The sequence below is a fragment of the Fangia hongkongensis FSC776 = DSM 21703 genome (assembly GCF_000379445.1).
Classification (GTDB): domain Bacteria; phylum Pseudomonadota; class Gammaproteobacteria; order Francisellales; family Francisellaceae; genus Fangia; species Fangia hongkongensis.
In genome coordinates this window covers 57,672-115,342 of sequence record NZ_KB902251.1, presented here as the reverse complement: position 1 = coordinate 115,342, position 57,671 = coordinate 57,672, and the positions used below count along the sequence as shown (strand labels likewise).

The window sequence follows — 57,671 nt, the reverse complement described above, 5'->3', positions numbered from 1 at the left end:
ACTAAACCGTGCACCAACACTTCATAGACTTGGTATTCAAGCATTTGAGCCGACTTTGATTGAAGGTAAGGCAATTCAGCTACATCCACTTGTTTGTACAGCGTTTAACGCGGATTTCGATGGAGATCAGATGGCGGTGCATGTGCCATTAACGCTTGAAGCACAACTTGAAGCGCGTGCGCTGATGATGTCAACAAACAACATTCTTTCACCAGCGAGTGGTTCCCCTGTAATTGCACCAACACAAGATATTGTCCTTGGTCTTTATTACATCACACGTGAAGGTGTGAATATTAAAGGTGAAGGCAAACTATTTGCTGATTTATTGCATGTACAACGTGCCTATGAAGCAGGTGTTGTTGGAATTCATGCAAAAATTAAAGTGCGTTTGAACCATAAAGTCCTTTTAGAGTCTGGTGAGTATGAAGATGAAAAAGGGATTATTGAAACGACAGTGGGTCGAGCATTATTATCAAGCATCCTTCCAGAAGGCTTGCCTTTTTCTTTAATTAACCAGCCGTTAACGAAAAAAACAATTGGTAAGATTGTCGATCAGTGTTATCGCCGTTTAGGGACAAAAGAAACAGTGATCTTTGCCGACCAATTAATGTACGCCGGTTATAAGTACTCAACAAAATCAGGTATTTCTATCGGGATTAACGATATGATTATTCCAGATGCGAAAGCTGATGTGCTTGCTGAGGCAGAGTCACAAGTAAAAGAGATCTCTGATCAGTATGCTTCAGGTCTTGTAACAGCAGGTGAGCGTTATAACAAGGTAATTGATATTTGGTCACGCGCGAATGAGAAAGTCGCAAAATCAATGATGGATGTTATCTCAAAAGAGCACGTTACTGACAAAGAAGGCCAAGAAATTGAGCAAGAATCATTTAACTCTGTTTATATGATGGCAGATTCTGGGGCGCGTGGTAGTGCCGCTCAGATCAGACAGCTTGCCGGTATGCGTGGTTTGATGGCAAAACCAGATGGTTCCATTATCGAAACACCGATTACAGCAAACTTCCGTGAAGGTCTATCAGTACTTCAATACTTTACCTCCACGCATGGTGCGCGTAAAGGTTTGGCGGATACGGCATTAAAAACAGCGAACTCAGGTTACTTAACACGTCGTTTGGTTGATGTAGCGCAAGATTTGGTGATTATCGAAGATGACTGTGGTACAACACGCGGTTTAACAGTATCAGCATTGATTGAAGGCGGCGATGTTGTTGTGCCTTTGGGTGAGCGTATCTTAGGTCGTGTGACGGCTGAAGAAGTTTACAAACCGGGCACAGATGACATCTTAATTGAAGCGGGCACTTTAATTGACGAGAAACTTGTTGAGCTTGTTGAAGAAAATGGTGTTGATCAGTTTAAGATTCGCTCGTCTATTACTTGCCAAACACGTCGTGGGCTTTGTGCAAAATGTTATGGCCGTGATTTGGCGCGTGGACATTTGGTGAACTCTGGTGAATCTGTTGGTGTTGTTGCCGCTCAGTCTATTGGTGAGCCAGGTACACAGTTAACAATGCGTACCTTCCATATTGGGGGGGCAGCTTCTCAGGATACAGCAGATAACAACGTACAAATTAAAAACCACGGGCGTATTAAGTTTAATAACATTAAAACAGTTATTAACCGTGAAAATAACCATGTGGTTGTATCACGTTCAGGTGAGCTAAGTGTTATTGATAAATTTGGTCGTGAGCGTGAGAAATACAAAGTACCATACGGTGCGGTATTACCGGTTAATGATAATGCTGAAGTTGAAGCCGGTGCTGTTGTTGCAAACTGGGATCCGCATACACACCCTGTAATTGCTGAGGTATCAGGTAGCATTAATTTCGTTGACTTTATCGACGGTGTTACGATGAAGTACCAAGCAGATGAAATGACGGGTCTTTCAAGTATTGTTATTAGCTCTGATTCACAAAAAAGTGGTAACAGAGATGTCAAACCAGTGGTGCGTCTTGTTGATAAAACAGGTGAAGAGCTATGCTTCCCGAATACCAATATTCCAGCAAGCTACTTTATGCCAGTGGGCGCCATTTTGAACATTGAAAATGGCACGCAAATTGAAGTGGGAGATGTGATTGCACGGATCCCACAAGAAGGCTCTAAGAACAAGGATATTACAGGGGGTCTTCCTCGTGTTGCTGATTTGTTCGAAGCACGTCGTCCAAAAGATGCAGCTATTTTAGCAGAAACTTCAGGGGTTGTGAGCTTTGGTAAAGAGACAAAAGGCAAGCGCCGTTTGGTGATTTCACCAGAAGATAGCGATCCAGTTGAAATTATGATTCCAAAATGGCGCCACATTAACGTGTTTGAAGGTGAGCATGTTTCTAAAGGTGAGATCATTTCAGATGGTCCGATGGATCCACATGAAGTACTTCGCTTAAAAGGTGTGCATGCGCTGGCTGAATATATCATCAATGAGATTCAAGAAGTTTATCGCTTACAAGGTGTTGGCATTAACGATAAGCATATTGAAACGGTGGTTCGCCAAATGCTTCGTAAAGTTATTATTACTTCAGCGGGTGATAGTAAATTTGTTGATGGTGAGCAAGTTGAGCTTGTTCAGGTGCTTGAGGCGAATGATGAGCTAAGAGCAGCTGAAAAAATGGAAGCAAACTATGAGCCAATGCTTTTGGGTATTACCAAAGCATCGCTTTCAACTGAATCATTCTTGTCAGCAGCATCATTCCAAGAAACAACACGTGTGCTTACCGAGTCATCGGTTTCAGGTCAACAAGATCATTTGCGTGGCTTAAAAGAAAACGTATTGATTGGACGCTTGATTCCATCTGGAACGGGGCTTGCCTATCATCAAGAGCGTAAGCGTAAACATCTTCAAGAACAAGAAGAGTTGGATGCGGCGCCATCAATGGATGAGTTGGAAATGGCATTAAGTGCTGCGCTTAACGCAGATGATAGCAATGATGCGGTTGATCTTGATGATTTATTTATTGAAGATCAAGATGATGAAAATAACACTGATGCACAAAGCTAAGTGTATATTATGATCTAAGTTATAGTTTACTATAATCATCTTTTAAATGTTGACGCTATGCTAAAGCCACCTTCGGGTGGTTTTTTTGTTTTTACATAAAAGCAAATCTCCTTTAGACTAATTGTGATTTAGTTAAACTAAAAAGTGCGATGAAAAACATTCTTTTATGCGTCACAGGTAGCATTGCTTGTTATAAAGCCCTTGAGCTATTGCGATTACTACAAAAAGAGGGCTTTGATATCAAGGTTCTGATGACAGATTCGGCGAAGAAATTTGTAACAGCGCTTAGCTTTGAAGCGATCTCAAAGCACCCTGTGTATGATGATTTATTCGATTATGAAGAGAGCTCCATCGAGCATATTGATTTAGCCAAGTGGGCAGATTTGATTGTGATTGCGCCGGCAACAGCAAATACCATTGCCAAACTTGCAAATGGGATTGCAGATGATTTGTTAGGAAATGTTGTGCTGGCCACCCAAGCACCTCTTATGCTTGCGCCAGCAATGAATCAGCAGATGTATAAACATATTACTGTGGCTGAAAACTTACAAAAACTTCAAAATAGAGGCTACGACATTCTAGCAACAGAAGAGGGTGAGCAGGCCTGTGGTGATGTGGGGGAAGGGCGGCTTCTTGCCCCTGAGGTGATTACTTCAAAGGTGGTGGAGCTCTTTGCGGTTGAAAATAAAGATACGCCACATGTTGTTATTACTGCGGGACCTACGATTGAGCCAATTGATCCTGTGCGCTTTATTTCAAATCATAGCTCTGGGAAAATGGGTTATGCGCTGGCAAAAAGCTTCAAAGCGCTTGGTGCTAAAGTCACACTCATCTCTGGTCCCACGAATCTTGAAATCCCTTATGGGGTAAAAGGTGTGGATGTTAAAACAGCCAATCAAATGCATAAGGCGGTGCATGATACTATTAATCGGGCTGATATTTTTATTAGTGCCGCGGCAGTGGTTGATTTTAAAGCTGAACATTCAGCAAATCAGAAGATTAAAAAGCAAGACCAAGACCAAAGCAAAATGCATCTCTCTTTGATTGAGAATAAGGATATTTTAAAAAGTGTTTCACTCAAGGATTATGGCGAAGATAAGCGGCCATTTTGTGTGGGTTTTGCAGCAGAGACAGAGAATGCTGAGCAAAATGCATTAGCAAAAATTGAGCGCAAAAACCTTGATTTGTTGGTATTAAATCAAGTGAATACAAAAACAGGCTACCCGTTTTATCATTCAAATAATAGTGTATCTATCTATGATGGCACAAAAACTTTAGTGCAAATAATTGACGATGCGCCGAAAGAGGCTATCGCAAAAGAGCTTGCAGATCTAATCATGGTTAAATTCTCTTGTTATGCTCAAAAGTCTGCTAGAGATAAAGAAAAGGGGGCTAATTATGCGTGCAATTAAGCTCCTTCCTAGTGAGCTTGCTAATCAAATTGCTGCAGGGGAAGTGGTTGAAAGGCCCTCTTCGGTAGTTAAGGAGCTTGTCGAAAATGCCATTGATGCGGGCGCGGATGATATTATCATTGAGCTTGATCATGGTGGAAAAGAACGTATTTTAATTCGTGATAATGGTAGTGGTATTCAAAAAGAAGATTTAAAACTCGCACTATCAGCACATGCAACAAGTAAAATATACTCTTTAAGCGAGCTTGAGGCGATTAATAGCATGGGCTTTAGAGGCGAGGCACTTGCAAGCATCTCCTCTATCTCAAAGCTAAAAATTACTTCGAAGACAGACAGTGCTGAGCATGGCTGGTGCGTTGATAATAATGATTTAGATACATTAGTTCCAGCATCACACCCAACTGGGAGCACCATTGAAGTGAGCTCGCTATTTTATAACACCCCAGCAAGGCGCAAATTTCTAAAGGCTGAGCGCACGGAATATACGCATATCGATGAGTTATTAAAGAAGTTTTTGCTGTGTCATTTTCACATTAGCATGAAGCTCTTTCACAATGGCAAAGAGGTGAAAAGCTTTCCCAAAGCCTTAAGCCCAGAGCAAAAGCAAAAAAGAATTGAAAAATTGTGCTCACAGGCGTTTATTGAGCATGCCATTGTAATCAATGAGGAAATAGAAGGCCTTGCACTACAAGGCTGGGTGGCAAAGCCGCAGTTTTCAAAATCACGCGCGGATATGCAGTATTTTTATGTCAATGGGCGTGTGATTAAAGATAAGCTTGTGGCGCATGCAATTAAGCAAGCATTTCGTGATATCTTACACCATCAGCGCTATGCGGCATTTATTTTATATCTTAGTATCGATCCAGAAGCGGTGGATGTGAATGTGCATCCAACCAAGCATGAAGTCAGGTTTCGTGAATCAAGACGAGTACATGATTTTTTATTTAGTAAATTAAATCATGCCTTGTCTGAAACCAAACCGGATGCACCAGTGGCGTTGGAGAGTATAGAGAGTGATATTGATGGCTTGACATTCTCAGCGCAAAAAGAAAAATCGATGGCGGTTATGACGCCAAAGACAAATACCAAGACAGAGGATTATGTAGAAACCTTAAAGCTTTATAAAGAGGTAATTGGTAGCGGTGTCAGTGATCAAAAGGATGATTTTGATGAAGAAAGTCAAAATAAGCGCCATGCATGGAGTTACTCTGAAGGACTGAATATCGATCCGGTTGTTACAAAAGAAGCTTCTGTCGTTACAGATGAAAGTGTTATAAGTGAAGCATGCTACCGGCTTGGTTTTGCCATTGCCCAACTTCACGGTATCTATATTTTAGCGCAAAATGATAATGGATTAATCCTTGTTGATATGCATGCTGCGCATGAGCGGGTGTTATATGAAAAAATCAAAGAGAGTTGGTCAAAAGACAAAGCACTCTCCCAGCAGCTTCTTGTGCCATTAACTTTAGAGCTAACGCCTGTATTAATCGATGCGCTAATGACCCATGAGCATCAAATGATGAAACTTGGTTTTGAGCTGTCTGTGTTTGGTGAAAACTCAATTGTGATAAGGGCGATCCCAATTTATCTTAGAAATAAAGATATCGCAGGTCTTATTAATAAAATTGCATCAACGCTTCAGCATTTTGATGTCACACATGATTTAGAGGCGTATTTAAATCAAATATTAGCAACAATTGCTTGTCATCGTGCAGTGCGTGAAAATGATGTCTTATCCATCACTGAAATGAATCATTTATTGCGTGAAATGGAAAAGACAAAGCGCGCAGATCAGTGCAATCATGGCCGGCCTACTTGGGTTGAAATGAGCATTGCTGAGCTTGATAAATTGTTTATGAGAGGGCAATAGAATAAAAAAGTTGTGCGAACTTCTTTTGACTTTATACGCTTCATAGTAAACTGTCCTTCTGTAAAATAGATTTTTCTCCAAAGTTAAATATATAAAGAAACATAGCTATGCTAACAACAAACCAGATTAGACAGTCATTTATTGACTTTTTTAAACACAAAAACCATCGCCACGTTCCAAGCTCGTCCTTGGTGCCTGCTGGAGATGACACACTTTTATTTACCAATGCTGGGATGGTGCAATTCAAAGATGTATTTCTTGGTGTAGATAAACGTGATTATAATAAAGCAACCACTTCACAAAAGTGTGTCAGGGCAGGTGGAAAGCATAATGATTTGGAGAATGTTGGCTATACCGCAAGACATCATACTTTTTTTGAGATGCTTGGAAATTTTAGTTTTGGTGATTATTTTAAAGAAGAAGCGATTGCCTATGCTTGGGCGTATTTAACAGAAGTTTTAAAGCTCCCTGAAGAAAAGCTTTGGGTTACTGTCTATGAAGAAGATCGAGAAGCTGAAAAAATCTGGTTGGAGAGAATAGGCGTATCGCCGAGCCGTTTCTCTCGCATTGGCGCTAAAGATAACTTCTGGGCTATGGGCGATACAGGCCCTTGTGGTCCTTGTACTGAGATCTTCTATGATCATGGTGAAAGTGTTGAGGGTGGTCCGCCAGGCACGCCAGAGGAAGATGGTGATCGTTATATTGAAATATGGAATTTGGTTTTTATGCAATATAACCGTTTAGCTGATGGCACTTTAGAGCCTTTACCAAACCCCTCTGTTGATACAGGAATGGGGCTTGAGCGATTAGCTGCGGTATTACAAAATGTTCACAGTAATTATGAGATTGATTTGTTTCAAAATCTGATTAAACAAGTTGCTGATCTTCTTAAAGTTAATGACTTAACGCATCCATCGCTTAAGGTGATTGCAGATCATATCCGTGCTTGTAGCTTTCTGATTGCAGATGGTGTGATTCCATCGAATGAGGGGCGAGGATATGTGCTAAGGCGCATCATTCGCCGCGCTGTTCGCCATGGGCATAAACTGGGCGCAAAAGAGGTATTTTTCTATTTATTGGTCAGTGCACTTGTAACTGAAATGGGAGATGCCTACCCTGAGCTGAAAGAAAAACAGCACTTTATTGAGAATACATTAAAGCAAGAAGAAGAGCAGTTTCAAAAAACACTGACTCACGGGATGAAAATATTTGAAGAAGCCTTAGAGCAGCTTGAGGGTAAAGTTATCTCTGGTGCGCTTGCCTTTAAGCTCTATGACACCTATGGTTTTCCGCTTGATTTAACAGAGGATATTGCTAGAGAAAAGGACTTAAGTGTTGATACACAGGCGTTTCAATCTGCCATGGCCGAGCAAAAAGCACGTGCCAAAGAAGCAAGCAAATTTGCTGTAGATTATAATGATGCCATTAAAACAGAGAGTAAAAGTGAATTTTTAGGCTATTCGCTTGTCGTATCTGATGCAACCATTGATGGAATATACATTGATGGAAAGGCTGTTGATGTATTGAAAGCGGGAGAAAAAGCATCGATTATTTTAAATCAGACGCCTTTTTATGCCGAATCAGGTGGTCAGGTTGGAGATCATGGTGTTATTGAAGCACTTGGCAGTAAATTTATTGTCAAAGATACGCAAAAATCAGGTGCAGCGATTATTCATGTTGGTGAGATGCGTGAAGGTGAGTTAAAGCCTCAAGATGAAGTCACAGCTTATGTGGATAATCAAGATCGAATTGCAACGGCATTAAACCATAGTGCCACGCATCTACTTCATGCGGCTCTAAGAGAAGTTATCGGACAGCATGTTGAGCAAAAAGGCTCTTTAGTTGAGCCAACAAGACTTCGATTTGATTTTTCCAATCCCACTGCGGTTAGTACAGAGCAGCTTAAAGAAGTGGAAAGACGTGTCAATCATGTGATTCGCGAGAATTTGCCAGTAGAGACAGTAGAGACAACACCTGAGCATGCAACTGAAATGGGGGCAATGGCGCTTTTTGGAGAGAAGTATGGTCAGATTGTACGTGTATTAAAAATGGGCGATTTTTCTATTGAGCTTTGTGGTGGCACGCATGTCAGACAAACAGGTGATATTGGTCTATTGAAAATTGTCAGTGAGTCTGGGATTGCTTCAGGAGTGAGACGTATTGAAGCGGTGACTGGTGCTTTCGCTGAGGCGTTTATTGATGCGCAAGAAGAGACGCTTTTGACGATTGAGGAGTTATTAAAAGCCAATAGTGACAATGTGCTAGATAAGCTTCTTAAATTACAGCATCATGCAAAGACACAAGAAAAAGAGATAAAAAGCCTAAAAGCAAAGATAGCCTCTGGTGCAACAGCCGAAATTAATGAGGAAGCAATCTCGGGTGTGACGCTTGTATCAGCCTTGTTGCCAAATGTTGATATGGGTGTGTTAAGAGAAAAAATTGATCAATATAAATCACAAAAAGAAAACGTTGTGGTAGCATTAGCAACAGAAAATAAAGGTAAAGCACAAATCGCCGTTGGTGTGAGTCAGGCAATCACTTCCAAAGTGAAGGCAGGTGAGCTTGTCAATCATATTGCTGAGCAAGTCGGTGGTAAAGGTGGAGGACGTCCTGATATGGCGCAAGCTGGGGGCTCAAATCCAGAAAAATTACCTTTTGCTATGAGAACACTAAGCGATTGGCTTAAAGAACGGCTATAATGTTTGTTATACAAAAGTATGAGATTGCGAGATTTATAGCAGCGATCTTAGTAGAATGCAAAGCGAATAATCATGATTAGGAAAAGGTATGACCTTTAGTAAAAAAGCAATATTGACGTTTGTAACTTTTGCCATGGTTATCAGTGGTGCTGTCGCTGAAGGGGCAAACCAAGGGGTATCAGATCTCAATCGAATTTATAATGAGGCATTAAACAACTCGCCTCAATACAAAGCAAATTACTACACTATGCGCTCGACTCAGAGTAATCAAGATATTGCATTAGGCGCACTTTTGCCAAATTTGACCTTTAGTGCAGTGGCGCAGCAAACCTATGGTCAAAGTGGTAATACAAGTGGCACTTATCGTGTGTATAGTGCAGGCGCTGAGCTCAAACAGGTATTATTTGATTATAATTTATATCAAACCTATCAATCAACAAAACAAAGCTCGCTTCAAGCAGAAGAAACCTACGCGTCACAAAAGCAAACCTTTATATTGAACGTGGCCACAGCCTATTTCAATGTGCTAAATGCCAAAGATCAGCTGAGCTTTGCAAAAGCAAACTTAGATGCAGTGAAAAGCACGCTTGAGCAATCTGAAGTGAAAGCTAAAGTGGGGATGGCAACACAGGTTGATGTTAAGGTTGCCGAGGCAAACTACTATAGTGCTTTGGCGCAGCTAAAGGCAGATGAAAACTCGCTCCAGTCAGCCTACTATCAGTTGTATCAATATACAGGGGTTAAAACAGAGGCGTTAGCTGCTTTAAAAAATGGGCTGAATTTTACTAAGCCTTATCCTGATGATATTGATGCGTGGGTCGAAAAAGGAGAAATGAACAATACTTCTTTACGTGCTCAGATTTATGCTCAGGCAGCTGCGCAAAAAGCACTTTCTGCAACAACAGGGGCATTTTTGCCAACCGTATCTTTGGATGCCCAGTATAATGTAAATGATTTTAAAGGCGATAGTAGCGCAATGGCTACCAATGCTTTTGCAGGGGCTTTAAGTACCGCACCGGGCAATGTAAGAACTGGCTACATTGGACTGACCTTTACGTGGAATATATTAAATGGTGGCGCAGATTATGCCACAAGAAAGCAGGCGGCTTTTAGCTATCAGGCAGCTGAGTTTAGCACGTTAGATCAACAAAGAACAATCAAGCAGAGTATTCAGGCAGATTTTTATAATGTTGTCTCTGCCGTTAAGCAAATCCAAGCACTTCGCCAATCTGTGATTGCAGCTGAGTCATCTTATGAACAGTATCAAGCGCGTTATAAAGTGGGTACTGCGACGGTCAATGATGTATTAACACAGTTACAAACGCTTTATCAAAATAAGTCGCTTCTAGCAACGGCAACCTACAGTTACATCACAAGCGTGCTGCAATTGAAATTAGATGCAGGCACCTTATCAGAAAAAGATATTAATGCATTTAACTCTTGGTTAGAAATGTAGTTACGCTTCACAAGCTATTTATTTGCAAAAAATGCTTTAAAAATTTCCGCTCATTTTTCAGGTTTGCTATAATCTACCCATTTCAAAGATGCGGATTGAACGATTATGGCATTTTCATGTTTTTATAAGAGTAAAAAAAATACAGCAATTCAGTTAACGATTATCCCAGTAAAAAAATTCAAAACTTGGTTGGAGACAGCTAGCACTGAAATACAAAATAGGGTGCAAAGCGAGCTGTTTCATGCCGCTTCAGGGCAATTTTTAAAGCTAAGTGATAAAGAGGGGAATCTCTCTCAGGTGATATGGTGTGTTGAGGCCGATGATATGTGGGCGCTGGCAACACTTTGTGATCATTTGCCTGCACTTGAGTATAAAATAGAAGATCCTTTTGAATGTATTGACTCTGAGCTGTATTATCTTGGTTTTGGTTTAGGCGCATATCAATTTCATAGTTATAAGTCACAGAAGACTAAAAAGCACATGAAATTGTTTTTGCCTAGCGAGTATGCGCAGGTGGAAAAAACGCTAAGAGCAGTTTATCTAACGCGCGATATGATTAATACGCCTGCTGAAGATATGGGGCCTGCTGACATTGCGCATCAGGCACAAAAGCTTGCGCAAACTTTCTCTGCAAAATTTAGTGAAATTGTTGGTAAGGATTTAATAAAAGCAGGTTATCCGGGTATTTATACGGTCGGGCGAGCCAGTACGCGTGCGCCAAGACTTATTCAATTAAGCTGGGGGAAAGAAGAGCATCCACATGTTGTGCTGATTGGGAAAGGGGTTGCCTTTGATACCGGTGGGCTTGATATTAAAGCGGCAAGTGGTATGCGTTTAATGCATAAAGATATGGGCGGGGCTGCAAACACCCTTGGTCTTGCAAGATTGATTATGGATAAAGAGTTACCTATTCGATTAACAATGATGATTCCTGCTGTGGATAATGCAATCTCAGGTGATGCTTATAGACCAAGTGATATTATTACGATGGGAAATGGCACCACCGTTGAGGTGTCAAACACAGATGCTGAAGGCAGATTAATCCTTGCAGATGTTTTACATCATTCCTCTCACTTAAACCCAGATATGATGCTTGATTTTGCCACGTTGACAGGGGCGGCAAGAGTGGCTGTTGGCACAGAAATGGCAGCTTTTTTCTGTAATGATAAAAAGCTCACAAAGCACTTGAATGAAGCTGCGGATAAAACACAAGACCCTATCTGGCAAATGCCTTTATTCCCGCAATACAAAAAGCTATTAAATAGCCATGTTGCAGATCTTAAAAATGCAGCAACTGTGCCTTATGCTGGCAGTATCAGTGCGGCACTTTTTCTAGAGCATTTTGTTAAAAAGGGAACCAGTTGGGCGCATTTTGATTTAATGGGCTGGAATGTTAGTAACTTGCCTGGACGCGCAATAGGCGGTGAGGCAATGGGCATTAGAGCGGCCTATCAGATGCTTGAGGAAAAGTATAAACATTAGCGCATAACGGCATTAGGCACGATCTTTACTGCTGCCCCTTAGTGGTGGAGCGATATAAAATGTCACTAATTTTTAATTCAAGCGTGTATGATATCACTGATAATGGCACGCCAAATTGTAATAGTTCTTCTGCTTGCAATAACTTAGCATAATACTCACTATTGTGTGTTCTATTATTCATCTTATAAACCTTTCCATGTCTAATTGCTATTATATTGATGAGTTTAACAGATGAATATTACAGTTTTATTACAAGAAATACCCATTTGCTTGTTTGAATTGTATGTGAGATTGGCTTAAGATAGACTTTTGATATCAAGCGCGCAAATACAGCCTTTAGTCATATGAGTGTAAATCGTTATTTTATTGCCTTTTTTGTTAATTTCACCATTCCGCTTGGTGGAATGAGTACTGATATTTATCTTCCTTCTTTGCCGGCAATGGCGAAGTACTTTAATACATCAAGCACAGAAGTGCAGTTAACCGTGACGCTTTTTGCACTTGGTCTTGCAATTGGTCAGGTGCTAACAGGACCTATTTCAGATGCGCTTGGAAGAAAGAAAATATACCTTTTGGGGATTATTCTGCAATTGGCATCTGTACTTTATATTTTACTGTCAACAACCGTGCTCTCTTTAATCATTGTGCGCTTTATTCAAGGCTTTGGAGCAGCTTTGATGATGGTGCCTGCTCGCGCGATGTTAAATGATGTTTTTGAAGGGGCAGCATTAAAAAAACAATATACCTACATTACCGCGGCTTTCGCACTAGGTCCGATTATTGCGCCGTTTATTGGTGGGTATTTACAACATTACTTCAACTGGCATGCAAGCTTTATATTTGTACTGATTTACTTAGTGGTGTTATTTATAATTTGTTTGCTGTTCGTTCCAGAGACGATTAATAGCAAAAAGAATTTTTCTTTGTCACATTTAACACATAGCTACCACACGGTGCTGACAAATAAAAAGTTTGTAACCGGTGCACTTTTACTGAGCTTCTTCTTTGGCTATGTCGCAACTTTCAATGTAGCAGGTCCTTTTATTATACAAAATCTAATGGGCAAAAACGCCATTTTCTATGGCTATATTGCGCTATTAATGGGCGTGGCATGGTTTGCAGGCAACATGATAAGTCGTTTATTTTTTCGTTTTAAACTAAAACATAAAAGTTATGCGCTTTTAGGATTGATACTCCTTATGAGTGTGATCATGTTTGTCATTAACCTCTCAAGTTTAAGTGTGCCTCGTTTTATCACTCCTGTATTTATTATCACAATGTCAGCGGGCTTCTTATTTCCTATTTATGTTGGTGAATGCTTATCGCTTTTTCGCCAAGAGGCCGCTTCAGCAAATGGACTTTTATTTGCCATTATCTGGGTTTCATTTAGTCTTTTTTCATTTATCGCAGCAAATTTAAAAGTACATAGTCTCATGCCCCTTTTGAGCTGCTATGTGATTGTGAGCCTGATTCTTTTACTTGTATATATTATGATAGTTGCAAGGCATCATAGCTAATTCAAGCTTGGTATATTCTGTACGCTTAAACATAGATATTGAGGTAGGTTTATGGGTTACTCTAAAGGTTCTGAATAAATTGAATTTAACTTGATTATAGGGGTTAACCTATATAAAATATAGGCTATAATTTAAAGAAGGCAGTATTTATGTGGTCAGTTATAACAACTGATTTATTTGATGATTGGTATGACTCGCTAGATAATACCGACAGAAGCAACGTTTTAGCTTCTATGATCGTATTACAAGAAAGGGGACCTGCTCTTTCAAGGCCATATGCTGACACCATCAAAGGCTCAAACCACAAAAATATGAAAGAACTAAGAGTCCAAAGCAAAGGTAAGCCAATACGCATATTTTTTGCTTTTGACCCAAAACGAAATGCGATTTTATTATGTGCAGGAAATAAAACAGGTAAAGATAAAAGGTTTTACGAGGTTATGATACCCATTGCAGATAAAGAATTTATGCTTCATTTAAATAAAAACAAAACATAGGAGTAAGATATGGCCAGAACACTTAAACAGATACTTGCTCAAGAAAATGCAAAAGTTGTCACAAATGCCAAACAAAAGGCAGAGACTATTCTTTTGGATATACACTTATCTGAACTTAGAGAAAAAGTGAACAAAACACAAGTTGAATTAGCTAATACACTAGGTGTTAAGCAACCAACAGTTGCAGAGATGGAGAAACCAGGGCGAGATTTAAAGCTATCGTCATTAAAAAAATATATTGAAGCTACTGGTGGAAAATTAAGACTAGATATTGAACTTCCAGACGGAACACATTATGGCTTTTCTGTTTGAAAAATAATCGTTGAACTTGTAGAAAACATATCAGAATAACGCTGCTAGTTTTAATGAATACGATAGGGAGTTTATGCTTGACTATTGCCATTATATAGTTAAGCATTTCAATTTAGCACATAGGCATCACAAATATTAGCTGAGTTAGTATTTGTTCTTTGTAATCAAATACGTTATATTTCAAGCCAGTATAATTTTCTGTAAATATAAGAAGCTATGACGCCTGTAATTGCTATTGTTGGTCGCCCAAACGTCGGGAAATCAACACTTTTTAATGCGCTCACCAAAACAAGAGACGCACTTGTTTATGATATGCCGGGGGTGACACGTGACAGGCAGTATGCACAAGCAAGCTATGATGAGCATCATTATATCCTAATCGATACAGGTGGTATCTCAGATGGTGATGCTGGTGTCGATGGGTCAATGGCTGAGCAGTCGATTCTGGCAATTGAAGAGGCAGATTTAGTTTATTTTGTCGTTGATGCACAAGCAGGTAAAACCGTCGCAGATGATTATATTGCCTCACTACTACGCTCACGAGGCAAGCCGAGTGTGTTGGTTGTTAACAAGATTGATGGCCTTCAAGAAGATGGTGCAATGGCTGAGTTTTATGAATATGGCTTTGAGCATATTTACCCCATTGCTGCAAGTCATAGGCGTGGGATTAACTCACTGTTGGAAGAAACCTTATTGCCACTTTGTGAAAGTGAGGCAGATGATGAAAAAGATTCCAGTAATGCAACCAGTGAAGCCAACCAGCGTGGGATCAAATTTGCACTGATTGGACGACCAAATGTAGGCAAATCAACCCTGACAAATCGCATGTTGGGTGAGGATAGAGTCGTTGTTTATGATATGCCGGGGACAACGATTGATAGCGTGTATATTCCCTTTTCGCGTAATGATAAAGATTATACAATCATTGATACAGCGGGGATTCGAAAGCGCGGAAAAATCAAGGAAGTATTAGAGAAGTTCTCGATTGTTAAAACACTTCAGGCAATTAAAGATGCCAATGTTGTTATTGCTTTGATTGATGCCAAAGAAGGCCTGACTGATCAGGATTTGCATTTGATTGGCTTCGCATTAAGTGCCGGGAGATCTCTTGTTATTGCAGTGAATAAATGGGATGGCATGAGTCTTTCTGATAAGAATTATCTAAAAGATGAAATCAATCGAAGAATGGTGTTTTTAAAAGACTATGTCGATATTCATTTTATCTCAGCGCTATATGGAAGCAATGTTGGACATTTATTCAAATCAATCGAAGATGCTTTTAAAAGTGCCAATAAACGTATTTCAACACCTGATTTAACGCAAGTTTTAAAACTTGCTACAGAAGATCATCCACCGCCTGTGTCAGGCAAATCGAGAATAAAACCAAAATATGCGCATATGGGCGGGCACAATCCACCTGTAATTGTGATTCATGGAAATCAGGTCGATAAACTCTCTGGTTCATACAAGCGCTATTTAGAGAAGTTTTTTCGTGAAGCATTTGAATTTGTCGGCACACCGATTAAATTTGAATTCAAATCATCAATCAATCCTTATCAGCAGGATAAGAAGACTAATACAACACCATTAAAGCGCTATAAAGAAGAGAAAGGCTCTCGCACTAAGTCAGTGAGAAAGAATAACCAACAGCGCTCAAGACAGGCAAAACAAGTTAATAAAACAAATAAAACGAAGTGAATAGCACAATATGCAATTAAAGGTCAGCAAACGAAAGCACTTAGAGCCAGTTGAGATTTCTTTAACGGGTGCCAAAAATGCACTTCTACACTTGATGTTTGCAAGTTTGCTGCCCATAGGGACAACACGATTTTTAAATGTGCCCACTTCTCTTAGGGATTATCGTGGGATTTGTGATATATTGCGCTACCTTGGTACAGAGGTGAATGAGCTAGATGAAAAAACGGTTGAATTAACCTCACATATCCAAGCGCAAAGCATCGATTTATCAATAGATTATACTAAAAAAACACGCACGTCTTTAATGCTGTTAGGGGCGCTTAGTAAACAGGTGAAATCACTAAGAATTGGCTATCCTGGGGGCTGCTCTTTTGCTGAGGAGCGTCCTTTTGATATTCATGTTGATGGACTTCGGGCGCTCGGTGCTGCTGTGAAAGTGGATGAATATCATATTGAAGTGACTAAGACACAAGAGAAAAATGCTGAGTTTAGATTAAAGTATCCCTCAGTTGGCGCCAGCATTAACCTGATGCTATATGCCGCGCGTGGGAAATCGATTGTGAAGCTTCATAATATCGCACTTGAGCCTGAAGTGGTTGAGGTGGCAAGCTTTATCAATCAATGCGGTGGTAAGGTTCGTATTGATCATAAAAAAAGAGCAATGCAGATTAATGGCTCAAATATGCTGAAAGGGGTGAGTTTTGCAGTGATGTACGATCGCATTCAAACAATGAGCTATGCGGCACTTGCTTATTTGCACCATTTGGATGTTGTGGTGTTAGGGGTTAGCACCAAAGAGTATATTGATGCCCCGCTCAAAGTATTAACCAAAATTGGCGCAAGATGGCAGTTTAATGCCGCTAAGCAATCGATTCAATTTTTTGGTAGTAAGAGTAAGCTTGTTAAAACGAAAATCACAGCTGAGCCGTACCCAGCATTTCCAACGGATCTTCAGCCTATTTTTGCCGTTATGTTGTCAGCGGCAAATGGAGAGTCCTCTATTTTAGATACCGTCTATCCTGAGCGGGTGAAATATGTGGCAGAGCTACAAAAAATAGGGTTTCCTATCTTATTTGATGGTAAGCAAATTAAAATTACACCGCTTAATCAGTGCAAAAAACCACTGGCAAGTGCGACGATGAAAAGCTTTGATTTGCGTGCAGGCATGGCTGTGATTATGGCGGCCTCTCTTTGTGAAAAAGTGTGTTATATTACACATGCTGAACAGGTATTTCGCGGCTATGAAAGACTGCTTGAAAATATGACGCATTTTATGCATATTGCAGTGGCAACGGAGTACTATGAGAAATGATCAGCTTAAAAAAGTATAATACTTATGCGATCGATGCCAAAGCAGAGCATGTTTATTTCCCAAAGGGTATACAAGAGATTGTTGAGATTTATCAAAACCATCAAAAAGTCGTTGTGCTTGGAAATGGCAGTAACGTGATTTTGGCAAAAGCGCTTTATCATGATTGCGCATTTGTTATTTTTTCGGATAATTTTAATCAAATCACAAAGCAAGAGGATGGCATTTACGCTGAAGCAGGTGCGTTGCTAAGAGAACTTTCACTTTATGCTTATGAGCATAAGCTCTCAGGAATGGAGACTTTCTTTGATGTGCCGGCAAGTGTTGGTGGTGCGATGATCATGAATACAGGGGCATACGGCGATGAAATGTATGATCATTTGTGCTATGTTAATATTCTCAATTTAAAGACCAATAAATGCGAGCGCTTTGAGAAAAAAGACATTGATTATGGTTATCGCTACTCAATGTTTAAAACAATGCCTTGTTTGATTCTGGGTGCCTTTTTTCACTTTCAAGCGGCAAAACAAGACAAGATCAAAGAGAAGATGAACCATATTCTCGCGCAGAGAATGGCAAAACTGCCGAGAAATCCAAGTGCAGGCAGTGTTTTCAAGCGTCCAAAGTATCACATTACAGTGGGTGAAATGGTTGAAAAAATCGGCTTAAAAGGCCACCAAATTGGCGGTGCGCAAATTGCTAACAAACATGGTGGTGTGATTATCAATCTAGGTAATGCGACCGGCGAAGATGTGCTTAAATTAGTTTTATTTATCAAAGAGAAAATCTACCAACACTATCAAGTTGAGCTTGTGTTAGAGCAGATTGTGGTCGATTAATTCAGCTGTTCATTTGGACATTATAATAAGCGAATGGCAATTATTGCCACGAGCACTAAACTTATAGTAAGTGCGTCTCATGAGAGTGAAATATGCAAAGGCAATTGCGCTATTTTTTAATGGTTTTAGTATATGGTATTAGCTTTTTTTTGTGCTTGAATAATGCCTTTGCGATAAATGATAAGAATCTATGGACGCATCAAGGACATTTAACGAGTGATTTACTACAGATAAAGCAAAACTGTCCAAAGACATTACAAGCGCCAATTTATTGCCAAATTTTGTTTTTCCTATCACAAAATATGCTTGAGCAATATCAAAAGAGTGACTATCAGCTAGAGGTGGAGAAAAAAGGAGCAAATAAACTCACGCTGTTAATTTCACTAACCGAGAAAACTCAAAAAACGAGTATGACTTTATCGGTTGATATAATAAATGTTGATGCAGATAAAGTGCTTTCTTTTTTGCAGAGTGCGCCAAAGTTGGCTACATTTGTCTTTCACTCAGCGCTTTGGTTTGAGTCGGCTTATTTTAATAACTTTGAGATAAAGGGAAAGCTAATAATAAATCAAAACCTTATCAATCTTTTAACAAGCATGCTCTTCAGTGATAGTGCTAAAAAGCTTGTTAAGCTGTTTGATATTAATAGCCTGAGAGTTGAGATTGCCTCCAAGGATACTACGCATGAGACAAAGCGGATTTATATGAATGTGGAGGATAAGAGCAAAGCAAAGCTAACGACCACGGTAGATTTTTTTACACCATACCCTTTATATGTACTTCCAATGCTCTCAGCGTTAAACTTAGCCAAGCTTGAAGGGAGGGTGTTTGAAAATAGCCTAGATATGACCCGATTAGATATTATATTTAATAATAATGGGTTGTTAGATAGCGTGCTTGATAGCTACGCGCCACTCGATAAAAAAATGGCGAGACAACTAATCAGTAGCTATGTTGCTAATCGCGCGGCACTAACCTACCAAACGCATGCAAGAGATTTTTTATCCGCACTTGCCGTTTTCCTTAAAAATCCAGATCATTTTAATGTGCGTATTGCACCCAAGTATGCGTTTTATCATACCAATGATTATTGGTATTATCTTCTTAAGTATTTCAATGCATACTATCAGTTAAAGCTGGCTGAGAGTCACCCTCAAAGCGCTTTAGGGGGAGATAATGTCAAAGCGCTCTTAGTCGCAAAAAAGGAATTTGTAAAATATAAATTGAAACTAAAGCATTTGTATTTTACCAACCTTGAGGTTCAATACTATGTTAATGGCACATTAGTTGATTTTATATAGTATGGAAGTTTAATAAAATTTTTTGTGCACTTGAAGCATTTTTTGAAAATTTTTGATTAATTTATATTCTTTTAATGCAGGTTGTTTTTCAATTACCTTGTTTTATTGTGAAGAAAATAAAAGAAATATGGCGGAGAGAGCGTATGAAAAAGTTACTAGCAAGCATAGTAGTATTAATCGGCATTGGCCTTATTGCAGGCTGCGGTGGTGGCGGTAGCAGTGGCAGCAGTAGCAGTGCAACTGGTAGTTGCAGTGTAGGAAGTAACTGTACCCCTTCAAACTTAAGTGCCGTTCCGGCCTCGGAATAATTAACTTATAGGATGAGATAGCTATGAAAATTAAAACAATTGTTAAAACGGTGTTGTATATCAGTGCTGCTATTTCGCTTTCAGCCAATGCTGCGGTGCCAACTTCTGGTGCTTATACGACAGATACGGCAAGAACATTTACCAATAGTCCATTGCAAAAAGGTGTGCAGCAGGTGAATAGTATTATGTGTATGGTGAAGCAGACGGAGCCTGATGCAACAGAAAATGTCGGTCAAGGGGCTTATTTGGCCAATGTTGATATGAATGCCTGTGGTATGGGTGAGGGTGCAGAGTCAACTGGGTCACAAATGATTGCAGTTTTTGTGAATTCCTCTATTTCAAGTGGGATTATGACGGCAGATTTATGGTTTGATGGCGTTACCGTGGGTCCAGATGGTGGAGGCGCTCAGCAGATTATTCAGGGTAAAGGAACCATTACCACACCACCAAGTAGTAGTGTTCCTTATGGTGTGTTTTCAATGGATTATGCCTCTAGGAATGTCACCGCTGATCAGACAGTTTCAAGCACCATCAATATGCAAGGCCATGTGGGGGCAACCAATACCTCTGGTGTCAATGAAATGGTTTATGTCGAAGATCAAGAAGGTGATGGCACAGAAGATATTCAGATGAGAATTAGTAAGGATGCTGATGGTGTTGGGTCTGGTCGAATTACCTTCCCAGCAGGTCACCCAGGAGAGGAGCAGCAAGAAAGCATCTCTTTATTTGCCGCATTTAATACAAATTTCTTGTATGTGAAAGGCGACAACAGAGAGCTTTGCTTTGACAGAACCAGTGTAACAGATATCGTTTACGGTTATGGGCTATATAATGCTGATGGGACACGTGTGTCAGTCAATACAGGATTCCCAATTCGTTATACCAATGATAATAATGAAGTGGTTGATGGTTGGATTGGCTATTATGGTATTTGGCTACCGGGTGTGAGTGTAACAAGTGCTTTAGATGGGGCTACTGTTACTAAAATTAATATGTCAGATGGTACAACAGAAGAAGGTACCCTAAGATACTACGATGGACGTTTAGAGAAAAATACAGTGGATTCAAAAACACTGAGTGAGCTTGAAGGTGTTGATATGATCCTATCGCTTCAAGGTGGCTTTGGTAATAGCCCTGTGCTTCAATGGAATAACGATGATGGTCACTTTGAAAAAGTAGGGGTGCAAAGCTGTAATCAAGGAAGTGGATGTACCATTGATAGAGATGCAAATGCGACTGAGTATGATGTTGAAACCAATGTGTTTAATAATTCTGAGATGCCAAGTGACTTTATGCCGCTTGATATTCCAGGCGTTGGTTTTACTGGATTGAACCTGCGTGATTATGAGGCGCAGTCTAGAACGTTTAATGCGCCAACTAGTAGTAGCGGTATTCGTATCTTTACGAACGAAATTCAAAGTCCATCTTCTAGTGGCTCGACCTTGACGCTATACTGTTTTGATAACTGCCCAGTTCAAGTGGATGGTACAATCAGTAATTATAACACTAATGAAACAGTGAATAGTGTTAAATACACGATTGAGCTTGGTACAAGTGGTACAGATGTTTATATTTTAAAAGGGCCAACCGGTACGGTGGATGGAAATAATAACCTAGCATCAGTTGCTTCAACACCGACTGTTTCAATGACAGCCTCTGGAGACAGTACCATTGATATCTATGAGTTATTTGCAACTTCAGATAGAGAAGGTCGTTTTGATGAAACAGTATTCTATTCATGGAGATCAAGCTCAAATGAGTGGAATAAATTTATTACCTATCAAGATAGCAGTGGAGTCTTATCTAGCTTTGATGCGCCAATTAAACTGGTCTATACTAATCCGGCTGGAGAGAAGAAATTCTTGCAATTTGAAGGCTTTGGTCGATTTAGTGGTATTCCTGAGGTTTGTGTGGATATTGGGACAGGAAATGAAGTAGATTGTTATGCTTCAAATGATGGTGTTCATTCAGAGAACATTATATTCAAACCATTGTATAATGTTGTAAATACAAATGATGTGGATGTGACCTTAACCTCAGTTGATGAGCAGACAAATTACTATTCACGTCAGCTTGTTATTGCGCAAGAGCTTGGAGTTGCCACTGATACGACAAACTGTACAACAGGACTTGCCAGTGAAATGACAACGGCTGAAGGGTTGACTTTGCCAACAATTGCAGCTAATTGGACTGACCCTGCTCTTGGTGCTAAGCCTACTACCTATAGCTCAACAGATGCAGATAATAAAATTATCTCAAGCTAGTTGATTGCCTTTTTAACATATAGACCACCTTCGGGTGGTTTTTTTATTTTCATAAAATTTAGCATAACTTCAATGTAAATTTGATAGTCCCTTGTCTATAGTTAATTTTGTATTTCATAAATAACTGAAGAGAGAATAGTTATGAATTACATTTGTATACAACACTGGAGAAGGGAAATGTTGAAAAAAATGCTTGTATTGGGCTTGTTGGCAGCGCCGGTTATTGTCAGTGCAAAGGCAGGGATGAATATCTATGTGGAGAACCATTGTGCTTACCCTGTTAAATTCACCCAGACAAAGGATCACTATAGTGATCCCACACAAAATGTTGAACTGGCAGCTTATCAAAGTGCATTATTTAACTATATTTCAACAGGCTATCTGACTGATACGCATATTGTTCGTGGAATGGTTGCAACTGCTGATGGCCAGGAACTTGGAAAGCTCTTATTTAGTCTTGATAATGGCTGGACAAGTAATGACTATAAATTAGAAAGTAAAATGGGCAATATTGCCGTTGATAATCTATCAAAGTCTTGGCATAACTGGTATGGAACGCCTAATATTACTGTCAGTACCTGTCAAGATGTATTAGACATTCAAAATGCAAGCTTGTTTGATGATGTTACACGTGTATTAGTGTTTGGTGATAGTCTTTCTGATAAAGGAACCTTATTTGAATACACACAAGGTGTGGTGCCTGATGATAAACATTATTATAACGGCATGTTCAGTAACGGTAATGTTTGGACGTGGCATTTAAAAAATGCACTTCGTTCGTATGGTATTTCATTAAGTAACTATGCTGTAGGGGGCGCAACGGCAGTGCTTAACCCTGATCTTGAACATTTGCCTTACAGCTTAAGCTCAGAGGTCAGCACGTTTAATACCAATGCAGCGCTTAAAAATTGGCAGGATTATAACCATTTTCTGGCATTTATCTGGATTGGCGCTAATGATTATCTGACAGAACCACAATTGATGAATGAGCAAAGCATGATTGATTTGACCAATAAGGTCAAAGCCTCAATTAAGGAGAACATTACTAAATTAATCAAAAAAGGCATTAATAAATTTGTCATTATGAATTTGCCGGATTTATCCAAAACGCCAGAGAGTCAGTATGATAATCAAAATACGGCAACAACCGCAAGGTTAACAGAGCTTCATAACCAAAAACTCAAAGCACTTGTTGATGAGCTACGAGGTGACTATCCAGATAAACGCTTTGAGTTTGTTGATATAGAGAACCTTTTTAATGATTTATTAAGCAATCCACAAAAATACAATGATGAATATCATCTTAATTTGAGTATATTGGACAACTCTTGTTGGCATGGAAGTTATTTTGCAGCAGAGGCGAATATGAGTACCAATCAGTTACTCAATAGCACTTTGCCAAGAACAGGTGATTTGCAAGCTGTATTGAAAGTAAGAAGTGGCGGTCAGATGTGTACTGATTCAGAGCGCTATATTTTCTGGGATCGTGTGCACCCAACCAAACAAATTCATGCTGTGTTGTATGAATATCTTCTTAAAGAATTGGGTGCGAGTTTTATCAGTCAGTAAGACTTTAGAAGCTGCATCACTATTAAGCTATCCAAAAACTAAATTCTGCTTTGATAGAGTAGGGTAATATCAGGTATGATAACCATTAAGTTTACCTCAATTGATATTATCAGATGCAAGTGCACTTTTACATTCTATCTTCCAACTCAAAAGAGACCTTTTGTGAGTTTATAGTCAATCTAACACAAAAAATATGCACAAAATCTCATCGTGTTTTAATCTATGCAAGCGCTGATCTTTTAGATCATTTAGATCAAGCGCTCTGGCAGGATGGCGTTTTTGATTTTTTAGCGCATGCATATATAGAAAAAGCGGAAGAGGGTGAGAGGCTCCCTGTTGTACTGTCTGACAAAAGGGAGGTATTAGTACAGTGGGAGGATGTTGTTATTTATCTCGGTGAGAGCGTTTTGTCTACAGCGCTTAAGTGTCAAAGGTTAATTGAAGTTGGCGATCAGGAGCCTCTCGCGTTAGAGCGTTTACGTGCGCATTATAAAGCATTTCAGCAGCAGGGCTTTCTTGTGAAAACACATAAGTTAGCCTAGTTTATCACTGGCAACATGATAATCTGGATCTTCCATCACATTCACTTCAACTAAATTGCCAGCTTTACCCAAAAGCTCTTTACACTCTTTGGACAGGTGCTTTAAATGCAGATTTTTCCCAAGTTTGTTATACCCCTCAGCGATATATCGAATCGCATCGATTGCAGAGTGATCGCATACACGTGAATACTTAAAGTCGATAATCACTTCTTTGGGATCACTTGCAGGATTAAAAAGGGACTTAAAACGTGTGCTGGAGCTAAAGAATAACGGTCCATGAAGTACATATTCCTTTGAACCATCTGAATTTGTTTTTTGCTCGGTATAGATGTTTTTAGCAGTTTGCCATGCAAAGACAAGTGAAGCCAAAATAATGCCAATAATCACTGCGATCGCTAAATCAGCTAATACGGTTACTACGGTGACAACAATGATAATAAAAGCATCATGAAGTGGTATTTTGCGAATAAATTTAAAGCTCGCCCATTCAAAGGTTTCGATAACGACCATAAACATAACACCGACAAGGGCTGCAAGTGGTATAAGTTTGATAAGTGGCATGGCAATAACGATGAAAAGCAAAAGAAAGATTGCCGCCGTAATACCAGAGAGTCTACCACGTCCGCCAGAGGTGATGTTAATCATACTTTGGCCAATCATGGCGCATCCGCCCATGCTTTTAAAGAAGCCGCAAATAATGTTGCCGGCACCTTGTGCAATACATTCTTTGTTGCCACGCCCACGCGTTTTTGTGCGCTCATCAATAAGCGATAAGGTCATTAATGACTCTGAAAGACCAATAATAGCCAGAATAAAAGCATAAGGCACAATAATGCTAAGAGAGTGTAAGCTAAGCGGAATATGTGGAATGCTAAAGCTATGCTCAATAACCTCTTTGCCACTGCCAATCATATCACCCACATTAAGAATATGCTTTGTGGGTAAAGGGGCAAATAAAACAATTAAGGTGACAACAATAATTGCCGTTAAAGCAGAAGGAATAGCTTTGGTGAATTTAGGTAAGTAATGGGTAATGGCCATCGCGAGAATGACAAGTGCAATCATGACATATAAATCAGTACCTTGTAGCCAGATTTTATGATCAAAGCCTTGAGGGGTGTATTTAAACTGTTGTAATTGCGCAATAAAGATCACAATGGCAAGGCCGTTAACAAACCCAACCATCACTGATTTTGGCATCATGCGAATAAACTTTCCAAGACCAAGTACCCCAACGATAATTTGGATAATTCCTGTCAGAATAATCGTGGCAAATAAATAGCTCATGCCAGTGATTGGATCGTTTGGAAATAACAGCATAATAGAGACAAGGACAACGGCCATTGAGCCTGTCGCCCCTGATATCATACCGGGGCGACCACCAAATACAGCAGTGATAAAACACATAATAAAAGCAGCATAAAGCCCAACTGTTGGATTAACCCCTGCGACAAGCGCAAAGGCAACTGCCTCTGGAATAAGTGCAAGTGCAACCGTTAAACCAGAGAGAAAGTCCGTTAAATATTTGCCATCTTTATTTGGCATTAAAAAACGTTGAATAAGAAGTAATAGCATTAATCAATATACAAATTAGATGAATAGGGCGACAGTGTACTACTTTTTAAGATTTTTGTCAGGCAGAAAAAAGATTGCTATTTACTTCGCTTCGTTTAGATTAAAGTTTCTTGTTAACTAAAAATGCAATAATGGATGTAAAAATGGAAAAAGAAATTGTGACAACAAATGCTGCACCTGCAGCGATAGGTCCTTATGTTCAAGCAGTGAAATTTAATAACCTCTTATATACTTCTGGACAGATATCATTGACACCTGAAGGGGAGCTTATTAGTGGCTCAATTGAAGAGCAAACACACAGGGTTATGCAAAATTTAAAAGCACTTTTACATGACTCAAACAGCTCACTTTCACAAGTGCTTAAAACCACGTGTTTTCTAGCAAACATGGATGATTTTGCGCGCTTTAACAGTGTGTATGAAAGCTACTTTGAAGGGGTGTTTCCTGCGCGTTCTTGTGTTGAGGTATCCCGCTTGCCAAAGGATGTTTTGATTGAAGTCGAAGCTGTAGCTTTTTTCCAAAATTAGTGCGCAAAGTGCGCTTTTCGACATAAATTTTAAACTATGGCATATTTCCTATTGATTTTCTTTTACAAATTTTACTTGAATAATTTCTTTCGTTGGATATAATGAAAATCAGCAAAGGATTGTAGCTTTAATGGATATAAAAGCTAGTAATGGATGATGCCCCCACATGGATGAATATTTTGAGGATAAGGATATCCTGATTAAAGAGAGGTTTGTTCATTTATTGCCCATTTGATATGCTCGCAGACGATAGGATCATCGATGGTAGTGAGTTTATTGTGTAGTTTTTTAACAATTTCAGGATTTTTGGGTGCATTGCCAAGTGCAATAGCAAGGTTACGGAGCCAGCTTAAATAGCCGATTCTGCGAATGGCTGAGCCTTCTGTATTTTTAAGGAATGTTTGCTCATCCCACAAAAAAAGCTCAATGAGGGATTGGTTATCAAGCGCAGCTCTTGCTAAGAAGTCATTTTCAGTTGTCAAAGGCGCTTTGAGATTAACAGGGCAAATCAATTGACAGTCATCACAGCCATAGATTCGATTTCCTATTTGTTTTCGAAATTGAAGGGGAATTTCGCCTTTATTTTCAATGGTTAAATAAGAGATGCAGCGCCTTGCATCAATGATTTTATTGGCAATAATGGCATTGGTTGGGCATATTTTAATGCATGCTTGGCAAGATTTGCACCCATCATTTACTTTGCTTTGACGATATTGGGAAAAATCAATATTGGAATAAATCGTGCCAAGAAAGAAAAAGGAGCCTTCTTTATCAGAGAGTAAGTTACTGTTTTTGCCAATCCAGCCAAGCCCTGCCTTCTCTGCTAGTGGTTTTTCCAACACCGGAGCACTGTCAGTAAAAATGCGTCCATAGTGCTCTGGAAATAAAGTGCTGATAAAGTTATTGAGTCTTTTGAGTTTTTGTTTAATGACTTTATGATAATCTCGTCCAAGCGCATAGTAAGAGATAGCAGCTTGATCATCATCTGACTGTAGCTTATTTTTAAGCTGTTTATATGAATAGCGCTTTGGTAAATAATTCAGCCTCAACACAATCACACTTTGAGTGCCTGCAATAAGCTCAGAGGGAATATAGCGCTTCACACCGTGCTTTTCCATGTATTCAAGATCGCCATGATAGCCATTTTTAAGCCATTTTTGATAATGAGGAATATAGTGGCTTAAATCACAGTCAGTGGCGCTGATCTCAGAGAATGCTAAAGTATCAAGCGCAAAAGAGCGAATTTGTTGCCATTGTGTATGCGTTGGAGTTGTTAGCATGGAAGAGAAAATATAAAATTATTTTTGTGTGTGATTGTGTGAGTCTGCACTGTCATTATTAGCAGGATGGTTCGGGTCATCGCTGATTTCTAAATAGCGATCATCTTCAATCTTTTTATCAACATATAGTGTAAATCGATAGCCAACATACATCGAGACAGCAAGCATCAGGCAAATGGCAATATACCACATTGATTTATTCTCCTTAGTAGAACGTATGTTTGTTTTCATCTAAATCTTGTTTACCAATTGCGCTTTTTCCGCGCCACGCTGCATTAAACGCCCAGAATTTATAAGCGATAATGATGATAAACATAACGATAGTAATATAAAACATGCCCATTAAACTATAAGGTGCAGAAGAGGCATTCCAGATGGTTAAGCTTTGTGTCCCAATGCCGCCGGCAATATGTAAAGATGATGGCACAATAAAAGGGAAAAGTGCAAAGGCGCCAGAGCATAAAAGTGCGCTGATACTAATGGCGCTGCACCAGTAAGCAAATGTGCCTGAAACACGTTGAAAAAGCATCGCAAGGACAATGCCTGCATAGGTTAAAACAGGGGCAATCCACATCCAAGGGTGAAGAGTGTAGTTCTGCATCCAGCCACCCATTTGTATCACCACATCAGTGTGATAGGATAGGGTTTTGGGTGTCGCGCTGATATTCATGCCCGGCAGCCAATAGATAAGTGCAACTAAACCAATTGTGATAAGAATAAGCGCTAAAACTGAGAAGAGATAAGCAAGTTTTGAAAAGCGTCTTTTTAGCTCGCCAGTCAGTCGTCGGTTAAGATGGAAAGAGCCATGCATCAAAGACATAATAATGACAAGAACTGCAACCAAAATACTAAAAGGTGAAATAACACTTAAAAAGGCGCTTTGTTGATATTCAGAGCGCATCATAAAATCATCATGGTAAAAAGGAAGTCCTATAAATAAAGAGCCAAGGACAAGTCCAAAGACAAGCATTGGAAAGAAGCTACTAATAAAAAGTCCCCAATCCCAAAACTTACGCCATTTATCACTGTCTATTTTGCTTCTGTAGTCAAAACCAGGGGGACGTAAAAATAAGGTGAAAAGAACAAGTAACAGTGCAGGATAAAGCCCTGAGAATATCGTGCCATAAACCGCAGGCCAAATGCCAAAAAGTGCACCACCAGCAATAACAAGCCATGTCTGGTTTCCATCCCAAGTAGGTGCAATTGTATTTAATGCAAGGCGTCTTTCATCATCATTTTCATTAAAGTTTTTATGCTTAGATAAAAACGGCATCATAATGGTGACCCCTGAGTCACAGCCTGATGTGGTGGCATATAAGACTAAAACAGCAATAATCAAGACCCACCAGATAACTTGAAGTGTTGTATAATCAAACAGCATTAGTGTTTCTCCTCTAAGTCGTACCTTCCTGTTCCTAGAGAGCCTGGACCTTTTCGTGCAATTTTCACCATGATAATCAATTCAACCACAAAAAGTGCGACATATAGCAAGGCAAAGAAAAATAGACTAATAACAATATTCCAAGACTCCAATGATGACACACCGAGGGAGGTTGGTAATATGCCATGGACAACCCAAGGTTGCCGGCCCATCTCTGCAATAACCCAGCCAGCTTCAGCTGCGATATAAGGCAAAGGAATAGCAAACAGTGCAGCCCACATAAACCACCTGTGTTTTAACAGTGTTCTATGAAGGAGAAATACAGAGCCTAATACCATAATCAAGAAAGTGATAAACCAGCAGAAAATCATGACTCTAAAGCCAAAAAAGGCAGGCCACATTTCAGGAATCGAGTCCTTAGCAGCTGCTTGAACTTCTTTCTCTGTTGGGTTGAAAGGGTCTTTTGCATGTTCCTGTAGAATAAAGCCATAGCCAATATTATCACGGTATTTTTTAGTTGCCTGATTAGTGGGATCGAAAATAGCATAATCTGCCTTGGTTCCATTCCCGCTTCGAATATGGCTTAATGCCTTAAGTGCGATAGCGCCATCACGTATTCTGGTTTCATTCTCTTTCATAATAGGCTTTAAGCCTTCTACAGTTGCACTTAGATTATGCCCTGCAATGAGACTTAACGCCCAAGGAATATTGATTTCTAAATAGTTTTTCTCTTTTTCTTGAGATGGGATGGCGACAACTGTCCAAGCAGCTGGTGGTTTTTGTGTTTCCCATTGCCCTTCAATGGCGGCCATTTTAGCAGGTTGGTATTTATCAACTGCAAGTCCATTCGCATCACCTAAAAAGAAGATGAAAATTGCGCTTGAGACGCCAAAACCAAGGCCAACGGCAAGCGAGCGGATCGCAAAGCCTGTGTTACGTTTGCGAAGAAGATACCATGAGCTAATGCCGACAACAAACATAGCAGAGATAACATAACCGCCAAAGGCAACATGTCCAATTCGAATTTGAGCAAGTTCTTGAAGGTAGATATCAACAAAGCTTGTCAGTTGCATTTGCATCGTATCAGGGTTTAAGAACGAAGCAACTGGGTGTTGCATCCAGCTATTGGCAACAAGGATATTAACAATAGATAAATTGGTTCCAAGTGCAAGGAAAAATGTAATTAAAAGGTGTGTTTTTTTGCTGACTTTATTCCAAGTAAAAAAGAATAAACCAAAGAGTGTTGCCTCCGTCATAAAGGCAGTGAGTCCTTCAATCGCTAGAATCGTGCCGAAACTCTCGCCAATAAAGCGTGAAAAATAGGCCCAATTCAGCCCAAACTCAAATTCCATGGTAATTCCGGTGACCACGCCCATCGCAAAATTGATGGCAAAAAGCTTACCCCAAAACTTGACCATATCTCGATAAACAACCTTGCCTGTTTTGATGTAGGCTGCTTCCATAATAAATAAAATCCATGAAAGCCCAAGGGTTAAGGGGACAAAGATAAAGTGAAAAAGTGCGGTAAAGGCAAACTGTGATCGTGACAAATCGACAAGAAGCTGCGACATATCCATCCAATACTCTCCAAAAACTTATCATTTTGGTGCTGTAAAATTGCTGACAGAGTCTACGCCATTCAAGCTGAATTGAAAACCATATCAAGCAATTTAATTAATTATCCTTCATGTTGTGTCAATCATAGACGGTTTTTAGTAGATTGCCAGCGTATGATCACGTATTTTGCAAGACTATTTATAGAGACAAAAAATCTTTTACAATTGAGTTGGTTTGCTACAATATTGACATACTCTTTGATCTGGATAAGTTTTTATATGAATGTAATGCCCACTGATATTTTTCTTTCAAGTGCGTATATTCCCATTGTTCTTATGGCCGTGTTGCTTATTGGTTTTATTTGTCAGTGGCTTGCTTGGCGGCTAAAACTTCCTGCTATTTTGTTTTTACTGATTGCAGGTGTGTTATTAGGCCCTATATCCTCCATTGTATTTGGCAAAGAATATGCATTTTTAAACCCTTCTGGGCTGTTTCAAGATGCACTATATCCCATTGTTTCCATTTGTGTTTCAATCATTCTTTTTGAAGGCTGTCTTGGGCTTAAGTTCAGAGAGATAAGAGGTCTTGGGAAAACGGTTCGCAATATTGTTTCTATTGGGCTTTTAATTACCGCAGTGCTAACGACCATTGCTGTACATTATATCTTTGGGCTGGCATGGGAAATTGCAGCTTTAATTGGTGCTATATCCTCTGTGAGTGGTCCAACCGTTGTGGTGCCAATTTTAAGAAGTGTGCGCCCAACCACTAAACTTGCCAACATTATTCGCTGGGAGGGGATGCTGGTTGATCCGATAGGTGCAATTTTGGCTGTGATTGTCTATACCGCGATTACCGCGTCACAATATGTCGCCCTATGGAGCATCGTTATTCATGTGTTTTTGGTCGTTATTGTTGGCGGTGGCGGTGGTGTCCTTATGGGATTTTTGCTTGGCTACATTTTAAAAAAGCAGTGGGTGCCAAGTTATCTTAATAACATGTTTGTACTGTCTTTTGTCATTACATCATTTGTGATTGCTGAGCATATCGTTGAAGGCGGTGGGCTATTAATTGTCACAATTATGGGTATTATAGTTGGCAATATGCCTAATGCGCATATTGAGGAAATTCTTGATTTTAAAGAGTCATTGAGTTTGATTTTGATTTCAAGTTTGTTTATTTTGCTCGGTGCGAATGTTAGTTTTGCCTATCTATCAGAAGTATGGTGGAAGGGGATTGTTTTAGTGCTAATTTTGCAATGTATCGTCAGGCCCATTGCAGCGGGTATTTCAACTATTGGTAGTGAGCTTAATTGGCGAGAGCGGATGCTCTTTTGTTGGATTTCACCACGAGGAATTGTTGCCGCTGCCGTTGCTGCGCTTTTCTCTATCAAAGTGATTGAAACGATGGGACTGCCAAGAGAGGGTGAGCTTTTGGTGTTATTGGTCTTTATTATTATTTTAGGGACAGTGATTATCCAAAGTTTAACCGCGCCTTTCTTGGCAAAAGTACTACATGCTTCAGCGCCTGAGCCCAGAGGATTTTTAATTATAGGTGGCAACACTTTGGCACGCAGCATTGCACTAATATTACAAAAAAATGGCTTTAATGTTGTTTTGACGGATACCAGTTGGAGAAGCGTGCAGGCTTGTCGCCTTCAGGGACTGACTTGTTATTATGGCAGCTCAGTTTCAGAGCATGCTGATTGGCATTTAAATTTGGTTGGAATAGGTCGTATGTTAGGGTGCTCTAGTAGTGAGCAAATGAATGTGCTCTCTGCGGTTAAATATTACCGTGAATTTGATGGACGCTCTTCAGTATTTACACTGCCAACCTCACAAAATCGAGCAAACTCTAAGTTGACCTATCTTACTAAAAAATATGCAAAACGTCTTTTCAGTCGAGATTTGTCCTACCATATGCTTCGATCCGCAGTCAAACAAGGTGGTGAAATTAAAAGCACCACATTAACAGATGAATATAGCTGGGAGAAATTTCAATCTTTGAATGAATCGGCAATTGAGCTTTTCTTTATTACCCCTAAAGAACAAATTCACGTTGTTTCACCAGATAGTGATTTTAATCCACAAAGTGGCTGGAAAGTTATCTTTCTTCTTCCCCCGCATGATTGGGTAGCTGAGCGAGATGAGGAATAAGCGGGTAGTATAAAAAAAGTTTGATGCTCTTTTTAGCGATGCGCTGTTTGGCTGCAAGTAGGTATTGATACTCACGTAGCTGACCCTGATAAAGCATATTATGCTCAGCAATAAATTGATCTAATGACTCATCTTTTAAAGGAGTAGAGAATTTATAATCGATAATGCTATATTCACCATCCTTTTCAATGATGCGATCAGCTGTTTTTTTATTGACCTTGCCAAAGCGTTTTTGATACATATTCTGCTCGGCTTTGCCTTTGGCGGTGAAAATCCATGGAAACTCTTTGATGGTATTTGTAATCGCTTGATGGCAAAGTGAGTGTGCTTTATCGTAAAGCACTCTTGGCAGGTGAAATTGATAACACATTTTATTCAAAAAGGTGTTAAGTGCATGCTGGTCATATTTGTTATAGCAGAGATACTCAAAACAAGCATGTAAGATAGAGCCAATCTGCTTGTCAGTATTAAGTAAAACATCATCTGGGTTGGGTTGATTAAGCGGGTTTTCTTTATCTATTTGCGCATCTTCTTCTGGTTCATTTATAGCAAATGGTGAAAGGGAGAATGTTTGCACTTGATCGACAGTTGGCATGATGCAATCAGTTGCTGCTTCCGATGTGTGTTTACATTGATCTTTTTGTTCGTCGTTTATTTTTTCCCAATCTACTGTAGCAGGCTCTAAAAGTGCGTAGAAGCTGCCAGATTTTGCTTTAAGTGTTTTGCCATCTTCTTTGTGATTAAATGTTAGAAAAAGCTTTGATTTTGCTCGCGTTGCGCCCACATACAAAAGCCGCTGAGATTCATAAAGAGCACGTTTTTTTTGTAGTGATTGAATGACTTTATATAAAGAGGAAACCTCGCTTTCTAAAGCATGTCGGATGGGACTGACAAGAAGGTGGTTTTCAGTGGGTGAGAGATGATAGTTGTCATATAAAAACACCTCAGGATCATCGCTACGACTGGCTTTATTTAAATCAGGCATAATAACAAAATCGAACTCTAGCCCTTTGGATTTATGAATGGTCATTACTTTGATGGGGGTCTCTTTGTCAGTAGAGTAAAAGCTTGACTCTAGTGCGCTTAGAAAAAGTGTATGATCCAGAATATCTGTTCGGTCTTGATTTAAATGCTGATCCAATATATCAATGAAGTTGTGATAAGCTTCTTTTTCTGGATGGATTGAACAGCCATCAAGCTTTTGCCAAAAAAATGACAGTTTTTTATCTATGGCGGTACGCTTTGGATGATAAAGAGCGTTATTTAGGTAGTCCAAAAAGTACCTCAGCTTGATTTGATGTGCTTGCGGCTCAATAAGCGAGTCAAGGTAGTCATGAGCTCTTTCAAGAAAAAAATCGCCCGATTGTGTTTGTATGTTATCTATTTCTTCCAGTGTGAAACCAAAGAGCTTTGATTGCAAAAGGCTGAGCCAATGAAAAATATCCTCATAGTTAATAAGAATAAAACTCAAAGCAATCAAATCTTGTATTTGCTCTTGATAATATAATGGTTCAATCTCACTTTCCGTGAGCTCAATCTTCTGTGATTTTAAAATCGGGATCAGTGTTTTAAGGTGTGAGCGAGAGCGAACCAAAATGGCAATACTGCCAGCTGGGTTTGTTTGTTGGAAGTCTTTGATAGCCTTTGCAATGCCATAGGCTTCCGCTTCAGCAGAGTCAAAATAAGCAAGGGAGATACTGTTTTTTTCATGTGCGGAACTCAATGTGTCTGAGGTACTATAGGCAATAGCGCCATATGTTTTAATGTCTTTTGCGGGCAATATCACAGAAAACGTACGGTTAAACCACTCGACCATAATTTGGCTGGAGCGAAAGTTACAACTAAGTGAGATGAAGGTCGGTTTAATCAATCCAATGCCATATTCTTTGACATCTAAAAATAAATTCACTTCTGCTTGTCGGAAACGGTAAATGGATTGCATTGGATCGCCGACAATAAAAAGCGTTTTCCCATCATTTCTCTGCCATTGACAGGTAAGTAGCTCTAATAGTTTAAACTGGATAATGGAGGTGTCTTGAAACTCATCGATAAGAAGATGCTGAATTTGATGATCAAGATATAATGCCAAATCTGTTGGGGATTCACTTTGTCCAAGTGCAGAGAGTGCTTGAAGTGAAACTTCATTAAAATCAATCGTGCTTTTCTCTTTAAAACAAAGTCGCAAAAATTGTGCCAGATATAAAGCAACTTCAGAGATTGCCTGTAGTACCTCCCATTGGTTTTCTGTGAAACTATGGCATTTAAAATTAGAGATTTCTTTTATATATTCCTCAATATACGCTTTTTCTGAATCACTAAAGTTTTTTGTGAAATTTTTCAACCATGTGGCATAGCTTTTTGCCTGTGGATCTGTAGCAGGTAAACCGATTGATTTATTAAATACACTTCTAAATTGTCCTTTGTCGGTAAATAACAGTTTAATCAGCGCCTGCCAACTATCTAAAGTGTCATAATGGCTTGAGAGTTGAAAGGTGGCTTTAGGGTGGCAATAGCGCAAAATTTCACAAAGTATGTGTTCATTCATTTCAACAAGCACAGGATAAAGTGAGGATAGTAGTGAGTTAATAATCGACTGAAAGCCTGCTTCTAGTTTTTCTTTGGCATGCTTGGAGTGTGGTTTTTGTGTTAAATCGAGCTCAAAGAGAATGCCAAGCCATTGCTCACGCTTAGCAAGCATGCTACTAAATAGCGCTTTAAAGCGCTCTAAATTGTTATCAAGGTGCAGTAGAACTGTTTCAAGTGATGCCTTCCATGGGCTTGTGGAATATGTTGAGCTGATAAACTTATCAATAGTATCTTGATATAAACGCTCTGGTTTATCAGTTACCTCAGCATTTAAAGCATCTTCCGCTTCATAGATAAGTCTGTTAGATAAAAGCTGACAAAAAGCATCAATTGTCATAATGCGAAGTCGCCTTGGGTTTTTTAACAAGTTCCAATGATGCTTATCACTATTTTTGAGTGCTTTTTTTGCAAGGGTATAGGTTTTCTGCTTATGTGCTTCTCCTGGTGGCGGATTTGCTACGGATAAAAGTGCCGAGTAAATACGATGGTGCATTTCATTGGCAGCTTTATTGGTAAATGTCAGTGCAATAATTGACTCAGGTGCAGTTGTGCTATGTGATAATAGATTAAGATACCTTTGTGTCAGAATTTCTGTTTTTCCAGATCCAGCAGGTGCTTGGACGATAAATGATTGGCGAATATCAAGCGCCTGTTCACGTTCAGTATAATCATTAGGTAGTACTATATCCATTTTAAACGATCAAAGAATCTGAAGAGTAATGTAAAAGTAAATCAATCGTAAAGTATTTTAGGGCGCTACACAATAACAGAAGGTCAGTTGAGGTATTGATACAATAGGGGGTATTTGTGTAAATTCTATGCGCTTTTGGGCTTGTAATTTAATTTCCTAATGATTATGATGTTGAGCGATCTGTTGCTATACAACTTCCACAAAATGACAACAGGTGTGAAATCGTGGATTTAAATAGGAGTGTAAATTAGATGAGTCTATATGCAGGTATTGAAGCTGGCGGCACAAAGTTTATCTGTGGAGTTGGTGACAGTGAGGGAAACATTATTGATCAAATACAGTTTCCAACGACAACGCCAGATGAGACGATGCCTCAAGTGATTCAATTCTTGCAGCAACACCCTGATATTGTTGCCATTGGTTTTGGCTCGTTTGGTCCAATCTGTCTAGATAAATCAGCTAAAGACTATGGCAAAATAATGAAAACGCCTAAACTTGCATGGCAATATTTTGATGTTGTTCACTATTTACAGCAGTATTTTCCAGATTTACCTGTTGGATTTGATACAGATGTTAATGCTGCCGCGCTTGGTGAGAAAACATGGGGCGCTGCCAAAGGTTTAAGTGATGTTGTCTATATTACAGTTGGCACGGGGATTGGAACAGGTATCATTAGTAATAATAAAATGGTGCATGGCTTAACCCACCCTGAGGCAGGACATATTCGTGTGATGAGAAGTGAGCATGAAATTGACGGATTTACAGGGATTTGTCCATCACATAAAAATTGTTTAGAGGGAATGGCCTCTGGTCCTGCACTTAATTCACGTTGGCAGGTTCCAAGCTGTAGCAGCTTTCCTGAGAATCATATTGCTTGGGAGATTGAGGCAGACTATCTTGCACAGGCTCTGGTAAATTATATTTTAATTGTATCACCACAAAAGATTATTTTTGGTGGTGGCGTGATGAAGCAGTCACAATTATTTCCTAAAATCCACAAACGTGTGCAAGCGCTTTTAAATGGCTATATTTCGCATCCGTTAATTGAAGAGAATATCAATCAGTATATTGTGCCAGCAGCGCTTGGTGGGAATGCTGGGCTTAAAGGCTCAATAGCACTTGCTCTTCACCAAAAAGTACAGGCATGTGTCTAGGTGCTACAATCCGCTTTAAGTGTATAGTTAATAAATGTAATTTGAATAATTAATCAACAGATCTGTATTGAAAAGCGATGCCATGCTCTTGTGTGATTAAATTTTATACATGGAGAATGTATGCGTAATTTTTCTAACATTCTCTGAATAAATTTCCGCTTTTATCCTTATGTATTTCCCTGTGGGCAGACTAGTCTTACAATGACAACAATAAATAGGGGAGTCTAGCCATGACCTATATTAAAGATTTCATTTATCACTCCATGGAATGGCATTATCAAGAACTCAAGTCAAAAAAAATCAAGCCTGAATTTATGCATGATTTTATCAGTGAAGAGGTGGAAAAAGGCTTGATATGTGCGACTTTAGAGTTCACAGGCTTTCATTTGAAAAATACAGCAGAAGTGCTGGGGATGAGTCCTTCAACGTTAAATAAAAAGATTAAAAAATACGATATTTTTATTTTAAATTTCTCGCAGCCAAAATAAAACGATGTGTTTGTAATTCGCTTCATGCTATACTTTTTCTGTTTAAGAGCATAAGGGTTGTCCATGAAGTATATTGGCTACATATTACTTTTGATTATCTTCATTTTAGTATGTATATTGGCGGTGTTGAACACAACACTGATACCGTTTAATTACATCTTTGGCATTGTCACGCTTCCCATTATCGTGTTGGCACTTTTATGCTTTATTATCGGTTTAATTATTGGTGCACTGCTAATGCTTTTTTCGCGTAAAAAGCGCAAAAAGATCAAGGCGCATCAATAAGATTTATAGCATATAGAAACACAGTAAAGTAAAAAATAATATGATTGTCCTTGGTATTGAGACATCCTGTGATGAGACAGGTATTGCCATTTATGATGGCCACAATAATAAACTTTTAGCAAATGCGTTATATAGTCAAATAGCACTGCACGCTGAATATGGCGGAGTAGTGCCGGAGCTTGCCTCAAGAGATCATGTGGCAAAGTTAATTCCGCTTGTCAAAGAGGCGCTTTTTGAGGCAAATCTTTCATTATCAGATATAGAAGCAGTTGCCTATACTGCGATGCCGGGGCTTGTTGGCGCTTTAATGGTGGGCGCGGCTTTTGCTAAGTCTTTAGCATTTATGTTGGAGATTCCAGCGGTGGCAATTCACCATCTTGAGGGACATTTATTGGCGCCACTACTTAGTAATGATAATGCTCCTGAATATCCATATATTGCACTTTTGGTCTCTGGTGGACATACTCAGTTAATTCAAGTGGATGCTTTTGCTGAGTATACCCTTTTGGGTGAATCGATTGATGATGCAGCAGGTGAGGCATTTGATAAAACCGCGAAGATGTTAGGCTTACCCTATCCAGGTGGACCGCATTTGGCAAAATTAGCTGAAACTGGTCGAAAGGGAGTGTTTCACTTTCCAAGACCCATGTGTGATCGACCGGGACTTGATTTTAGCTTTAGCGGTTTAAAGACGGCGGTTTTGAATGCTTGGGAGGATCAACAAGAGAAGAGCTTAGCGGTTAAGGCTGATGTTGCTTTTGCATTTCAAGAAGCTGTGATTGATACGATTGTGATTAAATGCAAACGCGCGTTAAAAGAGACAAATATAAAGCGCCTTGTTGTAGCCGGAGGGGTGAGTGCAAACAAGCATTTAAGGGAAAGTCTTGAAGCTCTAGCACAAAAAAACGGATTTGAAGTCTTTTACCCACCACTTGAATATTGCACAGATAATGGTGCGATGATTGCGATTGCTGGTGCGTATCGTTTGGCTCATGGTGAGCGTGATAAGGGCAATGAAATTCATGTCAAACCAAGAGCACCGTTGTCGCAATCTTGATAAACTGCTTGTTGTAAAATTCACCGCGATTTTTTAAAAGCATATTTAACAGTGATTTGTAACAATTATGTAACATATCTCTTGTAAGATGAGTTTTGTGGTTTTGACTAGATAACAATTACAAGGGGAATGTAATGATCACAAAATACAAGAAAGTTTTACTTGGGTGCATGGCTTTAGGCGCATGTATGCAGATTGCTCAGGCGGAGGTCAAAGCACCGGTGCATGTGGATGCGCTAAAACTCTATACAGAAGTGACCTCGCTTACCATGGCATTTAATGAAAAATATGGTAAAAAGTTTGCAATGCCTGTTAATGCCAAAGATGCTGTTGGTGTGATTCTCAAAAATTCAGATACCAAAGCATATATGGGCACAGAAAGTTATAATGATTATAAAAAAGACTCACAGTTTGCCAAAGATGCCCATGCAATGATGAGTGCCTTGGAAGTGCTATTATCGAAGTTCAAAGAGATTGGCTTTATTCAAGCAATTAAGGCTGAGGGCAAAACCCCCGCTATTATGTTTGACATTGATAATACTATTCAGCTCACCTCATTTGATGATGATTACTGGACAAAGTCCAAATTAAGTGACCCTGCTACTTCTGAGTTTATTAAGGAAGTATGCTTTAAAGATGGTGTCGAATGCTATTTCATTACAGCTAGAAGTTGTAATCACAATGAAGCTGTTGCAACTAAAAGCTGGCTACAAAAACACCTTGGGTTATCTAAAAGTCAAATTCAAAATTATGTATTTCTATCAGGATCTATTCCCGATAATGCTTGCAGTACAAAAGCAAATGAAAAAGTGGCGTATAAGGATGTACTAAGAGAAGCTTTAAGTGAAAAAAGGCAGGTGTATTGGTTGATGTCTATTGGGGATCAGATGACAGATTGGTTTGGCCCGCACTCTGGATTGAAAGTTTGGTATCCAAATCAAATGTTTGATAGCGCAATTGTTGGCAATAACCATAATGATCCGACAAAAATAACGCCACTTCAAAGTGTTGTTGCCCCTTCGAAAGCTTGTTATGCAAAGCTTCAAAATCATGTGCTTCAGGAAAGTACAATCCAATACTGTCAGGCATTTCCTGAGAATAAATATATCTCAATTCAGGCGTATTTTGACAATTGAATTATAATGGTTTGGTAAGATTGAATATTATGAAATCAAATACGAAGTTGTATATACCCGTATAGAGCATAAAAAAAGACAGAAACCCGATATCAAGCATAAGAGCTTGAAGAAAATTGATGTGAAGGAAGGCAGCAATGGTGGGAATGATAATGGTTGCAAGCGTTCCTTGAAATAATACTGTATGGACAGAGCGGCATAATAAAGTACGTTTTCTTCTATCTTTGTGCAGCTGTCTTTCCACATAATCAAATAAATAGTTATAGATAAAATTCCATAATGCGGCAAGTAATGAGGCTGTAACTGTCATAGATAACATATGTTCAAGAGATTCATTGAGGAGAGAGGAAATAAGGGGTGTTAAAATAAATAATGCTATGCTCTCATAGAAAAAGATATGTAAAAATCGCTGTTTTATAGACAATTTAACGTGGGGGTGGGTCATTTTGTGCATCCTTCAGATAGTGGTGTGTTTCATCCGTTTTATTGTAAAGAAAAGCAAAATGGAGTATATATAAAAAAGTGCAAAGTGATTTACAATAATGTAAATCAAGTGTGAAAAAAGGAGTAACATAATTAGATGAATAATGGTATATCCTTAGATGATTTAGGGCTTTTTTTCCTAGTAGCTGAGAAAGGCTCGTTTCTGCGCGCGTCTGCATATTCACAAGTTAGTCATGTAACGCTACAAAGACGAATTAGTGCGCTAGAGAGACAATTTGGGAAGAAGCTGTTTATTCGTACGACAACAGGTGTGATAAAGACAGAGTTTGCCTTGCAGTTGATGCTTGATGTGAGAAACCAATATAGCGCTATTAAAAAATCGTTAACACACGTTAATGTTAATTCAAAAGAAGAAGGGCTAGGTGGTAGTGTAATAAAAATATTAGCCTCGGCTGGAATGTCCTATTTTTTTCTTGAGCAACTCTATCCAAAAATACAAAAAAAGAATGAGGTGCAAATTTCGATTACCACGTATACAGCAAAACTGCTCGAGCTGAATGCCGATAGAATGAAAAGCTTTATTGATGAGTATGATTGCATTTTTATTGAGGGAGATTGTCAACATATCATATCGCAGTCGCATTGGAGTATTCTCAGTGCGAGATCGGGGGCTTTCCAGTTCTATGCGACAGAAGAATATTTAAAAAAACATGGTCAAGTTGATGTTCCTGAGGACTTAGAGCGGCATAATTGTCTCATACTAAATTCAGATAGCTCTGCATATATAGAGGTCTTTGAGGAGATGAAAAATAAAGGAGAACAAGAAAAGCACTTGGTTCATCTCAAGGGAAGTGTGACATCTGATGTTATTGAGCATTTGATGCTATTAACTTGTCATGGGATGGGGGTTGGGTTATTGCCAGATTTTTATGTTAACTCTAGCCTTAATACGCCACTGATAAGAGTGTTACCAAATTTTCATGCTCAACAATATCAGGTTTACTGTTTAAGAAATACATCTTCTAACTGTGCTAGTATGAATGTATTTGCACAGCAATTTCGGGAAATTTTAAAAGAAATCACATACTAAGGTCAGCTGGATTCTCGTTTAAATGTTGTAAAGTATTTATGATTGATAGCCCATGAGCGATAAAGCACATTGTAAGTGTTAACTGTTACGGCAGATAAACTTGACTGATAAAGGGTTTCATATGCTTTGGCTGAGTTAATTTCAGTGGGCCCAAGAAGCTCAACATTATATTTTCTGCACCATTTTCTAACGGTGGTGCTTTTAAAACCAAATTTGCTGGCAACATCTTCATAACTCAGCCCTTCGTCACAATACATTTGTAGGACCTCGTGTGTCGGTTTGCCATATTTTCGCTGCAAGATTATTTCAAAACTTTGTGAATACTGATTAGCCATAGTGATACCCCCCTTGCCAATGTCGTGATTCATGTTGTAAATTTTAAACACATAAGATCATTAATAGCGCACTTTGTAACTTGGTGCAAGTGTTGGGGGTGTTTTTACAATCTTTTACATTTCATACACTTCTGCTATGAGCACTTATTTAAAAGTGAAGCGACGCCGAGTATCCCGGCATGATTTTGGCAGCATGCTGGTAAAATGGGTGTGTGTTCATAGCCGCTTAAAACCCTTTGTGCAAAGTTTGTTTGAATTTGTGGGAAGAGCATTTTCTCTTCTGAAATGGCGCCGCCAAGAATGATCGCATCTGGTGCGAATATATGGGCTAAAGAGACAAGACCGGCGCCAAGTTCATGGATATATTGATTTAATATTTTGACTGCTGGGGTGTGATTATTTTTGATGCAGTGCAATAAGTCGATATGATTGAGTGTAGTATCATTCATTGCAGATTGATAATTTCGTATGAGTGCTGAGCTTGAGGCAAACCCCTCCCATGCCCCTGGAATAAGCGGGTTTGTAGTATCTTGGCTTTGTGTGATCATATAACCAATCTCACCGGCGCGATTATTTCTCCCTCGATAGAGTGAGCCATTAATAATAATTGCCCCACCAATGCTTGTGCCAAGGGTTAAAAAAACAATGTTTTGGTGGTTTTTCCCCTCGCCTTGCCATAGCTCGCCTAAGGCGGCAGCATTAACATCATTTTCAAGGATGACAGGTAGTTTTGTATCACAGGAAAGCTTTTCAGCTAAAGGGTAGTCGATTAGAGCCTTAACATAATTTGAACCAGAGGAGATGAGTTGTCTTTCAAGATCAACAACACCGTGACTCGAAATGCCAATGCCTCTAATTTCATGTGTTATCGATAGCTCGTTATATAGTGCAAGAAATCGCTGATAGATTAAATCACCATCTGTTATTTTACCTGTTGGCATCTTGTTGGAAAGTTTAATATCGCCATGGCTTGTTACAATGCCATATTTTATATTGGTGCCGCCAAGATCAAAACATAAATAGTCTTTCAATGTGAAGTGCAAATAGCTTATTGTGGTTAAAGCTTAGTATCTGGCGTTTTGCTGTAAAGCTCAATTGTGATATGCGAAATTGTATAAAACAGAAACAATCGCATTGAAATTATGGGCTAAATCGGGTAGAATAGCGCCACCTTTTAGGACGGTATTTGAGATATGTGCTTGCAACTAGCGAGTCTACCAGTGAATATCTTAAACCGATGTATAACCAAACACTGGGTGAAAAAGAATTGGAAACAATACAAATGACAGAAAATTTTAAGGAACTATTTGAAGCCTCGTTAAAGCAAACTGAAATGCGTGTGGGCAAAATCATTAAAGCAAATGTTGTTGCGATTGATCGTGAGTTTGCTTGGATTGATGCTGGGCTTAAATCTGAGTCTATCGTCCCGCTTGATCAGTTTAGAGATGACAGTGGCCAAGTTGCCGTTGCTGTTGGAGATGAGGTGGATGTAGTCCTTGATGCTTTAGATAATAGCTTCGGGGAAACACGCTTATCACGTGAGAAGGCAAAACGTATAGAAGTTTGGAATGCCTTGGAAAGTGCATGTGATAATCAAGATACAGTATTAGGACGCATCACAAATCACGTTCGTGGTGGTTACACAGTTGAAGTTAAAGGCTTGCGTGCATTCTTACCAGGTTCTTTGGTAGATGTTCGTCCACTTCGCGATGTGTCTCACTTAGAAGATAAAGATATTGAGCTTAAGATTGTTAAATTAGACACTAAGCGCAACAATATCGTTGTATCACGTCGTGCTGTTATTGAAGCTGAAACACAAGAAGATCGTGAAGCATTATTTGAGAAGTTGAGTGAAGGTGCAGTGGTTAAAGGTATTGTTAAAAATATCACAGACTTCGGTGCGTTTATTGACCTTGGTGGTGTTGATGGTCTATTACACATTACTGATATGTCTTGGAGCCGCATTAAGCATCCAAGTGATATGCTTGCATTAGGTGATGAGATTGATGTGAAAGTTATCAAATTTGATAATGAAAAAGGTCGTATCTCTCTTGGTATTAAGCAGTTGGGTGAAGATCCATGGTCAAATGTTGCTGAAGAACTTGCTATCGGCACAAAGCTTATGGGTAAAATCACGAATATTACTGATTATGGTTGCTTTGTTAAGCTTAAAGAAGGTATTGAAGGTTTGGTTCACACTTCTGAAATGGATTGGACAAACAAAAATGCCAACCCACATAAGTTGGTGACTTTAGGTCAAGAAGTTGAAGTGATGGTTCTAGAAGTAGATGCTTCTCGTCACCGTATTTCTCTTGGTATGAAGCAATGTAAAGTAAACCCTTGGCAAGCATTTGCTGATGCGCATAAACCTGGTGATAAGGTTCAAGGTAAAATCCGTTCAATCACAGACTTTGGTATCTTTATTGGATTGGAAGGTAACATCGATGGTCTAGTGCATATTTCTGATGCTGCTTGGAGCAAACCTGAAGATGTTGTTAAGCAGTTCAAGAAAGGTGAAGATGTTGAAGCAGTTATGCTTTCTGTCGATATTGAGCGTGAGCGTATCGCACTTGGTATCAAACAGCTTTCTGAAGACCCATTCACACAATTTACTGCTGCCAATGAGAAAGGCGCTAAAGTAAAAGGTGTTGTAACTTCGGTACAACAAAATGGTGCTACTGTTGAGTTGGCACCTGAAGTTGAAGCCTTTATTCGTGTGGCAGATATTTCTCGTGAACACGTTGAAGATGCACGCCATGAGCTTAAAGTAGGTCAGGAGCTTGAGGCGCGTGTTAGCAACATTGATACAAAACGTCGTAGCATCAATCTTTCTATTAAAGCACTTGATGAAGATGTTGAAAAATCAGCGAAGTCTAACTATAAGGCAGAGCAAATGGCACCAACAACAATTGGTGATCTTATTAAAGAGAAACTAAACAAGTAAATTGAGTTTACTTATTTAACTATCTTTATAATATAAAACAAAAACTGAAGCGGCGTTTATGTCGCTTTTTTTTGCCTTCAATTTATGGGGTTGGACTTTTTATTTAGTCAGAAATAAGAAAGTTTACAAATCATAAACAGTGGTTTTTATTTTACCTCTCATTTTCCCATTAAAAATGTGATTAAATAGTGATCGTCAATAACAACCTGTATCATGTCAATTATGTAACAATACAGCTTGATTTCAATATATTGCTATATATTAAAACTTGGGGAAATTCGATATAGCATATTTGCATGATTGAACTAAAATCATGCCGAAAAAGTTGTTATTTAATCACATCAATAAAAGTAGAATGGGGATTCTTATAGATGTCTTATACTGATAACGCTAATGATGTTATTAATATTTCTGAGGTGCTTGGGGTTCTGTGGAAATATAAGGTATTGATTATTATATCAATGCTTGTCTTTGGTGCGACATTTGTATTTTATGCAAAGTTTGTTCGTACCAGTGCGGTTACAGCAAAAATGACCTTGGCGGTAAAAACAGATAATCAAAGTGAAATTGATGCTATTACGAATAGTCTTAAAAACAATAGTGTAGCGGTTAATACAATGGATAAGTCAGTTGCGAATCAAATTCAGGTGCTAAAATCCAATACCGTGCTTGGAGAGGTTGTGAAAAAATTGCAATTAGACAATGTTGTCAGTGCTCATTATTTCCCTGTTATAGGGCGTCATATTGCCAATAGTTATCAAGCAGGAAATTATCAAGATATCCCTAATAGTGCACCTTTAGGCTTGGATCATTATAACTGGGGTGGAGCAAAAGTTAATATTATACAGTTTGAAGTAGGGCCTGCATGGGTTGGCAAACGCTTTGAGCTTGAATATCTTGGCAATGATCGCTATATGATTCAAGATAATGGAAGAACAGTGTTAACGGCGAAGCTCGGCGAGAATGCAGGCTTTTTTAAAGATAAGTATCAATATTTACACCTTAATATTAAGTCAATCAATGCCAATGCTGGTGCTATGTTTAACTTGCAAAAGGCATCATTAAACGAGGCAATTAATCAGCTGCAAGGTGGACTTTCAGTATCCAGTGTAGATAAAAATAGCGATTTTCTGTCTTTAAGCTATCGTGCAGCAACAGCAAAAGAGGCGTTAATCATACTGCAAAACATTGCGCAAAGCGCCATTCATTTTAGCCTTGTAGAGCAGCAAAAGCAGGCATCAAAGATTTTAACGTTTTTACTTGGGCAATTACCCATTACAAAAAGAGCGCTAGAAACAGCGCAAAAAAAATATAATGCATATCAAAAAGAAAGTGGGAATATCTCTTTTTCAGATAGCAGCAAGCTCTTGTTGCAGCGCTTAAATCAAACAGATATTAACATTGCTAATATGCAATTAAAGATTGAGCAATTAGAGCAGGTGTTTACTAAAACAAACCCTGAGCTATTACAGCTTCAATCAACGCTTAAAGAGATGAAATCACTCAGAAATCATCTGCAAACGGAGGTGAAAAACCTGCCAGATACGCAAAAAAATGCGATTCAATTGCAGCGTGATGTTGATGTGCAAACCAAAATTTATCAAAACATTCAGGAGTTGATTCAAAATTATACGGTACTTAAAGCTGGGGCGCTGCCAAAACTACAGATCATCGATGTCCCTTTTATTGTGCAGTCACACAAAAAACCAACGACTCTTTTTTTGGCGCTGGGTTTGTTTTTAGGTGCATTTTTAGCCTCTGGGATATTGTTTGTTTGGCGTTTTATTTTCCATGGAATAAACACATTTGAAGAAGTAGAGCAGCTATTGGGGCTGAAAAATCTAGCAGTTTTACCTCTGGCAAAACCAATAAAAAGGAAGTATTGGAAACTCCCTTCATTGAAATTTGGCTATGGCAAAAATTTAAAGGCGATAGCCGTTAAGAACATGAAAAAAGAGAGCTTCAAGGCTTTGGCCTTACAGATAGTCCATCAGTTAAAAGCGCAAAAAAATAAAGTCATTACAATCTCTGGTCCTACTTCAGGTGTTGGGAAATCATTTATTGCTGCAAATGTTGCCAAAGCATTATCACAAAAAGAAATGAAGGTTTTGCTGATTGATGGCGATAGTAAAACAGGCGGTATTGCAAATTACTTTGAAAAAAATAATTTAAAGAAAAGTTGTGATAATGCTAGCAAAATTGATGTTTATCAGACAAACTATAAGTGCTTAGATTATATTCCTTCAGAGGTGATTGCTGAAAGTGAATATCTACTCAAAGAAGGACTCTTTGAGAAATGGATGGAAGAGCTTTCTTTGTTATATGATGTGATTATAATCGATACACCAGCCATTCTTGCAGTGAATGATGCAATAGAAATAATGCAATCTGCTGTGATGAATATGCTTGTGTTGGCAGAAGGTAAACATAGTCCTAAACAGGTGCAATATACTATGGCAAAGCTTTCACTAGTGGGAGTGAAAGTAGAGGGGTTTATTTTTAATATGGCAACAAATGTCCGTAGTTATTTTGATAAGGGGTATAAATATGTTTAGTGTGAAATCATATATTCTTTTGAAAGGTTGTGATAAAGTCAATGAAGTGGCGGATGTTAGGGTGTGTGTATTCCGTCGCGTGGTAGTATAGAAAAAGATCGTTATAGTTCCCCCCCAGTGTATTGGGCAGCACTTCGATCAATGCTCCTTGATCAAGCTCTTTCTTAACCTCAAAGAGAGATGTCATGACAACCCCCATGTGGCATTTTGCTAGCTCAATACACGCCAAAGCGCTGTTCGATTCAATATGTGCTTTGAGTTTTATTTCCTCTGAATTTGTAATGATATGCTGTTCCTTGTTTGCATCAAGTAATGCGCTTTGTGCAATAAAATGATGATTGTGAAGATCCTCCAATTTTCGTGGAATGGGATGTGTTTGAAAGTAACTGACTGAACCACAAAAAATCATTGGTGATTGTGTCAGGCGTTTTCGTTTCCAATTTTCAGGTGCGTTGATGTGTCCGGCAAGTGCAAAGACAATATCATTAGCTTCTAGTGCTTTTGGTGCATTGCTGTCAATAAAAGTAAAGTTTAAGTTTATATTAGGATAAATCTGTGAAAACTTTTCAAGATGAGGGAAAAGGTACTCTGTTGCAGCCTTATAATGACTGATGATATTAAGGATTCCTTGAGGGGAGTGCCTTAGGCTTTTTGCAAATGAGCTGATGAGATTCTTTTGCTCAAGTAATTTAAGTGTATGTTTGAGTATATATTCAGCTTCATAAGTGAGCATCAGCTTGTTTTTATGGCGCTTAAATAGCGTTAGGTTGAGCTCCTGTTCAAGAAACTTAACTTGTTGGCTAACATGGCCTTTTGATACTTTCAGCACTTGTGCTGTTTCAGTAATGCTTTGGTACTTTGCAACCAATGCAAAGATTTCAAGGGTGTTTAATTTCATCCATGATTTCCTGTTATGAGCTTATTCAAAATAATAGAAAGATGGCAAAATGCTTTGTCATGGATGTCATTATAACGCAGTAATGTCATAAAGTCAGAAACACTGAAAAATGCGTTATAGAGCAGCAGCATTGAGCTATGAATATAAAACAAAAAATCTTGAGGCTATGGTAAAAATATCAACAGTAGATTGATGCTGAGCATAGAATCAATTAAGCTAGGCGCAAAATGTTGTTTTGTTGAGATTATGAGTATTTTAATTGTTGATAGTTTATCTGTTCCGATTGTCAGAGAAAAAGACTATGTCGATTTATGGCGCTATCGAAATGATATTATACAGAAGCAACCAGGTTGGCTATCTAGCAGGCTTGGTAGGCGTGTGATTGATGATAAAACTATTGAGCTTGTCATTGTAATTGAGTGGTATTCAAAACAGCATTTCAACCAAGCATTTAGAACTGCTATTAACGATGAGGGATTTTTAGAGAAACTCGAAACATGCTTTGGTGTGAATAAAGACTTGGCGCTTAACATGATAAAAATGAAACAAAAATCAACAGTGATCTATGAAAGGATTGATTAGTAAGGGTTTTATTTTACATAAAGCCAATTGAATCAAGATTCATTTCAATTCCATTTTTGCGCGCCTGCTTTAACCAATACTGTGATTTAAACATATCAACCTGTGTGCCGACGCCATTTTTATACATATAGGCAAGATAAATCTGCGCTTCTGGGTAGTTATTAAGCGCAGCTTTTTGTATCCAGTAAAAGCCAATAGTTGCATCGGCATGTACACCAATGCCCTGAAAATACATGATCCCAAGTTTAAATTGTGCTTCAGCGTAACCCGTGGCAGCAGAGTATTGAATATAATCTACCGCGCGATTTAAATCTTTACTATTAGATGCATTTTGTGAAAAAACAATTCCTGCAGCATAAGCTTGCTTGGGGGTTAATTCATTTGCAGGAGGGGTGTTTGCAGGTTCGCAATTATTGCCGCTACAATTTTGTGCATTAGTTGTGCTTTGTGTATTTGCTTGGTGAGTGGTTTGATCTTTTATACCTTGATCACTAGGAGGTGTTTTGTGAGCGGTGACAGAAATGCCGACAGATACGATAATGATAGCAATAATAATGAGAAAATACGGCAAGAATTTTGATCTCATAGGCTAATGCGCTCACTGTTCTCTGTAACGGTATCTCGTTATTATGCCTTGTTATGTAGGTACTCACAAGCAAATAACGTATTTTGCAATAAAGTTGCAATAGTCATAGGGCCAACGCCACCTGGCACAGGGGTGATGTATTTTGCTTTTTTGACGGCACTATCAAAATCAACATCCCCGGAAAGGCTGCCGTCATCTAGGCGATTAATGCCAACATCGATTACTGTTGCGCCTTCTTTTAACCATTCCCCTTGGATAAATTTTGCTTTTCCTACCGCAGCAACAACAATATCTGCTCTTTTAAGATGTGAAGGCAAATCATCTGTAAATCTATGGCAGGTGGTCACAGTTGCCCCTGCAAGCAGTAGCTCCATTAACATGGGTCTGCCAACAATATTAGAAGCACCAACAATAACAGCATGTTTTCCTTTAAATGTTTCCTTTGTAGATTCCAGTAGTGTCATGATGCCTTTTGGTGTGCAAGGGCGAAGTAGTGGGTTTCTCTGCATGAGTTTGCCAATGTTATAAGGATGGAATCCATCGACATCTTTGTGTGGAACGATTGCCTCAAGAACACGGTCACTATCAATGTGTGAAGGCAAAGGCAATTGAACCAAGATGCCATCAACTGCATCATCATGGTTTAACTTGTCAATTAAGTTAAAAAGTGTCTCGTTGCTGACACTTGCATCTAAATCATAGTCATATGAAATAAAGCCAACTTCTTTACAAGCTTTTCTTTTGTTTTGCACATAGATTTTAGAGGCGGGATTCTCGCCAACGATGATCACAGCAAGCCCGGGGATTCTAAGGCCTTTTTGTTCTCTTTTATCTACTTTTTGTTTAATATCCATGCGGATATCTTTTGCGATAGCTTTGCCATCGATGATTTTACTCATATTTGCAATCCTTGATTTGTTTCCTCTGCTTCAGGAGTGTAATAATTATCAGGTGTTTCTAATGACACACGTCCCAAGCGACCATGTCGACAGTCTTGAATGATTTTCTCAGCTATGTGATGGATGTTTTGTTGTCCAATATGATCACCAATTTGAAGGAACATTGTCTCTACATCCTCTTGAGTGCTTTCATCAAAACTAACTTGGTAGCGCTTTTGTAACACACCAGGATAGTAGGTGTTTAAGTATTCAATAAGATAGTATGCTGTGGAGGGGTAATCCATTGCGGTGTCACGTATTGAACCAATCACCCCAAGCTTAAACCCCGCGGCCTCATCTTTTGGGCTTGGAAACATGATTCCCGGTGTATCGCTTAGATAGAAATGTTTTTCAATTTCTATTTTTTGCTGTTGTTTGGTAACGGCAGGTTCGTTGCCTGTTTTGGCAATTTTGCGTTTTGCCAGCGTATTAATGAGTGTTGATTTGCCAACATTAGGCACCCCAAAAATAATTGCGCGAATTGGCTTTAAAACAGTACCGCGATTAGGTAGTGACTTTTTACAAAGTTGGATGATTTTTTGGGCGCTTTTTTTATCTTTAATGATATCAAGCGCTAATGCTTTACCATGATAAAATTGAAGCCAGCTTTTCGTAATACTTGGGTCAGCGAAATCAGTCTTTGACAGTATTTTAATAATAGGCTTTCCCTCAGCAACCTCTTGTAAAGTTGGGTTTGCGCTTGCCTCAGGTGCACGGGCATCAACGACCTCAATCGCAATATCAATCTTGGGCATGATTTTTTTAAGCTCTTTTGTCGCTTTGTGCATATGCCCTGGAAACCAGTGAATCATCTCGTTTAATATGGCCGTAACAGTGTTTTTATATACTGCTTATTGTACCTGAATGATATTTTATTTCGATGTAAAAGTTTTGCTATTTCACTTTAAGACAATACCAAACAAAATTGGTAAACTAACGAAAAAGCTTGCTAGTGGTGCACAAATGGTAACGAAGACATTGATGAGAGAAGAAGCGCTGGAAGCGCCAAAAAAAGTGGCAGTACAGCTACAAAAAAATGCACCGTTATGGGGTGATATTGCTAAGGCGCTAAGTGCAAAGAAAGTGAATTTTGCAGCGACAATTGCTCGTGGGAGTTCAGATCATGCAGCCACCTTTGCTAAGTATTTAATCGAGACGCATTTGGGTCTGGTGACAGCCTCTATTGCCCCATCGGTATACTCTGTGTATCAAAGTCCATTAAAAACAGATAATGCTTTGTTTTTAGGCATTTCACAATCAGGGAAAAGCCCTGATTTAGTTGAATCTTTTAAACGTGCAAGTGCTCAGGCAACGAAGATAGCACTTGTCAATGTTGAAAACTCACCGTTAGCTCATGCGGCAGATTTTGTCATTCCCTTGTTAGCAGGAGAAGAAAAAGCTGTTGCGGCAACGAAAAGTTATATTGCTGCACTCACTGGTATTGCACAATTTACTGCTATTTATACAAAAGACAAAGCGCTTAACGAGGCGCTTGAAAAGTTGCCTGAGTATCTAGAAAAAGCAAGTAGCCTTGATTGGTCATATGCCATTGGTGCATTAGAAGAGGCAAAAGATGCGTATGTGATTGCAAGAGGGTATGGTTATGCGATCGCGCAAGAGGCGGCACTTAAGTTTAAAGAAACGTCATGTTTGCATTCAGAGCCTTTTAGTAGCGCTGAGGTATTGCATGGCCCCTTTGCGCTCATCAAAAACAATTTCCCAGCCCTAGTATTTGCACAAAATGATCAAAGTGCTAAAGGGAGCATTGAAGTTGCTGAAAAAATGGCAAAACTGGGTGCCAATGTGATGTTTGCAATGCCGGGAAGTAAAGCGATAAATGTTTCACACAATTTGCCTGTTACAGCAAGTTTGCACCCCTTACTTGATCCTATTTTACTCATTCAGAGTTTCTATCTTATGGCTTCTGAGCTTGCAGTAACGCGCGGGTTTAATCCAGATCAGCCAGATAATTTAAATAAAGTTACCGAGACAGTGTAATGAATAGTTATTTAATCACAGGGGCGAGCATTTGTAGTGCGACAAATATGGCTGAGGCGGATGTGGCAGTCGAGGATAATATGATTGTTGCCATAGGTGATGTAAGGAAACAATATAAACACCTGCCTGTGTTTGAGTTTAATGCCTCTGATAAGCTACTTCCTGGTTTTATTGACACACATATTCATGGTTCAGATGGTGCTGATGTGATGGATGGTGATATTGAAGCATTGAATACTATTGGGTGTTCTTTAAGAAAGCAGGGGGTGAGTGGTTTTCTGGCCACAACGATGACGCAAAGTGACGAGAGTATCTCAAAAGCATTACATGCTGTTAGGCAGTATGTTGACGCTGATTGTGGTTTTGATAAGAGCAAAAAGGGCGCTGAAATTTTAGGGGTACATTTAGAGGGACCTTTTATTTCACCCAACAAAATTGGTGCGCAAAATCCAAATTATCTTCAGGAGATTTCCTTTGAAAAGCTTGAGAAATGGCAATCCATCTCTCAAGGGGCGCTTAAGAAGGTAACTTTTGCTCCTGAAATTGCCGGTGCAATTGAGCTTGTGAAATGGTGTACTAAAAGGCGTATTATAAGCTCAATTGGACATACGAACTGCACTGCCTCACAGGCGCAAACAATGCTCGATCTAGGGGCTTCTCAAGCAACCCATTTATTTAATGCAATGAGCGGAATACATCACAGAAACCCTGGCGCGGCAACGGCGCTTTTAGCCAGCAAAAAGGTGCTAGCAGAGCTAATTGTTGATCGCGTGCATCTTGCTGATGAGACAGTGAAAATGGTTTATGAGATCAAGGGGCAAGATAATATCCTTTTGATTACAGATGCCATGTCAGCTCAAGCCAAAGGAGAGGGTATTTTTGATTTGGGCGGGCAGAAGGTAGTGGTTAAAGGCAATGAGGCTCGCCTTGAAAATGGCACGCTGGCAGGTAGTGTCTTAACGATGAATAAAGCCTTGGAAAATATGCATCTTATTAGTAAGTGTTCTTTCTCTGAGCTGGTTAAAATGACAAGTACTAATGCAGCGCATTCTCTGGGGCTTACAGATCGAGGTGATATTCAAGTCGGTATGCGGGCAGATTTGGTTGTCTTAGGTCATGACTATCAAATTAAAAAATGTTTTTTTAGATAAACAGTTGAATCAGCTCATTTAAGTACTGTTTGCCAAATGCCGTTGGCGCTATTTTATGATCCGTAATGTCAAGCAATCCTTTTTTTTGAGCATTATTTAGTGTTGTGCGAATCGTTTCAATTGAAAGACCTGTAGCGCTTTCAAATAACCTTGGGTCAAAACCGCCATATAGGCGAAGTGTGTTGAGCATAAACTCGTATGGAAGCTCCTTCGGGTGAATAGCTTCGCTATGAAAAGGAAATGTCTTTTCTTTTAAATATAAACTTGGGTGTTTGCGTTTTCGATGCCTTGTGATAAGGGATTGATCAGGGTGTGTTATCTTTCCATGAGCGCCAGCACCAATGCCGATATAATCGCCAAAGCGCCAGTAATTTAAGTTATGCTGAGACTGGGTGTTTTCAGTTTTGCTGTAGGCTGACACTTCGTATTGATCAAAACCATGTTGCAGCAGGAGCGCTTTTCCCTGTTGCTCAATGTTATATAAGTTATCTTCATCCGGCAAAGATGGTGGGCGGACAAAAAAGGCAGTATTTGGTTCAATGGTTAACTGATACCAAGAGATATGTGTAGGTTTAAGATCGATAGCAGATTGTAAATCAAAAAGTGCATCACTAACGCTTTGATTGGGTAAACCATGCATGATGTCAATGTTAAAGTTATCAAACTTTGCGCTTTTCAATGAGTCAACCGCTTGGAAGATTTGCTTACTATCATGAATTCGGCCAAGGGATTTTAATTTATCATTTTGAAAGCTCTGCACGCCCAATGAAATACGATTAATGCCCATTTTATAATAATCACTAAATAAGCCATGTTCAATAGTACCTGGATTTGCCTCTAAAGTGATTTCAGCATCTCTGGCAATAAGATTATTGGTAAAGAGATAATTAAATATACGCTCAAGCGCATCTGTTGGAAATAAAGATGGAGTGCCACCGCCGACAAAAACAGACTGAAATACTCTGCCTTGCATGTCTTTCTGATGGCTTTTTAAATCTGTGATTAATGTTTTAGCATACTCAGTTGCCGGCATATTTTGAGTGAGTTTATGTGAGTTAAAGTCACAATAAGGGCATTTTCGTACACACCATGGGATATGAATATATAAAGATAAAGGCGGTAACTTCAACATGTTACTTAGCAGGTTTTCCTATACGAATAATTAATACATCACAGTGCGCGCGTTGCAATACGCCATTGGCTGTTGATCCAATGAACCGCTCAACACCATATCTACCATGACTACCAATGACAATAATGTCACAGTTTAGCTCTTCGGCAAGTTTGACAATTTTGCGCTTTGGTGAACCATGCAGCAGGTGAAAGTCTGCCTCCAAGTTAATTTGCGCCTCAAGTGCTTTTAAATGTTTCATATTCTCCTCTTCAAGGTAATCTTCCAAATCAGAGATGGAAGGGACGCCTGAAGCCATGTAATAAGGGATGTGAGGCAGAACGTTAATAACACTTAATTTTGCATCATTACGCTTAGCAAGTGCCACTGCCTGTTCAATAACAGGTTGATTGTCAGAGTGTAAGTCAGTTGCCAGCAAAATATGTTTATAGTTTTTCATCTTTAATTTCCTCCTTTGCATTTGGCCTTATTTTAAGTAAGTTTGCTATTAAAAGATACCGAAAAGTGCATCATAGCAATCATAAGCGATATTTTCTGCACGAATCACTTTGCAGTCATTTTTATGGAAGTGGTATATTAATGATTGGTTTTATTCCATTAAAAGGTTTTGATATGTCAGAGTATATTCTAACCCTAGATCAAGGGACAACAAGCTCACGAGCAATTATCTTTAATAAAAAAGGCCAGATCGTACAAATGGCGCAGCAGGAATTTCAGCAAATTTACCCAAAGCCTGCTTGGGTTGAACATGATCCAATGGAGATTTTCTCTTCTCAGGCATCCGTTGCGGCAAGTGCAATCAGCAAAGCTGGTATTAATGGCCGCAATATTGCCGCGATTGGTATTACTAATCAAAGAGAAACAACCATTGTGTGGGACAGAAAAACAGGTGAGCCATTATACAATGCAATTGTCTGGCAAGATCGCAGAACCGCAGAGTACTGTAATAGTCTAAAAGAGAAATACAGTGGACTTATTCAACAGAAAACAGGACTTGTTTTGGATGCCTATTTTAGTGCATCGAAAATTAAATGGATTTTGGATAATGTTGACGGTGCTAGAGAGCGAGCTAAACGAGGTGAGTTATGTTTTGGCACGGTTGATAGCTGGCTTATGGCGAAATTTACCAACCTGCGATTGCATGCAACGGATGTTTCTAACGCAAGTCGGACAATGCTTTTTAATATACATACACAAAGCTGGGATGATGATTTGTTAGCACTTTTTGATATTCCCAAATCAATGTTGCCAGAGGTGAAAGCATCAAGTGAAATTTACTCACAAACCGCAACAACTTTATTTGCTTCCAAAATTCCTATCGCCGGTGTGGCAGGGGATCAGCAAGCGGCACTTTTTGGTCAGATGTGTACAGAGCCTGGGATGCTGAAAACAACTTATGGAACCGGTTGTTTTATGGTGATGAATACAGGGGAAAGCCCTGCAATGTCACAAAATAATCTTCTAACTACGATTGCTTGGAAAATAGGGAATAAAACAACTTATGCGCTTGAAGGCAGTGTGTTTATGGGCGGGGCAACGATTCAGTGGTTAAGAGATGAGCTTGGCATTATCTCAGATGCCTCCCAGAGCGAATCACTTGCTCAGTCAGTGAAAGATAATGGTGATGTTTATATGGTGCCAGCCATGGTTGGCTTGGGTGCGCCTTATTGGGATCAATCAGCCAGAGGGTGTATTGTTGGTTTAACCCGCGGAAGCTCAAGAGCACACATTGTACGTGCTGCACTAGAGAGCATTGCCTATCAAGTAGGTGATATTGTCGCGGCTAAAATTGCAGATACGGGTATTCATGTCAATGAGATGCGTGTTGATGGTGGAGCGGTTGCCAATAACTTTTTGATGCAGTATCAAGCGGATATTTTAAATGCAAAGGTTATTCGACCTCAAGTGTTGGAGACAACAGCGCTTGGTGCAGCGTACTTGGCAGGATTAGCAGTTGGATATTGGGATGATCTAGATTCAATTAAGGCGCTTTGGCAAGCAGAGAGAGAATTTAATGCAGATATGTCTGAGGATATACGATTAGCCTATAGTAAAAAATGGCATCAGGCCGTGGAAAGAGCAAAAGGATGGAGTGAATAAAAATGCAGATAATTAAGTACCAGCAAGGCATTATGGATGTAATTCCAAGATCAGCAATTTATTTATTGTTTTCGCTGAATGAAAAGAAAAAAGGGCATTTGAAAGAAACCTTGATGTCACTTCAAAAGCTCGTTGATGGTCAAGAAGCAGTTCTTGGGCTCGGTGAGAAAGTGATGAAAGAGGCAACAAACTCAACTTATGAAGTCTATACACCAGAAGGAAAAGAAGAAAAACTCTCGCCAAAAGGAGATTGTGACCTTGCGCTTTGGCTAAGAGATGAGGATGAAGGTGTGCTTTTGCATAAAGCGCGCCAGTATGTACAAGTGTTAAGCGCAGCCTTTGAGGTGATGGATATTGTCAGAGGATGTACTTATCTGGCAAGAAAGGAGGAGGATGATTTTGTGAATCATGATCTTTCTGGCTTTGTTGATGGTACGGCAAATCCAAAAGGAGAGGAAAGATTAGCGACAGCTATTGTGCAAACAGGGGATGATAAACTTGTTGGAAGCAGCTTTTGGGCGCTACAGAAATGGCGACATAACTTCAACTGGCTGGATAAAGCCTCACAGCAAGCTAAAGAGGAAATTATTGGCAGAAGCTTAACTGATAATCATGAGTTTGAGCATAAAGCAGCCTTTTCACATATTGAAAGGACGGAGCAGGAGAGCTTTGATCCAGAGGCATTTATGTGGCGAAAATCAATGCCATGGTATAATGATGCGCTGGAAGGTGGTTTGATGTTTTCTTGCTTTGCAACGAGTTTTCGTGCTTTTAAAGTACAGTTGAATCGGATGTGTGGCAATGAAGATGGTATTGTGGATGGTTTGTTTCGCTTTTCTAAAATTCATTACACAACCTTCTTATGGTGTCCACCCTTTGTGAAGGGAAAGCTTGATTTGTCAAGTTTAAATCTGTCCTAATGGAGATCAGTTTTCTCTCAGGCACTTTTATTTTTGCCATGGT

The 57,671-nt window shown here is 39.2% G+C and carries 48 protein-coding genes and 1 pseudogene (2 of these 49 cut by a window edge); 33 read left to right on the top strand and 16 right to left on the bottom strand.

Features of this window, described 5'->3' with window-relative positions; translation table 11 throughout:
- The 6 genes from rpoC to A37Q_RS0106645 form a co-directional block, all read left to right on the top strand.
- Nucleotides 1-3,010, top strand: partial view of a DNA-directed RNA polymerase subunit beta' gene (rpoC, locus tag A37Q_RS14835; protein WP_018299510.1) — the 3' portion only. 1,244 nt of this gene lie to the left of the window's left edge; the window shows 3,010 of its 4,254 coding nt (coding positions 1,245-4,254); the start codon falls outside the window, past its left edge; it ends in the stop codon at nt 3,008-3,010.
- A gap of 149 nt (nt 3,011-3,159) precedes the next feature.
- Nucleotides 3,160-4,422, top strand: coding sequence for a bifunctional phosphopantothenoylcysteine decarboxylase/phosphopantothenate--cysteine ligase CoaBC (gene coaBC, locus A37Q_RS14830; RefSeq protein WP_018299509.1), 1,263 nt, complete (start codon nt 3,160-3,162; stop codon nt 4,420-4,422).
- Nucleotides 4,409-6,292, top strand: a complete 1,884-nt coding sequence (gene mutL, locus A37Q_RS0106660; RefSeq protein WP_018299508.1) for a DNA mismatch repair endonuclease MutL — start codon at nt 4,409-4,411, stop codon at nt 6,290-6,292. Before coaBC ends, mutL begins: the two co-directional genes overlap by 14 nt.
- Nucleotides 6,293-6,399: 107 nt before the next feature.
- The gene (gene alaS / locus A37Q_RS0106655; RefSeq protein WP_018299507.1) at nt 6,400-8,991 is read left to right on the top strand and encodes an alanine--tRNA ligase; all 2,592 of its coding nucleotides are present in this window, start codon (nt 6,400-6,402) and stop codon (nt 8,989-8,991) included.
- An 88-nt stretch (nt 8,992-9,079) separates the two neighbouring features.
- Entirely contained in the window at nt 9,080-10,447 is a 1,368-nt protein-coding gene (locus tag A37Q_RS0106650) for a TolC family outer membrane protein (RefSeq protein ID WP_018299506.1), read from the top strand.
- A gap of 105 nt (nt 10,448-10,552) precedes the next feature.
- Entirely contained in the window at nt 10,553-11,929 is a 1,377-nt protein-coding gene (locus A37Q_RS0106645; RefSeq protein WP_018299505.1) for a leucyl aminopeptidase family protein, read from the top strand.
- Between the two features lie 25 nt (nt 11,930-11,954).
- On the opposite strand, the gene A37Q_RS16230 is transcribed toward A37Q_RS0106645, so the two are convergent.
- Nucleotides 11,955-12,110: a hypothetical protein gene (locus tag A37Q_RS16230; protein WP_018299504.1), complete on the bottom strand. Its 156-nt coding sequence runs from the start codon at nt 12,108-12,110 to the stop codon at nt 11,955-11,957.
- Nucleotides 12,111-12,243: 133 nt separating this feature from the next.
- Here A37Q_RS16230 and A37Q_RS0106635 point away from each other — a divergent pair, with 133 nt between their 5' ends.
- From A37Q_RS0106635 to A37Q_RS0106585, 11 genes are all read left to right on the top strand, one after another.
- On the top strand, nt 12,244-13,446 hold the full coding sequence (locus A37Q_RS0106635; RefSeq protein WP_338032632.1) for a Bcr/CflA family efflux MFS transporter: 1,203 nt from the start codon (nt 12,244-12,246) through the stop codon (nt 13,444-13,446).
- A gap of 149 nt (nt 13,447-13,595) precedes the next feature.
- Nucleotides 13,596-13,943, top strand: coding sequence for a type II toxin-antitoxin system RelE/ParE family toxin (locus A37Q_RS0106630; protein WP_018299502.1), 348 nt, complete (start codon nt 13,596-13,598; stop codon nt 13,941-13,943).
- A gap of 9 nt (nt 13,944-13,952) precedes the next feature.
- Nucleotides 13,953-14,255 (top strand): helix-turn-helix domain-containing protein, encoded by a 303-nt coding sequence (locus A37Q_RS0106625; RefSeq protein WP_018299501.1) that lies wholly within the window; start codon nt 13,953-13,955, stop codon nt 14,253-14,255.
- A 216-nt stretch (nt 14,256-14,471) separates the two neighbouring features.
- Nucleotides 14,472-15,953, top strand: coding sequence for a ribosome biogenesis GTPase Der (gene der / locus A37Q_RS0106620; RefSeq protein ID WP_018299500.1), 1,482 nt, complete (start codon nt 14,472-14,474; stop codon nt 15,951-15,953).
- Between the two features lie 10 nt (nt 15,954-15,963).
- Nucleotides 15,964-17,265, top strand: a complete 1,302-nt coding sequence (locus A37Q_RS0106615; protein ID WP_018299499.1) for a UDP-N-acetylglucosamine 1-carboxyvinyltransferase — start codon at nt 15,964-15,966, stop codon at nt 17,263-17,265.
- A complete protein-coding gene (gene murB / locus A37Q_RS0106610; RefSeq protein WP_018299498.1) occupies nt 17,262-18,101 on the top strand; it encodes a UDP-N-acetylmuramate dehydrogenase in 840 nt (279 codons plus the stop codon). Before A37Q_RS0106615 ends, murB begins: the two co-directional genes overlap by 4 nt.
- A gap of 92 nt (nt 18,102-18,193) precedes the next feature.
- Nucleotides 18,194-19,402 carry a hypothetical protein gene (locus A37Q_RS0106605; RefSeq protein ID WP_018299497.1) on the top strand — a complete coding sequence of 403 codons (1,209 nt, stop codon included), beginning with the start codon at nt 18,194-18,196 and terminating at the stop codon, nt 19,400-19,402.
- A gap of 143 nt (nt 19,403-19,545) precedes the next feature.
- Nucleotides 19,546-19,710, top strand: a complete 165-nt coding sequence (locus A37Q_RS16225; protein ID WP_018299496.1) for a hypothetical protein — start codon at nt 19,546-19,548, stop codon at nt 19,708-19,710.
- Between the two features lie 23 nt (nt 19,711-19,733).
- Nucleotides 19,734-21,974 carry a hypothetical protein gene (locus A37Q_RS0106595; protein WP_018299495.1) on the top strand — a complete coding sequence of 747 codons (2,241 nt, stop codon included), beginning with the start codon at nt 19,734-19,736 and terminating at the stop codon, nt 21,972-21,974.
- Between the two features lie 177 nt (nt 21,975-22,151).
- Nucleotides 22,152-23,543, top strand: coding sequence for an SGNH/GDSL hydrolase family protein (locus tag A37Q_RS0106590; protein WP_018299494.1), 1,392 nt, complete (start codon nt 22,152-22,154; stop codon nt 23,541-23,543).
- Between the two features lie 119 nt (nt 23,544-23,662).
- Nucleotides 23,663-24,085 (top strand): DNA polymerase III subunit chi, encoded by a 423-nt coding sequence (locus tag A37Q_RS0106585; RefSeq protein ID WP_169710246.1) that lies wholly within the window; start codon nt 23,663-23,665, stop codon nt 24,083-24,085.
- On the opposite strand, the gene A37Q_RS0106580 is transcribed toward A37Q_RS0106585, so the two are convergent.
- Nucleotides 24,077-25,660: a SulP family inorganic anion transporter gene (locus A37Q_RS0106580; RefSeq protein WP_240402938.1), complete on the bottom strand. Its 1,584-nt coding sequence runs from the start codon at nt 25,658-25,660 to the stop codon at nt 24,077-24,079. The genes A37Q_RS0106585 and A37Q_RS0106580 overlap by 9 nt on opposite strands.
- 143 nt (nt 25,661-25,803) lie before the next feature.
- On the opposite strand from A37Q_RS0106580, the gene A37Q_RS0106575 reads away from it, so the two are divergent.
- Nucleotides 25,804-26,187: a RidA family protein gene (locus tag A37Q_RS0106575; protein WP_018299491.1), complete on the top strand. Its 384-nt coding sequence runs from the start codon at nt 25,804-25,806 to the stop codon at nt 26,185-26,187.
- A gap of 200 nt (nt 26,188-26,387) precedes the next feature.
- Here A37Q_RS0106575 and queG read toward each other — a convergent pair whose 3' ends face one another.
- Genes queG through A37Q_RS0106555 form a run of 4 tightly spaced genes read right to left on the bottom strand, consistent with a single transcriptional unit; the run spans nt 26,388 to nt 30,425 of the window.
- On the bottom strand, nt 26,388-27,467 hold the full coding sequence (gene queG, locus A37Q_RS0106570) for a tRNA epoxyqueuosine(34) reductase QueG (RefSeq protein ID WP_018299490.1): 1,080 nt from the start codon (nt 27,465-27,467) through the stop codon (nt 26,388-26,390).
- A gap of 18 nt (nt 27,468-27,485) precedes the next feature.
- The gene (locus A37Q_RS16220; RefSeq protein ID WP_154648638.1) at nt 27,486-27,698 is read right to left on the bottom strand and encodes a hypothetical protein; all 213 of its coding nucleotides are present in this window, start codon (nt 27,696-27,698) and stop codon (nt 27,486-27,488) included.
- A complete protein-coding gene (cydB, locus tag A37Q_RS0106560) occupies nt 27,673-28,848 on the bottom strand; it encodes a cytochrome d ubiquinol oxidase subunit II (protein ID WP_018299488.1) in 1,176 nt (391 codons plus the stop codon). The genes A37Q_RS16220 and cydB overlap by 26 nt, the downstream gene beginning before the upstream one ends.
- Complete coding sequence (locus tag A37Q_RS0106555) at nt 28,848-30,425, bottom strand: cytochrome ubiquinol oxidase subunit I (RefSeq protein ID WP_018299487.1); 1,578 nt, start codon at nt 30,423-30,425, stop codon at nt 28,848-28,850. The genes cydB and A37Q_RS0106555 overlap by 1 nt, the downstream gene beginning before the upstream one ends.
- A 258-nt stretch (nt 30,426-30,683) precedes the next feature.
- On the opposite strand from A37Q_RS0106555, the gene A37Q_RS14825 reads away from it, so the two are divergent.
- Nucleotides 30,684-32,558, top strand: a complete 1,875-nt coding sequence (locus tag A37Q_RS14825; protein WP_018299486.1) for a cation:proton antiporter — start codon at nt 30,684-30,686, stop codon at nt 32,556-32,558.
- On the opposite strand, the gene A37Q_RS0106545 is transcribed toward A37Q_RS14825, so the two are convergent.
- Nucleotides 32,506-35,835: a UvrD-helicase domain-containing protein gene (locus A37Q_RS0106545; RefSeq protein WP_018299485.1), complete on the bottom strand. Its 3,330-nt coding sequence runs from the start codon at nt 35,833-35,835 to the stop codon at nt 32,506-32,508. The genes A37Q_RS14825 and A37Q_RS0106545 overlap by 53 nt on opposite strands.
- Nucleotides 35,836-36,086: 251 nt before the next feature.
- Here A37Q_RS0106545 and A37Q_RS0106540 point away from each other — a divergent pair, with 251 nt between their 5' ends.
- The 5 genes from A37Q_RS0106540 (at nt 36,087) to A37Q_RS0106520 (ending at nt 39,955) form a co-directional block, all read left to right on the top strand.
- Nucleotides 36,087-36,989: an ROK family protein gene (locus A37Q_RS0106540; protein ID WP_018299484.1), complete on the top strand. Its 903-nt coding sequence runs from the start codon at nt 36,087-36,089 to the stop codon at nt 36,987-36,989.
- A gap of 230 nt (nt 36,990-37,219) precedes the next feature.
- Nucleotides 37,220-37,477 (top strand): helix-turn-helix domain-containing protein, encoded by a 258-nt coding sequence (locus tag A37Q_RS0106535; RefSeq protein WP_018299483.1) that lies wholly within the window; start codon nt 37,220-37,222, stop codon nt 37,475-37,477.
- A 63-nt stretch (nt 37,478-37,540) separates the two neighbouring features.
- Entirely contained in the window at nt 37,541-37,762 is a 222-nt protein-coding gene (locus A37Q_RS0106530; RefSeq protein ID WP_018299482.1) for a LapA family protein, read from the top strand.
- A 40-nt stretch (nt 37,763-37,802) separates the two neighbouring features.
- Nucleotides 37,803-38,819 carry a tRNA (adenosine(37)-N6)-threonylcarbamoyltransferase complex transferase subunit TsaD gene (gene tsaD, locus A37Q_RS0106525; protein WP_018299481.1) on the top strand — a complete coding sequence of 339 codons (1,017 nt, stop codon included), beginning with the start codon at nt 37,803-37,805 and terminating at the stop codon, nt 38,817-38,819.
- 134 nt (nt 38,820-38,953) lie between these two features.
- A complete protein-coding gene (locus A37Q_RS0106520; RefSeq protein ID WP_018299480.1) occupies nt 38,954-39,955 on the top strand; it encodes an HAD family hydrolase in 1,002 nt (333 codons plus the stop codon).
- A 1-nt stretch (nt 39,956) separates the two neighbouring features.
- On the opposite strand, the gene A37Q_RS0106515 is transcribed toward A37Q_RS0106520, so the two are convergent.
- Nucleotides 39,957-40,400, bottom strand: a complete 444-nt coding sequence (locus tag A37Q_RS0106515; RefSeq protein ID WP_169710245.1) for a PACE efflux transporter — start codon at nt 40,398-40,400, stop codon at nt 39,957-39,959.
- A 135-nt stretch (nt 40,401-40,535) separates the two neighbouring features.
- Here A37Q_RS0106515 and A37Q_RS0106510 point away from each other — a divergent pair, with 135 nt between their 5' ends.
- On the top strand, nt 40,536-41,489 hold the full coding sequence (locus tag A37Q_RS0106510; protein WP_018299478.1) for a LysR family transcriptional regulator: 954 nt from the start codon (nt 40,536-40,538) through the stop codon (nt 41,487-41,489).
- A gap of 2 nt (nt 41,490-41,491) precedes the next feature.
- Here A37Q_RS0106510 and A37Q_RS15840 read toward each other — a convergent pair whose 3' ends face one another.
- Both A37Q_RS15840 and A37Q_RS0106500 read right to left on the bottom strand, forming a co-directional pair.
- On the bottom strand, nt 41,492-41,824 hold the full coding sequence (locus A37Q_RS15840) for a helix-turn-helix domain-containing protein (protein ID WP_018299477.1): 333 nt from the start codon (nt 41,822-41,824) through the stop codon (nt 41,492-41,494).
- Between the two features lie 134 nt (nt 41,825-41,958).
- Entirely contained in the window at nt 41,959-42,855 is an 897-nt protein-coding gene (locus A37Q_RS0106500) for an ROK family protein (RefSeq protein ID WP_018299476.1), read from the bottom strand.
- A gap of 251 nt (nt 42,856-43,106) precedes the next feature.
- Between A37Q_RS0106500 and rpsA the strand changes: the two genes are divergently transcribed.
- Nucleotides 43,107-44,768 (top strand): 30S ribosomal protein S1, encoded by a 1,662-nt coding sequence (rpsA, locus tag A37Q_RS0106495; RefSeq protein ID WP_026196566.1) that lies wholly within the window; start codon nt 43,107-43,109, stop codon nt 44,766-44,768.
- 371 nt (nt 44,769-45,139) lie between these two features.
- Nucleotides 45,140-47,323 carry a GNVR domain-containing protein gene (locus A37Q_RS0106490; protein WP_018299474.1) on the top strand — a complete coding sequence of 728 codons (2,184 nt, stop codon included), beginning with the start codon at nt 45,140-45,142 and terminating at the stop codon, nt 47,321-47,323.
- A gap of 7 nt (nt 47,324-47,330) precedes the next feature.
- On the opposite strand, the gene A37Q_RS0106485 is transcribed toward A37Q_RS0106490, so the two are convergent.
- Nucleotides 47,331-48,221 carry a LysR family transcriptional regulator gene (locus tag A37Q_RS0106485; protein ID WP_018299473.1) on the bottom strand — a complete coding sequence of 297 codons (891 nt, stop codon included), beginning with the start codon at nt 48,219-48,221 and terminating at the stop codon, nt 47,331-47,333.
- A gap of 192 nt (nt 48,222-48,413) precedes the next feature.
- Between A37Q_RS0106485 and A37Q_RS0106480 the strand changes: the two genes are divergently transcribed.
- Entirely contained in the window at nt 48,414-48,803 is a 390-nt protein-coding gene (locus A37Q_RS0106480; protein WP_018299472.1) for an antibiotic biosynthesis monooxygenase, read from the top strand.
- Nucleotides 48,804-48,816: 13 nt separating this feature from the next.
- On the opposite strand, the gene A37Q_RS15835 is transcribed toward A37Q_RS0106480, so the two are convergent.
- From A37Q_RS15835 to ylqF, 3 genes are read right to left on the bottom strand one after another with little or no spacing between them, the layout of a single operon-like run.
- Complete coding sequence (locus A37Q_RS15835) at nt 48,817-49,389, bottom strand: tetratricopeptide repeat protein (RefSeq protein WP_026196565.1); 573 nt, start codon at nt 49,387-49,389, stop codon at nt 48,817-48,819.
- Between the two features lie 41 nt (nt 49,390-49,430).
- Nucleotides 49,431-50,288 carry a bifunctional methylenetetrahydrofolate dehydrogenase/methenyltetrahydrofolate cyclohydrolase FolD gene (gene folD / locus A37Q_RS0106470; RefSeq protein WP_018299470.1) on the bottom strand — a complete coding sequence of 286 codons (858 nt, stop codon included), beginning with the start codon at nt 50,286-50,288 and terminating at the stop codon, nt 49,431-49,433.
- Nucleotides 50,285-51,139 (bottom strand): ribosome biogenesis GTPase YlqF, encoded by an 855-nt coding sequence (ylqF, locus tag A37Q_RS0106465; RefSeq protein ID WP_018299469.1) that lies wholly within the window; start codon nt 51,137-51,139, stop codon nt 50,285-50,287. Before ylqF ends, folD begins: the two co-directional genes overlap by 4 nt.
- A 151-nt stretch (nt 51,140-51,290) precedes the next feature.
- Between ylqF and A37Q_RS0106460 the strand changes: the two genes are divergently transcribed.
- Nucleotides 51,291-52,325 carry an SIS domain-containing protein gene (locus A37Q_RS0106460; protein WP_026196564.1) on the top strand — a complete coding sequence of 345 codons (1,035 nt, stop codon included), beginning with the start codon at nt 51,291-51,293 and terminating at the stop codon, nt 52,323-52,325.
- Nucleotides 52,325-53,476, top strand: coding sequence for an N-acetylglucosamine-6-phosphate deacetylase (nagA, locus tag A37Q_RS0106455; RefSeq protein WP_018299467.1), 1,152 nt, complete (start codon nt 52,325-52,327; stop codon nt 53,474-53,476). The genes A37Q_RS0106460 and nagA overlap by 1 nt, the downstream gene beginning before the upstream one ends.
- Here nagA and hemW read toward each other — a convergent pair.
- On the bottom strand, nt 53,469-54,608 hold the full coding sequence (hemW, locus tag A37Q_RS0106450; RefSeq protein ID WP_018299466.1) for a radical SAM family heme chaperone HemW: 1,140 nt from the start codon (nt 54,606-54,608) through the stop codon (nt 53,469-53,471). The two genes, nagA and hemW, sit on opposite strands and share 8 nt — an antisense overlap.
- 1 nt (nt 54,609) lies before the next feature.
- A complete protein-coding gene (locus tag A37Q_RS0106445) occupies nt 54,610-55,047 on the bottom strand; it encodes a universal stress protein (RefSeq protein WP_018299465.1) in 438 nt (145 codons plus the stop codon).
- Nucleotides 55,048-55,187: 140 nt separating this feature from the next.
- On the opposite strand from A37Q_RS0106445, the gene glpK reads away from it, so the two are divergent.
- The 3 genes and pseudogenes from glpK to A37Q_RS0106425 all read left to right on the top strand — a co-directional run.
- Entirely contained in the window at nt 55,188-56,708 is a 1,521-nt protein-coding gene (glpK, locus tag A37Q_RS0106440) for a glycerol kinase GlpK (protein WP_420805987.1), read from the top strand.
- A 2-nt stretch (nt 56,709-56,710) separates the two neighbouring features.
- Nucleotides 56,711-57,628, top strand: a complete 918-nt coding sequence (locus tag A37Q_RS0106435; protein ID WP_018299463.1) for a Dyp-type peroxidase — start codon at nt 56,711-56,713, stop codon at nt 57,626-57,628.
- A pseudogene (locus A37Q_RS0106425) lies at nt 57,628-57,671 on the top strand (sulfite exporter TauE/SafE family protein) (it continues 708 nt past the right edge of the window). Before A37Q_RS0106435 ends, A37Q_RS0106425 begins: the two are co-directional and overlap by 1 nt.

Coding starts and splice junctions, on each gene's coding strand:
- rpsA (WP_026196566.1), top strand. CDS start 43,107: ATGACAGAAAATTTTAAGGAACTATTTGAAGCCTCGTTAAAGCAAACT.
- A37Q_RS15840 (WP_018299477.1), bottom strand. CDS start 41,824: ATGGCTAATCAGTATTCACAAAGTTTTGAAATAATCTTGCAGCGAAAA.
- A37Q_RS0106575 (WP_018299491.1), top strand. CDS start 25,804: ATGGAAAAAGAAATTGTGACAACAAATGCTGCACCTGCAGCGATAGGT.
- A37Q_RS0106645 (WP_018299505.1), top strand. CDS start 10,553: ATGGCATTTTCATGTTTTTATAAGAGTAAAAAAAATACAGCAATTCAG.
- tsaD (WP_018299481.1), top strand. CDS start 37,803: ATGATTGTCCTTGGTATTGAGACATCCTGTGATGAGACAGGTATTGCC.
- A37Q_RS0106460 (WP_026196564.1), top strand. CDS start 51,291: ATGGTAACGAAGACATTGATGAGAGAAGAAGCGCTGGAAGCGCCAAAA.
- A37Q_RS0106480 (WP_018299472.1), top strand. CDS start 48,414: ATGCTGAGCATAGAATCAATTAAGCTAGGCGCAAAATGTTGTTTTGTT.
- alaS (WP_018299507.1), top strand. CDS start 6,400: ATGCTAACAACAAACCAGATTAGACAGTCATTTATTGACTTTTTTAAA.
- coaBC (WP_018299509.1), top strand. CDS start 3,160: ATGAAAAACATTCTTTTATGCGTCACAGGTAGCATTGCTTGTTATAAA.
- A37Q_RS0106435 (WP_018299463.1), top strand. CDS start 56,711: ATGCAGATAATTAAGTACCAGCAAGGCATTATGGATGTAATTCCAAGA.
- folD (WP_018299470.1), bottom strand. CDS start 50,288: ATGAGTAAAATCATCGATGGCAAAGCTATCGCAAAAGATATCCGCATG.
- A37Q_RS16230 (WP_018299504.1), bottom strand. CDS start 12,110: ATGAATAATAGAACACACAATAGTGAGTATTATGCTAAGTTATTGCAA.
- A37Q_RS0106510 (WP_018299478.1), top strand. CDS start 40,536: ATGAATAATGGTATATCCTTAGATGATTTAGGGCTTTTTTTCCTAGTA.
- A37Q_RS16220 (WP_154648638.1), bottom strand. CDS start 27,698: ATGAAAACAAACATACGTTCTACTAAGGAGAATAAATCAATGTGGTAT.
- A37Q_RS0106555 (WP_018299487.1), bottom strand. CDS start 30,425: ATGGATATGTCGCAGCTTCTTGTCGATTTGTCACGATCACAGTTTGCC.
- A37Q_RS0106540 (WP_018299484.1), top strand. CDS start 36,087: ATGAGTCTATATGCAGGTATTGAAGCTGGCGGCACAAAGTTTATCTGT.
- A37Q_RS0106535 (WP_018299483.1), top strand. CDS start 37,220: ATGACCTATATTAAAGATTTCATTTATCACTCCATGGAATGGCATTAT.
- cydB (WP_018299488.1), bottom strand. CDS start 28,848: ATGCTGTTTGATTATACAACACTTCAAGTTATCTGGTGGGTCTTGATT.
- A37Q_RS0106595 (WP_018299495.1), top strand. CDS start 19,734: ATGAAAATTAAAACAATTGTTAAAACGGTGTTGTATATCAGTGCTGCT.
- A37Q_RS0106485 (WP_018299473.1), bottom strand. CDS start 48,221: ATGAAATTAAACACCCTTGAAATCTTTGCATTGGTTGCAAAGTACCAA.
- A37Q_RS0106515 (WP_169710245.1), bottom strand. CDS start 40,400: ATGACCCACCCCCACGTTAAATTGTCTATAAAACAGCGATTTTTACAT.
- murB (WP_018299498.1), top strand. CDS start 17,262: ATGATCAGCTTAAAAAAGTATAATACTTATGCGATCGATGCCAAAGCA.
- A37Q_RS0106605 (WP_018299497.1), top strand. CDS start 18,194: ATGCAAAGGCAATTGCGCTATTTTTTAATGGTTTTAGTATATGGTATT.
- A37Q_RS0106625 (WP_018299501.1), top strand. CDS start 13,953: ATGGCCAGAACACTTAAACAGATACTTGCTCAAGAAAATGCAAAAGTT.
- A37Q_RS0106445 (WP_018299465.1), bottom strand. CDS start 55,047: ATGAAAAACTATAAACATATTTTGCTGGCAACTGACTTACACTCTGAC.
- glpK (WP_420805987.1), top strand. CDS start 55,188: ATGATTGGTTTTATTCCATTAAAAGGTTTTGATATGTCAGAGTATATT.
- mutL (WP_018299508.1), top strand. CDS start 4,409: ATGCGTGCAATTAAGCTCCTTCCTAGTGAGCTTGCTAATCAAATTGCT.
- A37Q_RS0106630 (WP_018299502.1), top strand. CDS start 13,596: ATGTGGTCAGTTATAACAACTGATTTATTTGATGATTGGTATGACTCG.
- queG (WP_018299490.1), bottom strand. CDS start 27,467: ATGCTAACAACTCCAACGCATACACAATGGCAACAAATTCGCTCTTTT.
- A37Q_RS0106650 (WP_018299506.1), top strand. CDS start 9,080: ATGACCTTTAGTAAAAAAGCAATATTGACGTTTGTAACTTTTGCCATG.
- A37Q_RS0106530 (WP_018299482.1), top strand. CDS start 37,541: ATGAAGTATATTGGCTACATATTACTTTTGATTATCTTCATTTTAGTA.
- ylqF (WP_018299469.1), bottom strand. CDS start 51,139: ATGATTCACTGGTTTCCAGGGCATATGCACAAAGCGACAAAAGAGCTT.
- A37Q_RS0106490 (WP_018299474.1), top strand. CDS start 45,140: ATGTCTTATACTGATAACGCTAATGATGTTATTAATATTTCTGAGGTG.
- A37Q_RS0106580 (WP_240402938.1), bottom strand. CDS start 25,660: ATGCTATTACTTCTTATTCAACGTTTTTTAATGCCAAATAAAGATGGC.
- A37Q_RS0106590 (WP_018299494.1), top strand. CDS start 22,152: ATGTTGAAAAAAATGCTTGTATTGGGCTTGTTGGCAGCGCCGGTTATT.
- hemW (WP_018299466.1), bottom strand. CDS start 54,608: ATGTTGAAGTTACCGCCTTTATCTTTATATATTCATATCCCATGGTGT.
- A37Q_RS0106520 (WP_018299480.1), top strand. CDS start 38,954: ATGATCACAAAATACAAGAAAGTTTTACTTGGGTGCATGGCTTTAGGC.
- A37Q_RS15835 (WP_026196565.1), bottom strand. CDS start 49,389: ATGAGATCAAAATTCTTGCCGTATTTTCTCATTATTATTGCTATCATT.
- A37Q_RS16225 (WP_018299496.1), top strand. CDS start 19,546: ATGAAAAAGTTACTAGCAAGCATAGTAGTATTAATCGGCATTGGCCTT.
- A37Q_RS14825 (WP_018299486.1), top strand. CDS start 30,684: ATGAATGTAATGCCCACTGATATTTTTCTTTCAAGTGCGTATATTCCC.
- A37Q_RS0106615 (WP_018299499.1), top strand. CDS start 15,964: ATGCAATTAAAGGTCAGCAAACGAAAGCACTTAGAGCCAGTTGAGATT.
- nagA (WP_018299467.1), top strand. CDS start 52,325: ATGAATAGTTATTTAATCACAGGGGCGAGCATTTGTAGTGCGACAAAT.
- der (WP_018299500.1), top strand. CDS start 14,472: ATGACGCCTGTAATTGCTATTGTTGGTCGCCCAAACGTCGGGAAATCA.
- A37Q_RS0106545 (WP_018299485.1), bottom strand. CDS start 35,835: ATGGATATAGTACTACCTAATGATTATACTGAACGTGAACAGGCGCTT.